Origin of the sequence: Enterobacter sp. LM3 (assembly GCF_046622475.1) — a bacterium.
Classification (GTDB): Bacteria; Pseudomonadota; Gammaproteobacteria; order Enterobacterales; family Enterobacteriaceae; genus Enterobacter; species Enterobacter cloacae_P.
On sequence record NZ_JBJURN010000001.1, the window covers coordinates 87,283 to 144,953 of the forward strand.

The window sequence follows — 57,671 nt, forward strand, 5'->3', positions numbered from 1 at the left end:
AGACAGCTATCGCGATTGCAGTGGCACTGGCTGGCTTCGCTACCGTAGCGCAGGCCGCTCCGAAAGATAATACCTGGTATGCAGGTGGTAAACTGGGCTGGTCTCAGTTCCATGATACTGGCTGGTACAACAGCAAACTGAACAACGATGGCCCGACTCACGAGAGCCAGCTTGGTGCAGGTGCGTTCGGTGGCTATCAGGTTAACCCGTATGTTGGTTTTGAAATGGGTTACGACTGGTTAGGTCGTATGCCATACAAAGGCGACACCGTAAACGGCGCTTTCAAAGCACAGGGCGTACAGCTGACCGCTAAACTGGGTTACCCAGTAACTGACGATCTGGACGTGTACACCCGTCTGGGCGGCATGGTATGGCGCGCTGACTCCAGCAACAGCGAAATCGGCAGCGATCACGACACGGGTGTTTCCCCAGTATTCGCTGGTGGTGTTGAGTGGGCTGTTACCCGTGACATCGCTACCCGTCTGGAATACCAGTGGGTTAACAACATCGGCGACGCTAACACCGTTGGTGTTCGTCCTGACAACGGCATGCTGAGCGTAGGTGTTTCCTACCGTTTCGGCCAGCAGGAAGAAGCAGCACCAGTTGTTGCTCCAGCGCCGGCTCCAGCTCCAGAAGTACAGACCAAGCACTTCACTCTGAAGTCTGACGTTCTGTTCAACTTCAACAAAGCGACCCTGAAACCAGAAGGTCAGCAGGCACTGAATCAGCTGTACTCCCAGCTGAGCAACTTGGATCCTAAAGACGGTTCTGTAGTGGTTCTGGGCTTCACCGACCGTATCGGTTCTGACGCTTACAACCAGAAACTGTCTGAGAAACGTGCTCAGTCTGTTGTTGATTACCTGATCTCTAAAGGTATCCCAGCTAACAAGATCTCCCCACGTGGTATGGGCGAATCTCACCCAGTTACTGGCAACACCTGTGACAACGTGAAAGCTCGCGCTGCACTGATCGACTGCCTGGCTCCAGATCGTCGCGTAGAGATCGAAGTTAAAGGCATCAAAGACGTTGTAGCTCAGCCAGCGGCATAAGTTATCGTCTTATAAAAAAACCCCGCAATGCGGGGTTTTTTATTGCCAGAAGAAACGCAAAAAGTTACTTTTTGCCGAGCAGAGCCTGAAGATCACTCTTCAGCGTCGACATTTGGCTGGCATACTTCTCTTTATGCTCTGCATCTTCAATTAGCTGTACTACCGTTTCCGACAATGTTTTTCCACGCCTTTGTGCAAGCCCCGCCAGGCGCTGCCAGACAATGAATTCCAGGTCGATTGATTTTTTGCGGGTGTGCTGGTGCTCAGCATTGAAATGCCGTTTTCGACGCGCACGGATAGTTTGCTTCATCCGGTTTAACAGTGCCGGATTGATGTGTTTCGCTATCCAGCCGTTCACCTGTACCGGTTCATTTTCGAGGGTCAGCAAAATATCCACGGCGTCTTGCGCTGCGCTGGCTTCGATGTAGCAGGTGATCAGCTCCCCTTCACGGTGCTTTTTGACCAGGTACTTCCATTTCCAGCCGCTTTCGAGATTTTCCAGTTGTTGATATTTCATTGCGATCTCAGTGTTACCACGTAACTCTGTTCAGAATATCAGTTTTTTAGCAATCTGCTGAAAAGAAATCATATCCTGTGAATGAATGCCGCGGATCCACCTTTCGAAAAAGCCAATCCTGCTTGGGTAGTTCCACCCGCTACGGTATACTCCACGGTTTTACATCTGACTAAAAAACATCAACTTTGACCATTACGAAACTTGCATGGCGTGACCTTGTTCCGGATACCGAGAGTTATCAGGAGCTGTTTGCACAGCCAGATCTCGCAAAAGAGCACGAATTCATACTTAGCGATACGCAACCGCGTTTGCATTATGCGCTGGAGCAGGTGTTAAGCCCGTGGGCAACGTCTCCCTTCATGCTGCTCAAAGCCCCGGAAGAAGCGGAATATTTGACGCTTCTGGGGGATGCCATGCGTCAGTTGCGGCCGGAAACACACTCTGCCTTTGGCGGCCAATATCACATCTCGGGGCATGATATCGCTTTCGAACCGGCAAAACAGGCCGATGGCCGTTTTGCTGTTGAGGGTGAAGTGGTTACCGCCAACTGGGTCGAAGCTGAGCAACTTTTTGGTTGCCTTCGCCAGTTTAACGGTGAGTTATCGCTGCAACCGGGGCTGGTACACCGCGCAAATGGTGGCGTATTAATCATTTCCCTGCGCACCCTGCTTTCCCAGCCGTTATTGTGGATGCGTCTGAAAACCATCGTTAACCAGCAGCGTTTTGACTGGGTTGGCTATGATGAGTCTCGTCCTCTGCCGGTTTCCATTCCGTCCATGCCGCTGTCGCTTACCGTCGTGCTGACGGGCGATCGTGAGTCTCTGGCTGATTTCCAGGAGATGGAGCCAGAACTGGCTGAGCAGGCGGTTTACAGCGAGTATGAAGACAACATCCAGATAGCTGACGCTGATGATATGGCGCAGTGGTGCCAGTGGGTAATGGCCGTTGCAGAACGTTTTGCATTGCCAACCCCTGCAGCTGATGCCTGGCCGGGTTTAATCCGTGAAGCGGTTCGCTATACCGGTGACCAGGAGACACTGCCACTCTGCCCACTCTGGATCGGCAAACAGCTACGTGAAGTGGGGGTTATTAGTGGTGAAGGGTCATTCACCGGGGAACAGCTCACTCAGATGCTTGCCCAGCGCGAGTGGCGCGAAGGTTATCTTGCTGACCGCATGCAGGATGAAATTCTGCTGGAGCAAATTCTGGTAGAGACCGAAGGCGAACGCATCGGGCAGATCAACGCCCTGTCGGTGATTGAGTTTCCGGGACACCCGCGCGCGTTCGGTGAACCTTCCCGTATCAGCTGCGTTGTGCATATCGGTGACGGTGAGTTCACTGACATCGAGCGTAAAGCCGAGCTGGGTGGAAACATTCACGCCAAAGGCATGATGATCATGCAGGCGTTCCTGATGTCAGAGCTTCAGCTTGAGCAGCAAATCCCCTTCTCCGCCTCGCTGACGTTTGAACAGTCTTACAGTGAGGTTGACGGTGATAGCGCCTCTATGGCAGAGCTGTGCGCCTTAATCAGCGCTCTGGCGGAAGTGCCGATCAACCAGAACATCGCGATTACCGGCTCAGTCGATCAGTTTGGCCGTGCTCAGCCTGTTGGTGGCCTGAACGAGAAAATTGAAGGTTTCTTCTCTATTTGCCAGCAGCGCGGACTAAACGGTAAGCAAGGTGTCATTATTCCGGCCCCAAACGCGCGCCATTTAAGCCTCAGCCAGGCGCTTCTGGATGCGGTAGAACAGGAACAATTCACCCTCTGGGCCATTGAAGGTATTGAGGATGCACTACCCTTACTGACAAACCTGGTATGGGATGGCGAAGGGCAAACTACCCTGATGCAGACTATCCAGGAGCGCATTGCGCAGGCAACACAGCAGGATGCTCGTCACCGTTATCCGTGGCCGTTACGCTGGTTGAGTTGGTTTAGTCCGAACTGATCGGACTTGTTCAGCGTACACGTGTTAGCTATCCTGCGTCCTTCACTAAAATAAGGCTTACTGAGAACATGGTAGATAAACGCGAATCCTATACAAAAGAAGACCTTCTTGCCTCTGGTCGCGGTGAACTGTTTGGCGCGAAAGGCCCACAGTTACCGGCCCCGAACATGCTGATGATGGATCGTGTCGTGAAAATGACCGAAACCGGCGGCAACTTCGATAAGGGTTACGTAGAAGCAGAACTCGATATCAACCCGGACCTGTGGTTCTTCGGTTGCCACTTTATTGGCGATCCGGTAATGCCTGGCTGCCTGGGCCTCGATGCCATGTGGCAGCTGGTTGGTTTCTACCTGGGCTGGCTCGGTGGTGAAGGCAAAGGCCGCGCACTGGGCGTAGGCGAAGTGAAATTCACGGGTCAGGTTCTGCCTTCTGCGAAGAAAGTCACCTACCGTATCCACTTCAAGCGCGTTGTTAACCGTCGTCTGATTATGGGCCTGGCGGATGGTGAAGTGCTGGTAGACGGTCGTCTGATTTACACTGCGAACGACCTGAAAGTGGGTCTGTTCCAGGACACCTCTGCTTTCTGATTAGCGCGTTAGCCGCTTCAGAAAGGCGAAACCTCCGCACTGCGGAGGTTTCTTTTTTTAAAGAGACGCTATCAAGCAAGTACTGCCCTGTCTCCGATGGCTTCTCGCCAGCCCCCTAACCATTGAGACCTTTGATTCAAAGTCTGATAGGGACACATTTCTTTAGAACGTCCGGCGATGCCAGCCTGATAACCACGTTGATGAGCCCTTTCCAGGCGATCTCGTTTCTGTCTCTTCATGCCTCGTTTCCCTCATTCTTTTGTCTGGTGGAAAGAAAACAGTGATTGCAAAGTGTGCAACCACAGATAACGAATACCCTGAATCCGCCCCAGCGTCAATGTTGAAAATTCATACTGGTGTCATATTTGTGAGCTATACGGAAGATCATTTGTACAAAAAATGTGACATGGCACAAGTAACAATCTGAAGGCAAAACGAAAAAAAAGCCGCAATCAGAGAAACCCTGACAGCGGCTTTTGTCGATGAATTTTACTTATGGAAGCCGGGAAATTTCTCGGGCAATGCTGGTCGACTCTTGCGCCCAGCCCTGTGCCAGAACCTTGACCATTTCATCGTAACCATCTTTTTGCTGCTTCATTTCAAGATGGAAAGGACGTTTAATCAGCTGTCCCTGATGGTTCAGCAGCCACTCACCGCTGACCACAACGTTGCCGTCATAGCGACCGTGGAAGCCGGTCACGGTCACATTCAGCGTATCCTGGTCAGTACCGAGCGGCTGTGAAGCAACCACCCAGCCAGGCAGCTGGCTACCCAGATTCGCCACCAGCGTATTACGTAGCTGTTGATCCAGCGGGCTTGCCCACAGGTTATTAGAGGCAATGACATACTGTACATCGCTGGTCTGGTAGACCACACCGTTACCCGCCAGATAATCCGGTACCGCAACCTGTTCAACCCACAGCAGACGGTTTCCCTGGCTGGCCGTGCTTTGCCCCCCGTTCTGCGTAGCAAGAGGCAACTGATAGTAGCTCTTGTTCTCTACACCCGAACTGCACGCCGTCAAAAGCAGAGCGCCAACAATCAATAGCCACTTATTCATTCTTTTGCCCTCTTCGGCTCAGGATCCTTTTTATCTTTCGCTTCAAACACCAGCGCGTTGCTCTTCTCGTTAAGCGTTTTCAGAACGGGCTGCAGTTCACGCAAGACCTGATCAAGACGTTGCATATCTGCCACCATCTTGTTGTATGCCGCCGAACCCGGCTGGAAGCCCTGCATACTGCGGTTAAGTTCACGCAGCGTTTTCTGCATATCCTGCGGCAGCTGCTGCATGGACTGGCTTGCAGTGATCTTGTTGATGTTATCCAGCGTGGTTTGCAGACGGCGCATCGTCGCCTGACTTTCGCTCAGTGAGTTTGTTGCCGCTTCAATCATCGGATTCAATGGCAGATTGTTAATCTTATCCAGTGTTTCCATCAGACGCTGCTGTATCTGCGCCAGACCGCTGCTGACCGTTGGAATGATCTTGTAACCACCAAATTCGCGGATACCCGTCATCGCAGGTGCTTTAGGATAGAAGTCCATATCCACATACAGCGCACCGGTCACCAGGTTGCCAGTCTTCAGCGACCCGCGCAGACCACGTTCCATCAGTTGGGAGATATGCGTACCAATATCCTGATTTTCACCAATCTGATTAACCAGACGCTCAGGCTCAATGCGAATCAGAACCGGAATGCGGTAATCATCATCCAGCATCTGCTGAAGTCCCGGTACGAAGAAGGGGACTTGTCCCACCGTACCCAGACGAATTCCGCGGAACTCAACCGGTGCACCAGGTTGCAGACCACGTACGGAATCTTTGAAGAACATCAGGAAATCAACGTGATCGGTGTATAGCGCATCCTGAATGCTTTTTTGATCGTCAAAGAGTCGGAAGGCCGTATTCTCAGCAACCGGCTGCCCCAGCTCCAGGCCTTCGGGTACGTCAAAACTCACCCCACCACCAAACAGCGTTGTCAGCGACCCCATTTCAACACGCATGCCAGCGGAGGTGAGATCCACTGCGATACCGCTGTCTTTCCAGAAACGAACATTGCTGGTGACCAGCCGATCGTTGGGTGCGTTGATGAACAGCTGATAGCTGATAGCTCTTTTCTGCGGGTCAAAGGTACTTTTCTCAACCGAACCGACGCGATAACCGCGGAACAGCACCGGATCACCCGCCGTTAACTGGCCCGCTTTTTTGCTGTCGAGGATCACGCGGATACCTTTCGCATCAGGCGGTGCAAGTGGTGGAGAATCAAGAAGCTGGTATTTCCCCGGCGCGTTCCCTTTAGAGCCCGGCTGCAGTTCAATATAGGCACCAGACAACAGCGTACCTAAGCCGCTGATCCCTTCTCGCCCGACCTGCGGCTTAACCACCCAGAAAACCGAATCACTGTGCAGGAGTTTTTCCATACCCGCATTCAACCGCGCCTTAATTTCAACATGCGTTAAATCGTCGGTCAGGATTGCGCTTTCAACGACACCCACATCCACACTACGGCTCTTGATGGTCGTTTTACCGCCCTCAATCCCCTCAGCATTGGTGGTAATAAGCGTCACTTCCGGTCCCTGATGGCTGTAATGATAAAACAGGATCCATGCACCGATCAGCGCAGTCACGATGGGGAAAATCCACACCGGTGACCAGTTCTTGACCTTCTGCACTTTCGCCTCTCCACTCTTATTTTCCATGCTCTTACTCTTCCTCATGGCTTGATTCAGGCTCACGATCCCACGATAAACGAGGGTCGAAGGTCATGGCCGCAAACATGGTCATAATCACGACCAGTGCAAACATTGATGCCCCCATCGCCGGATAAATACTCATCAATCCGCCCATCCGCACCAGTGCAGAGAGAACGGCAATAACAAACACGTCAATCATTGACCAGCGTCCGACAAACTCGACCACTTCATAGATCAGGTGCATTCGTTCGCTGTCGCGTTTTCCGTGCCCTTTTGCATCCCAGCAGAGCCACGCAATCGCGATCATTTTCAAGGTTGGCACCATAATACTGGCGATGAAGATAACGCCGGCGACAGGATAAGACCCTTCCCCCCACAGCAATATCACCCCGGCCAGGATCGTCGAGGGCATTTTGTCGCCGAGCAAATCAGTTATCATAATCGGCAAAATATTGGCGGGCAGATAAAGCATAATGGACGTCACCAGCAGCGCCATTGTCCACTGCAGGCTATTTTTACGGCGCACATGACCTTTCGTTTCGCAGCGCGGACACACGTCCAGATCTGCCGGCAGCACAGCGGTGCAGCACGGGCAAGAACGAAGCCCCTGACGGATACCTGGCACACCCACTTTCACCGTCTGCGCCAGCGTGGGAGCTGGTGCAATATCGTCCCACGCCCAGCGCCGGTCAACGCACTGGAAAGCGCGTAACTGCAGTACGCAGTACAGGCACCAGGGAATAAAGCTACTGCCAATCCCAACGTCACCGTAAGCCATCAGCTTCACGAAGCTGACCAGAATACCGGCCAGAAAAATCTCGGCCATCCCCCAGCTTTTTAACTGGAACAGGATCCGTGCAAGTTTAATCTTAAGGGAAGATGGCATCCGGACACGGTTGACCAGAAGCAGGATCACCACCAGACAAAATGCCGGGACAATCTGTACGAAGAGCAGGAAAAAGGTGCCAAGACTGGCGTAATCTTCTGAGAACATCACGCCCGGGATTTCGAGTAAATCCACCTGGCTGGTGATCCCTCCCACCTTCATATAAATGAAGGGGAAGAGATTGGAGAGCAACAGCATAAACAATGCTGCCAGAGCATAAGCAGTGGGACGCTGCCGTGGCGCGTCCCACTCGGTTGTCAACGTTGCGCTGCAGCGTGGACACAGTGCTTTATGTCCGTGACCAAGCTCTGGCAACGCCACGAGCATATCGCATTGCGAGCATAATATATGCCTGTCGGCGTGGTGCTGGTCACACATATTTTATCCCTGGTTATGCGCCGTTTTTCAGAGACTCAAGGTACTCCCAGCGCTCAAATGCTTCTTCCAGCGCCTGCTCGGCCTGGGAGAGTTCAGCCAATACTTTCTGAGTATAGTCGTGTGGCTGCGTAAAGAATGACGCATCTGCGACCTGGGTTTGCAACGCTTCAACGGAGGCTTCCAGCTCTTCAAGGCGTTGTGGCAACCCTTCCAGTTCGCGCTGCAGGTTATAGCTCATTTTAGCAGGAGATTTTTTAACAGTTTCTGCTTTTGCGGCAGCAGGTTCAGGTACATTTCTGGATTTTGCCTGTTTTTGCGCCAGAGATTGCGACTGCTGCCCTTTTGCATCGTGATAACCGCCTACATACTGTCCAATTCGGCCTTCACCTTCGAAGATCCAGCATTCGGTCACGGTGTTATCAACAAACTGACGATCGTGGCTAACCAACATCACGGTTCCCTGATAGCCGTCAATCAGTTCTTCCAGTAATTCCAGCGTTTCGACATCCAGGTCGTTCGTCGGTTCATCGAGGATCAACAGGTTGCTTGGCTTCAGGAACAGACGCGCCAACAGAAGACGATTTCGCTCACCGCCGGACAGCGCACGCACAGGTGTCATCGCGCGTTTAGGGTGGAACAGGAAATCCTGCAGGTAACCCAGCACGTGGCGCGGCTTACCGTTAACCATGACCTCTTGCTTACCTTCGGCCAGGTTATCCATCACCGTTCTGTCCGGATCCAGTTCTGCACGGTGCTGGTCGAAATAGGCCACTTCAAGCTTCGTACCGCAGTGAATTCGGCCACTGTCGGCCTGCAGTTGCCCCAGCATCAGCTTCAGAAGCGTGGTTTTACCGCAACCGTTCGGACCGATAAGGGCAATTTTGTCCCCACGCTGTACCTGGGCGGAGAAGTCTTTCACCAGCACCTTGCCGTCAACCTGATAATTGACGTTTTCCATTTCAAAGACAATCTTACCGGAACGGGATGCCTCTTCGACCTGCATTTTGGCACTGCCCATCACTTCGCGACGCTCGCTGCGTTCACGACGCATGGCTTTCAGGGCGCGAACGCGACCTTCGTTACGGGTACGGCGGGCTTTGATACCCTGACGGATCCACACCTCTTCCTGCGCCAGCTTGCGGTCAAACTCCGCATTTTGCAGCTCTTCAACACGCAGGTTTTCTTCTTTTTCCAGCAGGTAGGTGTCGTAATCGCCCGGATAGGTGACCAGCTTGCCGCGATCGAGATCGACAATGCGCGTCGCCATATTGCGAATAAACGAACGGTCGTGCGAGATAAAGATGATGGTGCCGCTGAAGGTTTTCAGGAAGCTTTCCAGCCAGTCAATCGCTTCAATATCCAGGTGGTTCGTGGGTTCGTCCAGCAGCAGCACTTTCGGCCCGCTGACCAACGCACGCCCCAGCGCCGCTTTACGCAGCCAGCCGCCTGACAGCGACGACAGCTCCATATCCGCTTCAAGACCAAGCTGTGCCAGTACCTCGTTAATGCGGTTTTCCAGCTGCCACAAGCCGTGGTGATCCAGCATCTCCTGGACTTTCGCCAGTTCGTTGAGGTTCTTGTCGCTTGGATCGGTCATCACCAGATGTGAAATCTCGTGATAACGCTTCAGGTATTCAGCCTGTTCAGAAATACCTTCGGCCACGAAATCGTAAACGCTGCCAGTCACATGACGCGGTGGATCCTGTTGCAGGCGGGAAACAATAAGATCCTGCTCGTAAACAATACGTCCGTCATCCAGACCCTGTTCGCGATTAAGAATTTTCATCAGCGTGGATTTGCCTGCGCCATTACGACCGACCAGACAGACACGCTCGTTATCTTCGATATGCAGTTCCGCATTATCAAGAAGCGGTGAATCGCTGAAAGAGAGCCATGCACCGTGCATACTAATTAAAGACATTTATTTTTCCTTTCAGGCCGCGGTAATCAACCAGCAGTTATGGATCTGACGGTTACGGGCGAAGTCCTGAGACAGCGTTTTTTGGCTGATTTCTTGTGCTTTCAGTCCCAGCGCCGCCAGGCCGTCGTGATCCATACGGAAGCCGCGTTTGTTGTTCGAGAACATAATAGTGCCGCCTTTACGCAGCAGGCGTTTCAGGTCTGTCATCAGGCGCAGGTGATCGCGTTGAACGTCAAAGCTATCTTCCATGCGCTTGGAGTTAGAGAACGTTGGCGGATCGATGAAGATCAGGTCGAACTGTTCATCAGTATCACGCAACCAGCCCAGCACGTCGGCCTGCATCAGACGATGCTGACGGCCAGTCAGGCCATTAAGGCGCAGGTTACGCTCTGCCCACTCCAGATAGGTACGGGACATATCCACCGTGGTGGTGCTGCGTGCGCCGCCCAGTCCTGCATGCACGCTGGCGCTGCCGGTATAAGAGAACAGGTTCAGGAAGTCTTTGCCTTTGCTCATCTGGCCCAACATACGACGGGCGATACGGTGGTCAAGGAACAGGCCGGTATCAAGATAATCGGTCAGGTTCACCCACAGGCGCGCGTTATATTCGCCCACTTCGATGAAATCGCCCTTTTCGCCCATCTTCTGGTACTGGTTTTTCCCTTTCTGACGCTCACGGGTTTTCAGCACCAGTTTGTTCGGCGCGATACTCAGCACAGCGATGGTTGCGGCAATCACGTCCAGCATACGCTGACGCGCTTTTTGCGCATCGATAGTTTTTGGCGGCGCATACTCCTGCACCACAACCCAATCGCCGTAACGATCAACCGCCACGTTGTACTCCGGCAGATCGGCGTCATACAGGCGATAGCATTCAATACCTTCCTGCTTCGCCCATTTTTCAAATTTCTTCAGATTCTTGCGCAGGCGGTTGGCGTAATCTTCCGCCACGCCAGATGGTTTACTGTCTGCCGCTTTTTCTGCCAGATGGTAGTTCTTCTGCACACATTCCAGCGGGCCGTTTTTCGCTTTAAACTGGCGATCGGCACGCAATTGCAGGCAGCTCAACAGCTCTGGCGAGGCGCTGAACAGGGACAGATTCCAGCCGCCAAAATAGTCTTTCATATTTCGGCCCAGCAGGCTGTGCAGGGCAATCAGCGCCGGTTCGCTATCGAGACGCTCGCCGTACGGCGGGTTGCTGATAACCGTACCGTAAGGCCCTTTTGGCAGCGGATTGGTTAAGTTCGCGACGTCTTTCACTTCAAAGGTAACAAGCTCACCAATCCCGGCACGGCGGGCGTTGCTGCGCGCACGTTCAATAACGCGAGGGTCGCTGTCAGAGCCGTAGAAATGGGAGGTGTACTCCGCCAGGCCTTTACGCGCGCGGGTCTGTGCTTCGGCTTTGACCTCTTGCCAGATAGCTTCATCGTGCTGTGCCCAGCCACCAAAGCCCCAGTGGCCACGGTGTAACCCCGGCGCACGATCGGTTGCCAGCATCGCCGCTTCAATCAGCAGCGTACCGGAACCACACATCGGGTCGAGCAACGGCGTACCCGGCTGCCAGCCGGAGCGCATCACAATGGCGGCGGCCAGGGTTTCTTTGATAGGTGCCATACCGGTGCGATCGCGGTAGCCACGCAGGTGCAAGCCTGCCCCGCTCAGATCCAGGGAAATACTGGCAGTATCACCGTTAAGCCACACGTTAATACGCAGATCCGGGTTTTCGCGATCGACGTTCGGACGTTCCTTATTTTTACGCGTGAAGCAGTCAACGATGGCATCTTTCACGCGCAGCGCACCGTACTGGCTGTTGCGGATCTCATCGTTCACGCCGTTGAAATGCACGGCAAAGGTGGCATTCGGGGTGAAGATCTCTGTCCAGTCGATCATCTGTACGCCGGTGTAGAGGTCAAGATCGCTATAGACCTTGCACTCTTTCATCGGCAGCATGATGCGCGACGCCAGACGGCTCCACATCAGGCTCTGGTAAATAAGCCGCGTGTCGCCCTCAAAATGGACACCACCCTGAACCACCTGGCACTCTTGCGCACCCAGGGTTTCCAGTTCAGTTTTTAACAGCTCTTCCAGCCCACGGGCCGTACTGGCAAACAGAGAATTCATATCGTCACTTTTACTCTAAGAAAATTGTCGCGCATTATAGCTAATATGGCGTGTATGTCATAAAGTTGAAGGCTTATTTTCATTCGAGGGACTGTGCAGTGGCGACGTTATCCAGGCTTTTTATCCATCCAGTGAAATCCATGCGCGGTATCGGCGTATCTCACGCGCTGGCCGACATGAGCGGATTTGCCTTCGATCGTATTTTTATGGTCACCGAGCCTGACGGCACGTTCATTACGGCGCGCCAGTTCCCACAAATGGTGCGTTTTACCCCTTCCCCACTGCATGACGGTTTGCACCTGACCGCGCCGGATGGTGAAAGTGTGGTGATTCGCTTTGCTGATTTTGCACCTGTCGATGCGCCAACGGAAGTGTGGGGTAACCATTTCACCGCGCGTATCGCACCTGATGAGATTAACCGTTGGCTAAGCGGGTTTTTCTCCCGTGAAGTCCAGCTACGCTGGGTGGGTCCGGAGCTGACACGGCGCGTGAAGCGCCACGATGCGGTCCCGCTCTCATTCGCTGATGGCTTCCCTTTCCTGCTGACCAACGAAGCCTCGCTGCGTGATTTGCAAAGCCGCTGCAACGCCAGTGTCCAGATGGAGCAGTTTCGACCAAACCTGGTGGTGACCGGTACGGAAGCCTGGGAGGAAGACACCTGGAAAGTGATCCGCATCGGCAGCGTGATTTTTGACGTCGTGAAGCCCTGCAGTCGCTGCATTTTTACAACGGTAAGCCCGGAGAAAGGCCAAAAGCACCCTTCCGGTGAACCGCTGAAAACCCTGCAGTCATTCCGTACCGCGCAGGATAATGGCGATGTGGATTTCGGCCAGAACCTCATCCCGCGTTCAAGCGGCGTGATCCGCGTGGGTGATGAAGTGGAAATTCTCGCCCGTGGGTCCGCCAGGGTTTACGGCTCAGGCAATGAAGAAGAATCAACCGACGTTGAAAGCGAAGCCGAGTCTGTGGTGGATATTCACTGGCAGGGTAATGTCATCCGTGGCAACAATCAGCAAGTGTTACTTGAACAACTGGAGCAAGCGGGGATCCGCGTACCTTACTCCTGTCGGGCAGGTATCTGCGGGTGCTGTCGGATCAAACTGGTCGAGGGCGAGGTCAGTGCGCTGAAAAAATCAGCCATTGGCGATGACGGTACCATTTTATGTTGCAGCTGTATCCCGAGAACGTCAGTGCAGCTGGAAGCTTAAACAGCCTGTTCGAGGCTGAACGAATCCACATGAAGCTGCGGCTTCAGTCTGTCGTTCATCACCTTAATCGCATCACCAAGCTGCATCATTCGCCCGGCAATGGTTACGCCGGGCTGTGCCAGCAAACAGAGGGCGGCATTTTCGCCAGGCTCAACCACCAGCAGGTTAACCTCTTCTGCAGTATCACTCAGGCTCACACTGGCCGCATCGCCTGTTGCTGGCGTCCAGCTCATGCCATGTGCCAGAAAATGCCAGCTTTTCGGCATTTGCGGTTTCAGGAAACGGATCGCTACCAGCGCATTTAATACCAGCTCAGCGCGCTGTTCTTTGGACAGCACCAGATCCCGGCATTTTTCTTCAAACGAGAAATAAAGTGCAGCATCGTCAACGCAAAAGCCTGACGGTGAGAAAGCGTCCGGAGTTAACATTCGGCGTGCAAAACGAGAACGAAACAACATGCCATTGGCTAAATCGAGCATCATTCGATCATGCTCGTCGCAAAAATACCAGCGCCAGTTATCGTCAGGTTTAATTCGCATGTGTCTCTCCCGTCCCCAAACACCCTGTTCTAAAAATGTCCTGATTGTTGCTTCATTTATAGCGTCATTTAATAAAAGACCATAATGTCTAAATAAGCAACAATGACGGAATATAAAACAACCAGGGCTGGAAATAAAGCCCTGGTTGTCTGATTAGGAGAAAAGATTAGATGTAAGTAACGATTTCTTTAATCAGAGGCGGCCCTTTAAAAATAAAGCCGGAATAGATTTGCACCAGTGACGCACCAGCCGCCATCTTCTCACGGGCAGCAATCACGGAGTCGATCCCCCCCACACCAATAATCGGCAGACGACCTTTTAATTCGGCGGACAAGGCACGAATAATTTCTGTGCTTTTTAATTGTACCGGACGACCACTTAACCCACCCGCTTCGTCGCAGTTTTTCATTCCCTGAACGAGAGAACGATCGAGTGTCGTATTGGTCGCAATCACACCGTCGATATTATGGCGGACTAAACTATCAGCAACCTGGATCAATTCTTCAGCAGAAAGATCCGGGGCGATCTTAACCGCGACCGGAACATATTTATGGTGGATCGCCTGCAGCTCATTTTGTTTATTTTTTATGGCGGTCAAGAGATCGTCCAGCGCTTCGCCATATTGCAAAGTGCGCAGGCCCGGAGTATTCGGTGATGAAATATTCACCGCAATATAACCAGCATAGGCATAGACTTTTTCCATACAAATCAGGTAGTCATCTTTACCATGCTCAACCGGCGTGTCTTTATTTTTACCAATATTGATGCCTAATACGCCATCAAAATGGGATCTTTTGACGTTCTCAACCAGGTGATCAACGCCGAGGTTATTAAAGCCCATGCGGTTGATCAGCCCCTCTGCTTCAACCAGACGGAACAGACGCGGCTTGTCATTACCCGGTTGCGGGCGTGGGGTGACAGTACCGATTTCAATGGAGCCGAACCCCATTGCACCCAGAGCATCAATACACTCGCCATTTTTGTCCAGACCAGCCGCCAGACCCAGCGGATTCTTAAAGGTCAGGCCCATGCATTGCACAGGTTTTTCCGGCACGCGTTGACGCACCAGTGCAACCAGTGGTGTACCGGTAATACGGCGTAATTGCTGGAATGTAAATTCATGAGCGCGCTCAGGATCGAGCTGGAAAAGGGCTTTACGAACGAAGGGGTAGTACATGAACTCTCCTGGATTCCCGGTGTGCAAACCGGGAGGGGATTATGTGCGATCCTGCCCGGAAAGGGAATTGACCTGCGGCAAAAAATCAACGGAAAACGCAATCGTTTACCTCTACGTACACTTCTTATGCAATTTTCTGCATTTAAATTTCATATAAATCATTTAGTGGAATAACCCCGCAATGTCACACTCCTGAAAATTGTTATCAATGTTAGATAAAAGCAAACAATTAGTTATAAGGAGCAATCATGCGCGTCATTACCCTGGCAGGAAGTCCTCGCTTTCCTTCTCGTTCCAGCGCACTACTGGAATATGCCCGCGAAAAGCTCAATGCCCTGGATGTGGAAGTGTGCCACTGGAACCTGCATAACTTCGAACCCGAAGATCTGCTCTACGCGCGCTTTGACAGCCCGGCACTCAAAACCCTGACAGAACAGCTCAAAGACGCTGACGGGTTAATCGTGGCGACGCCCATTTATAAAGCCTCTTTTTCCGGCGCGCTGAAAACCCTGCTCGACCTGCTCCCTGAACGCGCCCTGGACGGTAAGGTGGTTTTGCCGCTGGCAACAGGCGGGACAGTTGCCCATTTGCTGGCGGTGGACTACGCCCTGAAGCCGGTACTGAACGCGTTAAAAGCGCAGGAGATCCTGCACGGTGTCTTCGCTGATGACTCGCAGGTTATCGACTACCAGCACAAACCTCACTTTACGCCGAACCTACAAACCCGCCTCGATGGTGCGCTGGAAACCTTCTGGCATGCCCTGCACCGCCGGGATATCCAGGCACCTGCGTTTGGTCTGCCGCAAGGAGTCGCACATGTTTAACACCCTGACACGTATCGGGCTGGCAGGTCTGATTGCCCTCTCGTCGCTGGCTCATGCAGCACCGGAAAGTCTGCGCATCGGCTACCAGAAAGGCAGCATCAGCATGGTGCTGGCAAAAAATCATCAGCTTCTGGAAAAACGCTTCCCGGGCACAACATTTTCCTGGGTTGAGTTCCCGGCAGGGCCGCAGATGCTCGAAGCGCTTAACGTCGGAAGTATCGACCTCGGCAGCACCGGAGATATTCCGCCGATCTTTGCTCAGGCTGCCGGGGCCGATCTGGTTTACGTGGGTGTTGAGCCTGCAAAACCGAAAGCGGAAGTGATACTGGTTCCTGAAAATAGCGCGATTAAGAACGTTGCGGAACTCAAGGGCCACAAAGTGGCATTCCAGAAAGGTTCCAGCTCGCACAACCTGCTGCTACGCGCCCTGCAGGAAGCCGGGCTGAAGTTCACCGACATTCAGCCCGTCTATCTGACACCTGCCGATGCGCGCGCCGCATTCCAGCAAGGTAACGTAGATGCCTGGGCTATCTGGGATCCGTACTATTCCGCCGCATTACTGCAGGGTGGTGTGCGGGTGTTAAAGGATGGTACCACGCTGAAACAGACCGGCTCGTTCTACCTCGCCGCGCGTCCGTATGCAGAAAAGAATGGTGCTTTTATCCAGGGCGTCCTCGATACCTTTACGCAGGCCGATGCCCTGACGCAAAGCCAGCGGCAGGAGAGTATAACTCTGCTGGCAAAAAGCATGGGATTACCTGAGCCAGTGATCGCCAGCTATCTTGACCACCGCCCCATCACCACTATCCGCCCTGTGGACGCACATGTTGCTGCACTCCAGCAACAAACCGCCGATCTCTTTTATCAAAATCACCTCGTTCCAAAGCAGGTGAACATTCGCGAACGTATCTGGCAACCCGCTGGCACTGAAGGAACCCAATTATGAGTCTGAATCTTTTCTGGTTTTTACCCACCCACGGTGATGGACACTATCTTGGCACAGAAGAGGGTTCCCGCCCGGTTGATCACGCTTATCTGCAACAGATTGCCCAGGCAGCGGACAGGATCGGTTTTACCGGCGTGCTGATCCCCACCGGACGCTCCTGCGAGGATGCCTGGCTGGTCGCTGCATCGATGATCCCGGTGACTCAGCGTTTGAAATTCCTGGTCGCGCTGCGTCCTGGCGTGGTCTCCCCTACCGTGGCAGCACGTCAGGCCGCCACGCTCGACCGGCTCTCCAACGGGCGGGCGCTGTTTAACCTGGTCACGGGAAGCGATCCCCAGGAGCTGGCGGGCGACGGTGTGTTCCTCGATCACACGGAACGCTATGAAGCATCCGCCGAGTTCACCCGCGTCTGGCGACGTCTGCTTGAAGGCGAAACCGTCACCTTTGAAGGTAAACATGTGCATGTTCGCGATGCAAAACTCTACTTTCCGCCGGTACAACAGCCGCGCCCGCCGCTCTACTTTGGCGGTTCTTCCGATGTGGCGCAGGATCTGGCCGCTGAGCAGGTTGATCTCTATTTGACCTGGGGCGAACCACCTGAACTGGTTAAAGAAAAAATAGCTCAGGTACGCGCCAAAGCAGCAGCTCATGGTCGCAAGGTGCGTTTTGGTATTCGCCTGCACGTGATTGTGCGTGAAACAAATGCAGAAGCCTGGCTGGCGGCCGACCGGCTTATCTCGCACCTGGATGAGGACACCATTGCCAGGGCGCAGGCCGCCTTCGCCAAAACCGATTCCGTGGGGCAGCACCGGATGGCGTCATTGCATAACGGTAAGCGCGAGGATCTGGAAATCAGCCCCAATCTGTGGGCAGGTGTGGGCCTGGTTCGCGGCGGTGCAGGTACCGCACTGGTGGGCGATGGCCCAACCGTCGCGGCGCGGATTAATGAGTACGCTGAGCTGGGTATCGACAGCTTTATTCTCTCTGGTTACCCGCATCTGGAAGAGGCGTACAACGTGGGCGAGCTGTTGTTCCCGCATCTGGATGTCGCCATCCCGGAAATTCCGCAGCCTCGTTCGCTCCAGCTTCAGGGCGAAGCGGTCGCCAACGAGTTTATTCCGCGAAAAGCAGCACAAAGCTAAGGAGCACCTATGTCTGCCACCGCGCAAAAATGGCTGCTGCGTGCTGCCCCCTGGTTTTTACCCGTCGGTATTGTGGTGCTATGGCAACTGGCCTCCTCAACCGGCTGGCTGTCGAGCCGCATTCTGCCCTCTCCGGAGGGCGTTGTAGAAGCGTTTTGGACGCTGAGCATGAGCGGAGAGCTGTGGCAGCACCTGGCTATCAGTTCGTGGCGTGCCGTGATTGGCTTTTCAATTGGCGGAAGTATCGGCCTGATCCTCGGCCTTATCAGCGGCCTTTCCCGCTGGGGAGAACGGTTACTGGACACCTCCATTCAGATGCTGCGTAACGTGCCACATCTGGCATTGATCCCGCTGGTCATTTTGTGGTTTGGCATTGATGAAAGCGCCAAGATTTTTCTTGTGGCGCTGGGGACGCTGTTCCCCATTTATATCAATACCTGGCACGGGATCCGCAGTATCGATCGCGGGCTGGTGGAGATGGCGCGCAGCTACGGTTTATCCGGTTTAGCCCTCTTTATTCATGTGATCCTGCCGGGTGCTCTGCCTTCTGTTATGGTTGGCGTGCGTTTCGCACTCGGCCTGATGTGGCTAACGCTGATCGTGGCTGAAACTATCTCGGCCAACTCCGGTATTGGTTATCTGGCGATGAACGCCCGCGAGTTCCTGCAAACGGACGTGGTGGTGGTCGCCATCATTCTTTATGCCCTGCTCGGCAAACTCGCCGACGTCAGCGCCCAGTGGCTGGAGCGTAGCTGGCTGCGCTGGAACCCGGCTTATACCACTCTGGAGGCCAGAGCATGAATACTGCCCGACTGAATCAGGGGACACCGCTGCTGTTGAATGGCGTCACTAAACGCTACGGTGAAAACACCATTCTTAATGCACTGGATCTGCATATTCCCGCCGGGCAATTTGTGGCCGTTGTCGGTCGTAGCGGCGGCGGAAAAAGCACTTTGCTGCGCCTGCTGGCCGGTCTGGAGACTCCCAACGGCGGGGAGATTCTGGCGGGCACGACACCGCTGGCGAATATTCAGGACGATACCCGCATGATGTTTCAGGACGCACGCCTGCTGCCGTGGAAAACGGTTATCGACAACGTCGGGCTGGGTCTGAAAGGCAACTGGCGGGAAGAGGCCAGGCAGGCGCTGACCACCGTTGGGCTGGAAAATCGCGCGGGTGAATGGCCCGCAGCATTATCAGGCGGACAAAAACAGCGCGTGGCGCTGGCGCGGGCACTGATTCATCGCCCTGGCCTGCTGCTGCTGGATGAACCGCTTGGGGCACTCGACGCCCTGACGCGTATCGACATGCAGGATTTGATTGTCTCTTTATGGCAGGAGCACGGATTTACGGTATTGCTGGTGACGCATGATGTCAGCGAAGCCGTGGCGATGGCCGACCGCGTACTGCTGATAGAGGAGGGAAAAATTGGGCTGGATCTGACTGTCGATATTCCGCGCCCACGTCGCGTGGGGTCAGCAAGACTGGCAGAGCTGGAAGCGGAAGTGCTGGATAGAGTGATGAAGCGTGGAGAAACTGAGTTACAGCGAGTGAAAGCTAATGCCTGATGCCCTCACCCCATCCCTCTCCCACAGGGAGAGGGAGGGTTAACTTTTATATCAGGCCAGTGCCTTGGTGATCTTCTCAAACAGATCGCCAGACAGATTTTCCAGCCCTTTCAGTTGCTCAAGCGCGGCACGCATTTTCGCCTGACGCTTCGCATCGTAGCGTTTCAGACGGATCAGCGGCTCAATCAGACGAGACGCCACCTGCGGGTTACGGCTGTTCAGCTCGGTCAGCATCTCTACCATGAACTGATAACCGCTGCCATCTTCTGCGTGGAAAGCTGCCGGGTTGCTGCTGGCAAACGCACCAATCAGGGAACGCACGCGGTTCGGGTTGCTCATGGTGAAGGAGCGGTGCTTTAACAGACTGCGTACGGTACTCAGAACATCGGCAGACGGGCTGGTAGACTGCAGAATGAACCACTTGTCCATTACCAGACCATCCTGGTGCCATTTGTCATCGTACTCCTGCATCAGCGCATCACGGCACGGCAACTCAGCGGCAACGCTTGCAGCCAGAGCCGCCAGGGCATCGGTCATGTTATCGGCTTCGTGGTACTGCTTGCTCACCAGCGTGTTTGCCAGTTCCACTTCACCGAAGGCCAGATAGCGCAGGCAGGTGTTGCGCAGGGAACGTTTGCCGATATCAGCATGTTCCACGCGATACTCATCCAGCTTGTTGGCGTTGTAAATCGCCAGGAATTCGTCTGCCAGCTCGGTCGCCAGCGTACGGGTCAACGCTTCACGCACCGCCACGATAGCAATCGGGTCGATAATTTCGAACAGTTCAGCGATTTCGCTCGCAGAAGGCAACGTCAGAATTTCAGCCGCCAGCGCCGGGTCAATCTTCTCATCCAGCAGAATAGCGCGGAACGCGTCAGCAACATGCACAGGCAGAGACAGCGGCTGACCCTGTTGATGGCGGTTCACGTTCAGCTTGATGTAGGTCGCCAGCAGACTTTGTGCCGCATCCCAGCGAGAGAAGTCGTTGCGCGCGTGACGCATCAGGAACGTCAGCTGTTGATCGCTCCACTTGTACTCCAGTTTCACCGGTGCGGAGAATTCGCACAGCAGCGCTGGCACCGGCTGGAAGTAGACGTTATCAAAGATAAAGGTCTGCTCTGCCTGGGTCACGTTCAGTACATGATGTACCGGATGACCGCCCTTCTGCAGGGGGATCACTTTACCTTCGTTATCGTACAGTTCAATGCTGAACGGGATGTGCAGCGGATGTTTCTCTTCCTGCTCAGCCGTTGGCGGCGTGCGCTGGCTGATAGTCAGGGTGTAATGCTCGGTTTCCGGGTTGTAATCATCTTTGACGGTCACAACGGGCGTACCGGCCTGGCTGTACCAGCGGCGGAAGTGAGAGAGATCGACGTTAGACGCGTCTTCCATCGCCTGCACAAAGTCGTCACAGGTGGCTGCGCTGCCGTCGTGACGCTCGAAATAGAGCTGGATCCCTTTCTGGAAATTCTCTTCGCCGAGCAGGGTGTGGATCATGCGGATAATTTCAGATCCTTTTTCATACACCGTCAGGGTGTAGAAGTTGTTCATCTCGATGACTTTATCCGGGCGGATCGGGTGTGCCATTGGGCTGGCATCTTCCGCAAACTGCAGACCACGCATGGTACGGACGTTGTTAATACGGTTCACCGCACGCGACCCCAGATCGGAGCTGAACTCCTGGTCACGGAAGACGGTTAAGCCCTCTTTCAGGCTCAACTGGAACCAGTCGCGGCAGGTCACACGGTTACCGGTCCAGTTATGGAAATACTCATGGCCGATAACACGTTCGATATCGAGATAATCTTTATCGGTTGCGGTATCGGTACGCGCCAGCACATATTTGGAGTTGAAGATGTTAAGCCCTTTATTCTCCATCGCGCCCATGTTGAAGAAGTCGACGGCGACGATCATATAGATATCGAGATCGTATTCGAGGCCAAAGCGCTCTTCGTCCCACTTCATGGAATTAATCAGCGACGTCATCGCCCACGGCGCACGGTCGAGGTTACCACGGTCAACAAACAACTCCAGCGCCACATCGCGGCCGGAACGGGTCTTGAAGGTATCGCGCAGCACGTCAAAATCACCGGCCACCAGCGCAAACAGGTAACACGGTTTCGGGAACGGATCCTGCCACTGTACCCAGTGACGACCATTTTCCAGCTCGCCTTCACCTACACGGTTACCGTTGGAGAGCAGGAAGGGATAGAGAGTTTTATCAGCGATAATTTTGGTGGTAAAGCGCGCCAGCACATCCGGACGATCCAGATACCAGGTGATGTGGCGGAAACCTTCCGCTTCACACTGAGTACACAGCGCCACACCGGACTGGTAAAGCCCTTCCAGCGCAGTGTTCGCGGCGGGGCTGATTTCATTCACGATGCGCAGCGTAAAGTGTTCCGGCAAGTTGTTAATAACCAGCTGGTTGTCTTCTTCTTTATAGTCAGACCACGCTTCATCATTAATGTGCAGGGAAACCAACGTCAGATCTTCACCATCAAGACGCAGCGGGACGGCCGTCGCGCTGTGGCGCGTCACCTGGCTTACCGCCGTTACAACGGTTTTTGTGGCATCCAGGTCAAAAGTCAGATCGATATCGCTAATCAGGTAATCCGGCGCACGGTAGTCGTGGCGGTATTTGGCTTGTGGCTGTTGTGTCATAGAAAACCTTATGCATCGTTTGTCGAGTAACGATTCAATATATTCCTGTTGTGTAAAACGCGCTATGCAGAATGTTCATCTTTTCAGGTGCAAGCACCTTTTTTCGCTACATTTTTATAACATGGGGCACAAAATGCCCTCGACCATAAAGGCAGCTTATGTTGTGATCGGGGTTCAATAAATCACTAAACAAGGTATACTCCGGAGTTGTTTATTGTACTAAACGCTCCTGTGAGAGGATGCTACTGCGCACCTATGACTCAATTCGCTTCTCCTGTTCTGCATACGTTGCTGGATACCGACGCGTATAAACTGCATATGCAGCAAGCCGTTTTCCACCATTATTATCATGTCCATGTCGCGGCGGAATTCCGCTGTCGGGGCGACGACTTGCTGGGTATCTACGCAGACTCTATTCGTGAACAGGTCGATGCTATGCAGCACCTGACGCTGCAGGACGACGAATATCAGTGGCTTTCCGGCCTGCCTTTCTTTAAAGCTGACTATCTGAACTGGCTGCGCGATTTTCGCTATAAGCCGGAGCAGGTCATCGTCACCAATGATAACGGTAAGCTGAATATTCGCCTTGAAGGTCCGTGGCGTGAAGTGATCATGTGGGAAGTGCCGCTTCTGGCGGTGATCAGTGAGTTGGCTCACCGCTACCGCTCTCCGGAGATGGGCGTTGAGCAGGCGCTCGCCTCGCTGGAGAATAAACTGGTTGAGTTCTCGCAGTTAACCGAAGGGCTGGATATATCCCGGTTCCGGTTGATGGACTTTGGCACGCGCCGCCGCTTCTCGCGCGACGTTCAGCAGGCTATCGTTGAGCGTCTGCAGCAAGAGCCCTGGTTCGTTGGCACCAGTAACTACGATCTTGCCCGCCGCCTGAACCTGACGCCAATGGGTACCCAGGCGCACGAATGGTTCCAGGCCCACCAGCAAATCAGCCCCGATCTGGCTAACAGCCAGCGTGCTGCATTGGCCGCATGGCTGGAAGAGTACCCGAATCAGCTGGGAATTGCCCTCACCGACTGCATTACGATGGATGCTTTCCTGCGGGACTTTGGCCCTGAGTTTGCTGAGCGTTATCAGGGTCTACGCCATGACTCCGGAGACCCGGTTGAATGGGGTGAAAAAGCGATAGCCCACTACAAGAAACTGGGTATTGACCCGATGAGCAAAGTGCTGGTCTTCTCCGATAATCTCGATTTAGCAAAAGCGGTCGACCTCTATCGTCATTTCGCCTCAAGAGTGAACCTGAGTTTCGGGATTGGTACCCGTTTGACCTGTGACATCCCCCAGGTGAAACCTCTGAACATCGTGATAAAACTGGTGGAATGTAACGGCAAGCCTGTCGCGAAGCTCTCCGACAGCCCGGGTAAAACCATCTGCCACGATAAAGCATTTGTGCGTGCTTTGCGTAAAGCCTTCGACTTACCGCAGATAAAAAAAGCCAGTTAATCCCCCTCGGGAGCCTTGCAGGCTCCCCTTCTCTTATTTATTTCCGATTTCTTCTCTTTTGACTGCGAAATCTGCTTGTCTGATGGCAGATGCCAGGTAACATAGATATCCCCCCATGTAAGGGCGGACAAGTGTTTATTTTTTCCGACTATTAACAGAGAGAATATTATGAGCGTTGTGCCTGTAGCCGACGTACTCCAGGGCCGTGTCGCCGTTGACCAAGAAGTCACCGTGCGCGGATGGGTGCGTACTCGTCGAGATTCTAAAGCTGGCATCTCCTTCCTCGCCGTCTATGACGGTTCCTGCTTTGATCCTGTACAGGCCGTCATTAATAATTCTCTGCCCAATTACAATGATGACGTTCTGCACCTGACAACGGGCTGCTCCGTTATTGTCACCGGGGTTGTTGTTGCCTCTCCTGGTCAGGGTCAGAGTTTCGAAATTCAGGCATCTGCGATTGAAGTGACTGGCTGGGTTGAAGATCCGGACACCTACCCGATGGCGGCAAAACGCCACAGTATCGAGTACCTGCGTGAAGTCGCGCACCTGCGTCCGCGTACCAACCTGATTGGTGCGGTTGCTCGCGTCCGCCATACTCTGGCACAAGCGCTGCACCGCTTCTTCGACGAGCAGGGCTACTTCTGGGTGTCGACCCCACTGATCACCGCCTCCGATACCGAAGGTGCTGGCGAAATGTTCCGCGTTTCTACGCTGGATATGGAAAACCTGCCGCGGACACCGGAAGGGAAAGTGGACTATGACAAAGATTTCTTTGGTAAAGAGTCCTTCCTGACGGTCTCCGGCCAGCTCAACGGCGAAACCTATGCCTGTGCGCTGTCGAAGATCTACACCTTCGGCCCAACGTTCCGTGCGGAAAACTCTAACACCAGCCGTCACCTGGCGGAATTCTGGATGCTGGAGCCAGAAGTGGCATTCGCCAACCTGGACGACGTGGCAGGTCTGGCAGAAGCGATGCTGAAATATGTCTTCAAAGCGGTGCTTGAAGAACGCGCTGATGACATGAAATTCTTCGCTGAGCGCGTAGACAGCGATGCGGTTGCTCGTCTGGAACGTTTCGTCTCTGCCGACTTCGCGCAGGTTGATTACACCGACGCGGTGGCAATCCTTGAAAAATGCGGTGAGAAATTTGATAACCCGGTTTACTGGGGTGTTGACCTGGCTTCCGAGCATGAACGCTATCTCGCAGAGAAGCACTTCAAAGCGCCGGTTGTCGTGAAAAACTACCCGAAAGACATCAAAGCCTTCTATATGCGCCTTAACGAAGACGGTAAAACCGTTGCCGCGATGGACGTACTGGCTCCGGGCATTGGTGAAATCATCGGTGGTTCACAGCGTGAAGAGCGTCTGGATGTGCTGGATGCACGTATGGCGGAAATGGGTCTTAATAAAGAAGACTACTGGTGGTACCGCGATCTGCGCCGCTACGGCACCGTTCCACACTCTGGTTTCGGTCTGGGCTTCGAACGTCTGATTGCCTATGTGACTGGTGTTCAGAACGTCCGTGACGTTATTCCGTTCCCACGTACGCCACGCAGCGCGACCTTCTAATCCCCGCGCAATTTAAAATGGCCAGTTTCTACTGGCCATTATTTTATTCTGCATTGTCAATTTTCGTCAGTTCAAAGTCAGCATCTTTAAACCACAACCCCGTCATAACCACTACCTGTTACGTTTTGTTTCCGTGAAATATCTGTGAACAAAAAATAAACCATACTCTTATTGCAGTTAATCCATCTCTGATTCTTTAGCACAAAATTCAACCGAATTCATAGCCATCCAGAAGGCTGAATAAGATCATAAGAAAAAATGAGTCGTTTAGCTTCTGTTTATAGGAATTGCCTTTAGCCAAATTAAATATAAGCAATTCATATAGATAGCAATAAACACGTCGTTTAATTAGCCAACTAGTTCTGAAATTTGAGATGGTTCACAAAGTTCCCTAAAATACACATTTAGTTACATATAATTTCTTTTTGTTACCCAATCTTGAGGATTGTAGCATTTTCAGGCTAGCGAAACGGTTCTATGAATGGAAAGATGCCTGTCAGATACATAAAGACACCAAACTCTCATCAATAGTTCCGGAAATATTTATTGACAGAATTTATTGACGGCAGTGGCGAGTGTCATAAAAAAACCAATGAGGGTAATAAATAATGATGAAGCGCAATATCCTGGCAGTGGTTATCCCTGCCCTGCTGGTAGCCGGTGCAGCTAACGCTGCAGAAATCTATAACAAAAACGGCAACAAACTGGACTTCTACGGTAAAGTTAACGCCGAGCACGATTTCGTGACCTCTGGTGACAACACCAACAACAACGACGCAACTTATGCGCAGCTTGGTTTCAAAGGCGAAACTCAGATCAACGACCAGTTGACCGGTTATGGCCAGTGGGAATACCGCTTCATGGCGAACCAGGCTGAAGGTACTGCTCAGTCAAACAAAAACCGTCTGGCCTTCGCAGGTCTGAAAGCGGGTGACGCTGGCAGCATCGACTACGGTCGTAACTACGGTATCGTATACGACGTAGAATCTTACACCGATATGGCTCCGTCCTTCTCCGGTATGACCTGGGGCGGTAACTATGTTGATAACTTCATGACCAGCCGTAGCACCGGCCTGCTGACCTACCGTAACAGCGATTTCTTCGGTCTGGTTGACGGTCTGAGCATGGGTATTCAGTACCAGGGTAAAAACGACCGTACTGACGTTAAAACCGCTAACGGTGACGGCGTAGGTTACTCTCTGGGTTACAACTTCGGCGAAGGCTTCGGTGCAATCGCATCTTACAGCAACGCTAACCGTACTCTGAAACAAAAAGCTGACGGTGAAGGCGACAAAGCTGAAGCATGGGGTCTGGGTCTGAAATATGACGCCAACAACATCTACCTGGCAACCACCTATGCTGAAACCCGCAACACCACCCGTACCGGTACTGACGGTGACGCTGGCTTCGCGAACAAAACTCAGAACTTCGAAATCGTTGCTCAGTACCAGTTCGACTTCGGTCTGCGTCCTGCAATCTCCTACGTTCAGACCAAAGGTAAAGACCTGGCTGGCGTGACCAACTCTAAAGGTACCTTCAAAGGTGGTGATGCAGATCTGGCTAAATTCGTCCAGGTTGGCGCAACTTACTACTTCAACAAAAACTTCAACGTGTGGGCTGACTACTACATCAACCTGCTGGACAAAGACACTGCATACGCTGAAACCGTTGGCGGCCTGAACGGCAACGACGACATGGCAGCTGTTGGTGTGACTTACCAGTTCTAATCAGTACACCACTTTGTTATATGCTTAATGAACAGGGCTTCGGCCCTGTTTTTTTTATGCCTGATAGTAAAAAATGGCGACTTTTGAAAAGCCGCACGCTTTTCGTCGCAAACGGTTGGCATTTTGTAAATCTACCGTTAACCTGATAGCGGATTTCACTTCTGTCATCACAATGGAACTTCGTCATGTTTGAGAACATTACCGCCGCTCCTGCCGACCCTATTCTGGGCCTGGCCGATCTGTTTCGTGCCGACGACCGCCCTGGCAAAATCAACCTGGGTATTGGTGTATATAAAGATGAAACCGGCAAAACTCCGGTACTGACCAGCGTTAAAAAAGCTGAGCAGTATTTGCTGGAAAATGAAACCACCAAAAACTACCTCGGTATTGATGGTATCCCTGAATTTGGTCGTTGCACTCAGGAACTGCTGTTCGGTAAAGGCAGCGCAATTGTGAGCAGCAAACGCGCTCGCACAGCACAAACCCCTGGCGGTACCGGTGCACTGCGCGTTGCGGCGGATTTCCTTGCGAAAAACACCGCTGTTAAGCGTGTGTGGGTAAGCAACCCGAGCTGGCCGAACCACAAGAGCGTCTTTAACTCTGCAGGTCTGGAAGTGCGCGAATATGCCTATTACGATGCGGCAAACCACGCTCTGGACTTCGATGGCCTGCTGGCAAGCCTGAGCGAAGCCCAGGCGGGCGACGTGGTGCTGTTCCACGGTTGCTGCCATAACCCAACCGGTATCGATCCGACGCTGGCGCAATGGACTCAACTGGCTAAACTGTCCGTTGAAAAAGGCTGGCTGCCACTGTTCGACTTCGCATACCAGGGCTTTGCTCGTGGTCTGGAAGAAGATGCAGAAGGTCTGCGCGCGTTCGCGGCCGTGCATCAGGAGCTGATTGTTGCGAGCTCTTATTCCAAGAACTTTGGCCTGTACAATGAGCGCGTAGGTGCCTGTACGCTGGTCGCCGCTGACGAGCAGACCGTTGACCGTGCGTTCAGCCAGATGAAGTCTGTGATCCGCGCCAACTACTCTAACCCACCAGCACACGGTGCATCTGTCGTTGCGACGATCCTGAGCAATGACGCGCTGCGCGCTATCTGGGAACAAGAGCTGAACGATATGCGTCAACGCATTCAGCGTATGCGCTTGCTGTTCGTGAACACCCTGGCAGAGAAAGGGGCTGACCGTGACTTCAGCTTCATCATCAAACAGAACGGCATGTTCTCTTTCAGCGGCCTGACAAAAGAACAGGTTCTGCGTCTGCGTGAAGAGTTTGGTGTGTATGCTGTGGCCTCTGGTCGTGTGAACGTTGCAGGCATGACGCCGGACAATATGGCTCCCCTGTGCGAAGCGATTGTCGCAGTGCTGTAATTTGCACCCACAAAAAAGCCTGCATCATGCAGGCTTTTTTTATCTCATTCAGATTTACCAGACAGGCATTTCATCCTGAAGGAACGGGTTATGTAATCGTTCATAACCCAGCGTCGACATCGGGCCATGCCCAGAGATAAACGTCACGTCGTCACCCAGCGGCAATAACTTCTGTTTAATCGACTGAATCAACTGCCCGTGATCGCCGCGCGGGAAATCACTGCGTCCTACCCCACCTTTGAAAATCACATCGCCGGAAATCAGCAGACGAGACTGGTCATCAAAGAAGACGATATGGCCTGGCGTGTGTCCAGGACAATGCAACACCTGTAAAGTCACATTCCCTACGTTAATGCGATCTCCTTCGTTCAGCCAACGATCGGGCGTCAACGGCAGACACTCATCAAGACCAAACATGCGGCTTTGGGCGGGTAAACCCTGCAGCCAGAACTCATCTTCTTTTTCCGGGCCAATCACCGGCACACCATAGTGCTGCGCCAGCTCTGCCGCTGCGCCAACGTGGTCGAGATGACCATGCGTCAGCAAAATCTGCATCAGCGTTACACCACTGGCGGCGACTTCCTGCTTGATTTTCTCAGCGTCACCGCCGGGATCGACAAGCGCGGCCAGTTTGGTTTGCTCGCACCAGATTAATGAACAATTCTGGGAGAACGCGGTAACCGGAATAATACGATAGTTCATACTGCTCCTGTGTTTCGTTATTACCAGTGCCGAACTGGACCGGTATCAATATGCACAAAGTTGCTGCTAGGGTAATATCCTACACCACCTGCGCGCATAGATAACGCAGCTTTGCGAATATTGGCTAACGAAACACCTTCAATATGGAAGTCCATTGCCTGTCCCTTCGTGTGATAGCTTTTTTTCGCTACCCCGCGACTGTGGGCACGCAGTTCGTTATTGGTATCAATGGAACGATAGCCAGAAACGAGCTGTACCGGCTTGCTGGTACCCAGCAGGCCCTGAAGGCGGAACAACTGATCAAATAATCCTGGGTCGATGGCTTTTATTTTATTCGCGCGGAAATCACGGAAAAAATGGTTTAGTCTTGCTAATTCATCCTGAATATAGCCTCTGCCATCGAAGAACTCCGCTTTTAGCGACTCACCGGTATGAAGATTGTTGAGCGTTAAAATACGCGGACGAGGTGTCGAGAGGGTGGCAAATGCTGGCGTCGGCAAGATGGCCGCTGCGCCAAGCGCAACACCACCTAACGCCAGCAGTTTGCGGCGATTAGCGTCAAATTTGTCCATGATAATCAGGTCTACAGGTCAATGTTTATCGTATATATGCTTAGCGCACGAAGGGCACCTTAACTGGCAAAGGCCACTACGTCAAGGCACCCAACCCCAGCAAATACGCGGCCTCCAGCCATATTGCCGCGTATTCGCCATAACTTACGACACCCCATTTTCCCGAACTACTTCATTTACCTGATTAATTGTTCAGCTTTTGACAAAATTTGTGCGCCCGATCGCGCAGTGAGATCATAATTGTAAATATCTGTACGATACTGGGTACGTCCATCTTCGCCAACAAATGCCGTCAGGTAGTAAAGATTGACGGGAATGTTGTGTCGAATATTGACGTAACGTGTATCTCCTTGTTTCAAGGCATCGGAGATACGCGTATCGTTCCAGCCCGCATCCTGCAACAGCATATTCGCCAGTTCCGACGCTTTATTCACGCGCACGCAACCGGAGCTAAGTGCTCGCGTATCTTTCTGGAACAAATTGTGGTTCGGCGTATCGTGCAGATAAATCGCTTCTGAGCTCGGCATGTTGAATTTATAGCGTCCCAGCGAATTGCGCGCGCCAGGAGCCTGCTGGAAACGGAACGGTAGATTAGATGCCGTAATGGTCGACCAGTCTACCATCGAAGGATCAATCGCCTCTTTGCTGTTCCAGCCTCGCATCACCGTGTACCCATGACGTTCCAGATACCCCGGGTCGTTCCAGACCTTAGGCAGAATGTCTTTACGCGCCAGCGTTGGTGGCACGTTCCACGGAGGGTTAACCACCACGTTATTCAGCGCGCTGCTCATCAACGGCGTTTTGCGGTCAGGACGCCCGACAATCACCCGCGAGGCCAGCACTTCGCTACCGTTCTGGTAATAAACCAGGGAGTAAGCGGGAATATTGACCATGATGCCTGTAGATAACGTACCCGGCAGCAAACGCAAACGCTGGATATTCAGCGCCAGCACCCCGGCTCGCTGTGCAGGAGAGACATTCAGCCAGTCACGCGTTGACTGACCGATCACACCGTCATCCCCTAATCCCTGAGCGGCCTGGAACTGCTTAACCGCCGCCACCAGTTCGCGGTCGTAAGCCGCCGGTTTATCGCTAAGCGCTACCGTTTTCGTCTCTTTCGCCGCTGCGGAGGGGCTGACAACAACGCCTTGCGGGTCATCGCCAGGCAGCGCAATTTTTGGCCCGCCGTTCAGAATGCCTGAACGGCGAAGGATCTCACGCAGTGCCGGAACATCGCTGCTCCACTGCCCCGGACGAAGCGATCCCGTTCCCCGTAACTGCGGCCACGGCCGGGAATCAGCCACCAGCGCAAGTAACGATTGATGCATCGTTGCATATTGTGGATGTGCCGGGGCAAGGCTGGCGATAAAACGCGGCAGCTCGCCATTGTCCAGCGCCAGTTGCCACTGGTTAATGACCGACAGCGCAGGCGTCGCCAGTTTGTACGGTTTGTCACTGTATAACCAGCGGTTGCCATTCACCGGGATCCCCGCCACAAACTGGAGGTAGCCCATCATGGCATCGGAGAGCACAACATCCCGCGCCAGGCCCGTCACGGCAGGGTCGGTCAGGCGTTCAACCCAGGTGGTAAACTGTGGCTGAAAACCGGCAATCGCCACTTCTGCCAGCTGTTGCTGGAAGGCTCGTACCGCCTCGCGATTTTCCCACATCGGTTTCATATCGCGCGCGGCATAAAGCAGCGTGAGCTGGTTAATATAAGCAGGCGTGTAGCCGGATGGCAGCCCGGACTGGAGCTGCTGACGAAGAGATTCTGTGTCGATACCTTCAGGTAGCGGCTTAATACCGGCCATAATGGCCGTCGCGGGCGACTGATCCAGCGGCTGCGACAACGACGTTGGCTGTGCGCCTATCGTCGCAGAACTGTCAGTCGGTACCATTTCAGGCTCGTCGGCCTGTGCGGTGAACAGTGGAGCAAACGTCACTGCCAGGCACAAACTCAGCGCTGACAACTGACGACCACGAATTTTCTTTAGCAACATCCCTTGCCCCCTGTTTTCTCACGACATGCCCATCACATTGGGGCTTTTCTTCATTATAGGTAGGCCAAAAACGGGTTGCCTTACCTTATGTAAAGAAGTTTAAAGATAACGTAGCCGTAAGCACAAGTTAAGTGTACAAAAAAAAGCGGCGCTTATGCGCCGCTCATTGTAACAAAACGCCTCAGGAAGCGTCCGCCGTTCCCGGCAACGACTCCGGTGGTTGCGGTGCAAAACCACGCAACCCGACAACGTGTACATGTTCACTGTTCTGGAACACTTTACGCACCAGCTTATAGGTAGTGCCTTTTTCCGGGCTGATATTTTCTGGCGCAGCAATGATGAGCTGCATATCCAGACGATCGCACAGCTCAAACAGCGTCGCGATGGAGCGGGCGTCAAGACGCGCGGCTTCGTCAAGGAACAGCAGACGGCATGGGGAGATATCTTTACCACGCAGACGACGCGCTTCATCTTCCCAGCTCTGTACCACCATCACCAGAATCGACATACCTGTGCCGATAGCTTCACCGGTAGACAGCGCACCGGACTCCGCACGCAGCCAACCGTCAGAACCACGGTTAACCTCAACTTCCATTTCCAGATAGTTGCGGTAATCCAGCAGCTCTTCGCCGATGGTTTGCGGCGTACGTTGCCCCATATCAATCTGCGGATTCAGGCGTTGATACAGTTTCGCCAGCGCCTCGGAGAAGGTCAGACGGTTGCTGTTGAACAGATCCTGATGCTGTTCATGCTGCTCAGACAACACATCCAGCAGCGTTGCATGCGCTTCGCGTACGTTCACGTTCAGACGCACGCTGTTTACCTGGCCAAACGACACGCTCTGCAGTCCCTGGTTCAGCTGGCGGATACGGTTCTGCTCGCGCTGAATGGTTTTGCGAATGATGTTCGCCACGCTGCGGGAGCTGATAGCCAGTTTCTGCTCGCGGGAGGTCAGCTCTTCCGTCAGGCGGCCCAGTTCGATTTCCATCTGTTCAATGGCTTCAACCGGATCGTCGGTACGGATGATGTCCTGACGAATACGTTCACGCAGATGCTGATAAACGGCAACGAAGAACTGAATTTTACGCTCAGGACGTTTCGGATCTTCTGACATGCGCAACACGTCACGCAGGTGTTCGTTATCCGCCACCGCCAGACGCAGCGCACCCAATGCCTTATCCGACATGGAGCGCAGTTCATCCGCAGAGAGATAAGCCAGCTCGCGACGGTGCAGACGACGTTCAACGTTATTGTCTTTCACCATGCGCATCACGGCGCACCAGCCCGCCTTCGCGGACACGACCTGCTCGCGCATTTCGTGATAATCGCGCTCCAGCTTGCGCAGGCGACGGGTCAGGTTATCCATTTCCGCTTCACAGAAGGTCAGCGCTTTTTCCAGCTGGTTGCGGCGCGCACGGTTATTGCTGAGCTGGCTGTGCAGTTCATCACGACGAATACGCGCTCGCTCTTCTGCACCGCTGTCGGCACGCACGCCGATATCCTGCAGCTCTTTTTGCAGATCGTTTAACAGCTCTTTCTTGGTGTCATAAGAACTTTTCAGTGAGGCCAGAACCTGGTTGTACTGACTCAACTGAGCCGCGTGGCTACGCATCGCTTCACGGGCACGGGTACGTTCCGCCTCTGCCTGCTCAAGGCGCTGGCGCAGCTTTTCATTCAGATCGCTGTTGCCGCTCAGCATTTCCGCCGAATCGGAGTAACCGAAGTGAGCACGACGCTGCACGACTTCCGTCAGGGCAAACGCCTGCTGACGCGCTTCGCGCTGCACCTGCTGAGACCAGGCATAATCTTCTTTTAACTGTTCAAACTGCTCCGGATCGCTCTGAAGAACGGAGACAACCGGCTCCAGTTTCGCCAGTTGATTGCCGTGTTGCTGCACGAAACGTGCCGCTTCCTGGGCTTCGTCCAGGCGTTCCTGGATTTCATCCACGCGATCGGCCAGCGTTTCGTCCGCCAGCAGGTTCAGACGCGGCAGAATGCGGTTAAGAGCGGCTACGCCCTCTTTCGCCTGTTCGAACTGAACACGGCTCTGTTGGTTGTCATTTTCATGGTTGGCAATCGCACGCTCCAGCTCACCCCGGCGGGTGTTGAGCTTGCGAATTTCCGCTTCAGGATCAGCGTCAAAGGCCACGGCCAGATGGCTGCCAATAAAGCGGCTGAAGGCCTGGTGCAGACGCTGGGTTTTCTGCACGTCAAACGACAGCGTCGCAAAACGTTCAGACAGCGTTTCACGCTCGGCATGCAGGCTTTCAATGCGGCTTTCACGCGCAGCGCGGCCAAACAGGGGAAGTTCAGGGAAGCGTGAGTAACGCCACTGACGGTCAGCGATTTTCACCACGACCGCTTTTTCCAGCTCGTCAACGCTAAAGACGCTGTCATCGAATGACTGCGGATCTCCTTCGATCAGATAGAGATCTTCCGGGCAATCTTCCAGCCCGGCAAGCTGCTCAGAAATCAGCGACAGATCAGGAACCACAATCGCATTACGCGACGGGCCATACAGCGCAGAGAAGTACGGCGCATCATCCAGACCCACGTCGTCATAAATTTCGGACAGCAGTACGCCGCCAAAACGTTCCGCCAGGGTATTCAGGCGTGCATCTTCTGCGCCACCCGGCTGGCTTAAGCGTTCAATCTCTTCGTCGACGTCACGTTTACGTGCGCCGACTTCGTCACGCTCAACAATCGCTTCACGCTCTCGCTCCAGCAACTGCTGCAGATATTCGGTCACTTCCTGGCTGGATGCAAACTCAGCACCGCACTGCTCGCTGAGCTGGTTCAGGCTACTTTGGGCGGCAAGCCAGACTGGCGCACGCTGCAACAGCGTTTGCGAGCGGGACTGCAGCTGCTCCATCTCCTGGCGCAACGTCATTCGCTGTTCGCTGGCGCTGGAGACGGTGTCAGAAAGTGCTGCAATGCGCGCTTCCAGCTCCTGATGCAGCGCCTCGAGATCGTCGATGTTGTAATGTTTACCCTGGCGCTTGCAGAATTCCGCCAGCAGACGCTCGGCTTCCTGCTGCTCGCGCAGGCGCTGTTCCAGCTCGTTCAGACGCATACGCAGCGGCTGAACCTGCTCGGCCAGATGGCGCTGGTTAACACCGTCGCGCAGCAGTTCACGGGCAACGTCCCACGCTTCGTTACGCGCCAGCGGGCCGTTAATCGATGCCACCAGTTGGTAAGCTTGCTCAAACTGACTGTGCGCCGTTTGTGCCACGCTCATTTTCTGATCGAGCGACAACAGTTTCTCGGTGGCTTCCTGTTCTTTCGCCTGGAAGGTATCCAGCCATTCGTCGGCGCTGTCCGGCGTTAAATCCGGCAGATGGCACAGCTCTTTCGCACGCTGTAGCGCCTGCAATGCCTGGGTGTACTGAATCGCGCGGGTCTGCTGCACGTCCAGCGCCTGCTGGTAATCTGCAAGCTGGCTTTTCAGCTCATCCACTTCCAGCTCAGCGGCTTCGGCGCGGGCTTCGTTCTCTTCCTGCATATCGGCGGCTTCGGCCACCACTTCATTTTGCTCTTCGAGACGAATTTGCAGCTCATCGAGATCTGCTTCGTAGCGCTCGATTTTTTCCTGCTGGCGCAGTGCGGTTTGCACCAGGTTCAGATGATCGCTGGCGGCCTGGTAATCCGCTTCCAGATCGCCCTCGGCACCGTTGTGCTCACCCAGCTCACGCGCCATTTCGACATGCTTATACTGCTCGGCCACCAGCTGTTTGCGCGAGGTAAACAGTTCACGGCGGTACTCTAAGGCCTTATCGAGATGAACCCGGCGCTCATTGGCGTGACGCATATAGTCCGCCGCCACATAGTTGGTGGCTTCGCTGATCAGGTGTTTAAACAGGTCGCGGTCGGACTGGGTAACGCGGATGGCTTCCAGCGTCATGCGGTTTTCACGCAGCGCGGCTTCCATGTCCTGGAACGCCTTACGCACGCCGCTGTTTTCCGGCAACAGGTAGTCACGCAGGGAACGGGTAATGGCGCTGGAGATACCGCCATACAGGGAGGCTTCAATCAGACGGTAGTATTTACTACGGTCAGAGGCGGTACGCAGACGACGAGCCACAATCCCCAGATCGAACATCAGGGAGTGATAGTCGGTAATCGAGTTAAACTGCTTAAACTGTACGCCTTCAATGGTTTCGAGCTTGTCTTTCAGCTCCTGCAGCGTCAGCACGCGCGCCTGACGTTCGTTCAGGGTTTCAGTCAGCAGTGCCGTTGGCTGCATGGACGTTGGCAGCCCCTGGATCGCGAACGGTTTGATATCCACTTTACGGTCGCGACCTGCAACCTGTTGCAGACGCACGCCCACGACCACGCGCTGATGACGGGAGTTGATCACGTCCAGCACCGAATAACAAACGCCCGCTTTCAGCTTACCGTGCAGGCCTTTATCGCGGGAGCCGCTTGTCGCCCCCGCTTCGGTGGTGTTACGGAAGTGCAGCAGCGTCAGATCGGGGATCAGCGCCGTAACAAATGCCGCCATTGTGGTGGATTTACCCGCACCGTTACCGCCGGAGAGCGTCGTCACCAGCTCATCCAGATCGAAGGTTCGGGCAAAGAAGCCGTTCCAGTTAATCAGCGTTAGTGAGCGAAATTTACCGCGTTCAATCATTACTCTTCCTCCCCGCTATCCGGCTGATTGTCTTCATGCTCATCATTGAGCTGCAAATGGTTTTCCACCGGCATCGCTTCCCCGTCGCGGATCATGCGCAGCTGCGCTTCACGCGCGTCGTCGCCCGCACGGACATCGGCACCGAAGCGGAAGACAGATTCCGTAATACGAAATTTGCTGCTGTCGTGACCCATAAACCAGACCATACCCAGACGGCGCAGACGGTTCAGAGAAGAGCGAACTTTTTCCTGTAGCTTCTGACGGTCAAGATCCGAGCCCGTTGAACGGTTGTTCACCAGCTTGAGCAACTTGTTCTCATCAGCCAGTGTTAACAGCTCATCGTAAAGCTCCTGCTGGGTGAAAATACCTTCATTCGCCAGACGCTCCGGGCTGAGATAGAGGTAGCACAAGATTTTGCCAACCATCATATCCAGTTCGGAGAGCACAGAACGCGGGATAAGCGTCGTGGAGCGTGGGCGCAGGTAGAAAAACCCTTCCGGCGCGCGGATAAGCTCAACGTTATAGCGTGCGTAAAACTCTTCCAGGTACTCCTGGAAGTCCATCAAAAAGGCGTGATTATCCAGCTCGTCAAGGCCAATGTGACGACCGGCACGCAGCTGGCTGTCCAGCGCCGGAAATAACGGATTCGCCAGCGCCTGTGCCAGCTTAAGTGGCATCACTTGTTCAATATTTGTCAATGACATGCGCCTGTACCTTGGCTCCGTAATCGTTAATCGGCTGCCACTTCGGCGGCAGTCCGGTGAAATCTGCTTGTGCGACCCCCAGGCGTACCGCCTGGTCTACAACAATGCGGGCAATGTCGAAGTGGCGCGCACGAGGATATTGCGCCAGATAGTCGCGCACCACGAGCCCAAGATCCAGAGGCACTTGTCTGGTTTTATAGACAGCGAGCTGTTCTTCGATCATGGCCGCAAGTTGCTCGCGAATTTCGTTAAATTCTTCGAATTCCAGATCCGGTGGCAGTTCACCGGTAACCTCTTCATCGCGCAGCGCCATCTCTTCGTCACGCATATCGAGCAGACGATCGGCATTGGCGTAGGTGAGCGCCCACGGTGCATCGAAATAGCTTTGTACCGACTGACGCAGACGCTGAGCAAAGACGCGATTTTTATCCATATCAATCGCGGTACGGATAAATTTGTGCACGTGGCGGTCATAGCCGATCCACAGGTCGATCGACTGCTGACCCCAGCTAATAATGCGATCGAGTTTGCTCTGCAAATCGAAGACCAGACGGTCGATAAAATGCAGGTCATCGTGCGCCAGAGTCGCATCCTGAATGCGCAGCAGGTTAGCCTGTAGCTTATCCCCCGCCGCTTCCAGCGTATCCTGCAGTTCTCGCAGCGTGCCGGAGGTTTCTGACAGTAACAGTTCACAGCTGGAAATGGCCGCACGCCAGTCTTTATTCAGCAGCTGCGCGATATCGTCTTTCACCTGTTGTTGCTGTTCGTCCATCAGACGCTGGGTCAGATCGATGCTGTCGAAGATCTCCGCCACCGAGTATTTCAGCGGCGCATAAACATTGCGGTGCCAGTGGAATTCATCACCGTTTTCATCCGCTGCATCGGCGGCACGCTTAAGTTCGCCCGCAACAATAGAGAGCTGCATGGACAGGCGCAGCGTGGAAAACTCGCGCTGGCGGATGTAGTAATCGGTAATGCCGATACCCAGTGGCGTCAGACGATAAATGGCGTTTCCTTCCGCCTGCTCGCTGGTAAAGCGGTTCAGCAGACGTTGACGCACCATATCGTTGATTGCGTTGTTGGCACGCACGCTAATGGTTTCGCTGGTTTGCTCAAACGCATCACTGACATGGCGGAACGCGTCCACCAGTTCACCCTCGCTCATTTCGCCATCCAGCCGTTCGCCGTTCAGCGTGGCAACCGCCAGCAGGAAAGAGAGTCTGTCTACCGGCAGCGAGATGGAGAAATCGTTTTTCCTGGCCCAGGCAACCAGTTCGGGGACTGTCTGGGAAAATTCACTCATAGGTTATCCTTGCATCTGCGGCTTGTGCGCGGTGACGTGAATATAGCGGCCAAGGCTGACAAAAGGCTCCTGACGGCAATACCGCGTTTCTAATTCTGTTAAGGTGTCAAAACAGTCACGCTGTTTGTGTTTTTCACGCAGATAATCATGAAACACCCTGACGCCCGTCTTCCCGGTTACCTGCCAGCCAATCTCTTCCAGCCAGCCATAGACCTGCTGGGGATCGCGCGGGTAGTCCGGGGAAAGCGTGCGCTTTTTCTTTTTTGGCATCCCGACCTGAACATAATCGAAGTTACCCGCGACCATGTTGTGCATCAGGAAGCCGTTAGCATTGTAGAACATCAGCGACAACGTGCCGCCCGGGCGCAACATCGACCAGAGCGTCTGTAACACGCTTTGTGGATCGGCAACCCATTCCAGCACAGCATGAAACAATATCAGATCAACCTGGGTTTCCAAATGCTGTGCAATGTCCTGAGCGGCGCATTGTATAAAATGCATGTTGTCGCTCACACCTTTCTCTGCCGCCGCACGCGTCGCCCGCGCGACCATCTCGGCAGAAAGATCGCAAAGCGTGACGTGATGACCGCGCTGCGCCATTTTTATGGCCGTCTGCCCTTCACCGCCTCCGGCGTCCAGCACACGCAACGTTTGACCACCGAATGTAGCCAGGATGTTGTCCAGATCCTGCCAGAGGATCGTCTGACGTAGCTGCCCTTTCGTGGTGCCATAAATGTTGCGCGAAAATTTTTCCGCGATGTCATCAAAATTGCGATCCCGCATTGGGAGAGTTCCACTCGCTAACTGCAAAACCGCTATTTTGTCACACCCGAGCGGAGAATGAACCTCTCTGGTGTAATATCACTGACAATCGCCTGCTATATGGTTAAAAAAGGAACCAAAAAGGATGCTTTTTACCCTGAAGAAATACATTGGAGGGATGATGCTCCCCCTTCCACTGCTCCTGCTCCTCATCGCGCTGGGGCTGGGGCTGGTGTGGTTCAGTCGCTTTCAGAAAAGTGGCAAAATACTCATTACGCTGGGCTGGCTGGCGCTGTTGTTGCTGAGCCTGCAACCGGTCGCGGATGGCTTATTACGCCCGGTCGAAAATAAGTACCCGACATGGCAGGGAAATCAGAAAGTGGAGTACATTGTGGTGCTGGGCGGCGGGTACACCTGGGATCCGAACTGGGCACCCAGCTCAAACCTGATCGGCAATAGCCTGCCCCGGCTGAACGAAGGCATTCGCCTGTGGCTGGCCAATCCAGGATCAAAAATGATCTTCACCGGCGCGGCAGCAAAAACGAACCCCGTCAGTACGGCTGAAGCGGGTGCAAGAGTGGCTGAATCACTCGGGGTTCCGCGTGCCTCTATCATCACGCTGGATAGCCCAAAAGATACCGAAGAAGAAGCAGCAGCCGTGAAACAGGCGATCGGCGATGTCCCGTTTTTACTGGTAACGTCTGCCTCACACCTGCCAAGGGCAATGATTTTCTTTGAAAAACTTGGGCTTCATCCACTCCCCGCCCCTGCTAACCAGATGGCCATCGACGCACCGCTCAACCCGTGGGAACGGGCGATACCGTCCCCGATGTGGTTGATGCATAGCGATCGCGTCGGCTACGAGACGCTCGGACGCCTCTGGCAGTGGCTCAAAGGCACGTCAGGCGAGCCAGGGCAGGAGTGATTTTTTCGCAAGATCGAAGTTGGCGCGATTGAAACGGCCGGTATTCACCAGTTGCGCCACTTCATCCCAGAGCAGGTAGAGCCAGCGCCGCCAGAGGAACGCTTCCGCGACGGGCGCGCGCTGTAAATAATGCCACAGCAACCCCTCTGCTGACCCGCTGTCGCTCAACCGGAACAACTCATATTCACGCGGTGCCCAGAGCATAACCCCTGGCCCCAGCATTGCCAGCAGTTGGTCACTGCGGGAGTCTTTCAGCATGCTGCGCAGGGTAAAATTACCGTGTATCAGTACGCAGTTGTCGTTAAATCCGTCGAACAACGTCGGTAAACATTCGCGGGTACGAAACAGAATACGTTTGTCCTGCATCGTTAAACCGGTGTTGCTGAACTGATTGAGCGTCCCCCACAGCACTTCGACCCGCTGGCGATACCACAGCGGCCACAGGTTTTCCTGGGTGCTGTCGACTGGGCCAACCAGCCCACGACTGTCCTGCCGGTGCCAGGCGAGTAGTGCTTCAACAATCTGGTCTTTCAGCTGTTCCCAACGTTCTGGCGTACGCGCCGGAGCCTCAACGGACACCCCGCGTAAACGCTCAATCAACAGAACATCCGGACCGGGGTGTTCCTCATGCGTCATCACGCCGTAAACTGTCGGCATGCGGACTGTCCCTTCCCGTGCCAGCATCGAAATTTTCCAGGCGAGTTGTCTGGCGACACCCGGCGAGGTAAAACTTCGGGCCATCAGTGGCATCGGGTTTCCCTGACTGTCATACAACGACCAGAGTGCGGTATCTGCCTTTTCATTGACACACTCAACCCGGCTTAATTTCTCACCAAGTAAATGGCTAAGTTCGGCACGCAACTGTTCCATATGAGATTACCCCCATTAAGACTACTGCTTTTATAATGAGCGTGCAGACGGCAGATGTCACCCGGAAGAGATCAATTATGGATAAGAAAGGGGAAAAATAGCCAGGCGGGAGAACATCCCCCCAAAAGGAGGGATGCAGGCGTTATTAACGCAATTCTGCGCGAACACGCTCGAGATCGTCAGGGGTATCAACGCCCGTGCCAGGAACTTCCTGCGCCACTGCGACGTGGATTTTTTCGCCATACCAGAGCACGCGAAGCTGCTCCAGCATTTCGATATGTTCCAGCGGGCTGGGTGCCCAGGTAACATAACGACGAATAAAGCCTGCGCGATAACCGTAGATCCCAAGATGACGCAGGAACGTGTCGCCAATCGTTTCTTTGGACACGGCAAAGCGATCGCGATCCCACGGAATGGTGGCGCGGGAGAAATAGAGCGCATAACCCTCTGCGTCCATCACCACCTTCACGGCATTCGGGTTAAATGCTTCTTCCGCGTGATGAACAGGTACCGCGAGCGTAGCCATACCGACCTGACGCTGCGCCAGGTTTTCCGCCACCTGACGGATAATGACCGCCGGGATCATCGGCTCGTCGCCCTGCACGTTCACGATGACCGTATCATCGCTGAAACCGCATTTTTCGACCACTTCAGCCAGACGCTCAGTACCGGACTGGTGATCGGCGCGGGTCATGCATACTTCTCCGCCTGCCGCTTCAACCGCACGCGCGACGTCCGGGTGATCGGTTGCCACAATAACGCGGTCAGCACCGGATTCACGGGCACGCTCAAGCACATGCACAATCATCGGCTTACCGTTGATATCCACCAGCGGTTTACCCGGCAGGCGCGTTGACGCATAACGTGCCGGAATAATGACGACAAAACTCATGGTTTGCTCTCTTCTGCCACCAGGGAACGGGCTTCATTTTCCAGCAGGACCGGAATACCGTCACGCAGCGGGAAGGCCAGACTGTCCAGCTTGCAAATCAGCTCTTGTTTATCCTGGCTGTAGTAAAGTTTGCCGTTGCACACCGGGCAGGCAATAATTTCAAGTAAACGGTGATCCATAGTTCCTCCGTATGGGTAATCGCTAAAGCTTAACACATTCCCTTTTCAGGGAGTGCCTGTTTCCCAGCCACTTCGACAGGTTGTAAATAACCCGTCTGGCACACGACCCAGCGTCACGTTGCTCGCCCCCTGCCAGAGCGCAAAGTCGCTAATGGCGGACGTTAACCCTTTTTCCAGGGCTGCCGTCACTTTTACCCCGTCTTCAAGATAGAGCGCGATAATTTCAAGCGTGCCGGTTTTACGGTGCATTTTGGCATCCATACGCCCCACCAGTTGCCCTTTATGCAGCAGAGGTAAAACGAAGTAACCGTACTGACGTTTTGGTGCGGGGGTGTAGCACTCCAGCCGGTAGCTGAAATCAAACAGCTGTTCGGCGCGTTTTCTGTCCCATACAACCGGATCGAAAGGCGACAACACCGCGCTGTGGGTAGCCTGAAGTTTTCCTTCCTGAGCCTGCGGCAACAGCGGAAGTAGATCCGTATGCAGCCACATATCACCCAGCGTTTCCACAGAAACGGGAACCACACACTGCTCGCGTTGCCACTTCTCGAGCAACGGCTTCAGCGCAGGCTGGCGAAGGCGATAGTAATCCGCCAGCCATTGTGGCCGGAAAATCCCCAGACTACGGGCGCTGTTCTCCAGCATGAGAGCTTCGGCAGAATCCTGGGTGAGCAGATCGCGTCGATCGTCCCAGTGTGGCATTACACGGTGTGTCAGGTCATACACGCGCTGAAAATTACGTCGCTCAACCACCATCACTTTGCCTGATGTAAATAACCCTTCAAGATGACGTTTGTGCGGCTTCCACTCCCACCAGCCGCTCGCACCTTTTCGTGGATGTTCAAAATCAGCGGAGCGTACCGGGCCGTTTTCCTGAATATGCGCGATAAGCTGCTCAATTTCAGCCGCGTGCTCGTGCATCCATTCCTGGCGGTATTTCCAGCCCATCTTGTCCGGGGAGAGCATACGATGGCGAACCAGCGCAAAATCGCTACGCGGCAGGAAGCAGGCCTCGTGCGCCCAGTATTCCATGAGGTCGCCCTGGCTAAGCGCATTGTCCAGCCACTGTGGCTGATAATGTCCCAGACGACTAAACAGCACCAGATAAGGGCTACGCGCCACAATATTAATGGTGTCTATTTGCAGCAATGACATGCGTTGCACGGTAGAGAGGATATCGGCGGGTTGCGCACGGCGACGGGGCTTTTTAAGCAGCCCCTGCGCGGCAAGGTGAAGATTACGTGCAGCTGAAAGCGAGAGTTGCGGTAAAGACATGCGTTTTCCTGTCAGTCAAAGCGCCATCAGAACCGTGTAGGCTGTTAATGCACTAACGCAATCAGTTCCTTAAGCAATTGTTCCGGCTGCTCACCGCTGAGTTCAGCGTCAACCGGCAGATACCACCAGTTTTCTTTCGCAAAGGCGCGGCATTTCACCGCATCTTTTTCTGTCATGATCAGCGTCTGTCCGGGTACCGTCAGCGCATCCACCTGCTCTGCCACCAGCGCCTGATGGTCGGCCAGCGGCACACATTTATCCAGACGAGCACCGCACTGTTCCAGCGTCGAAAAGAAACGTGGTGGATGACCAATACCCGCCATCGCCACCAGCGCAGGCAATTGGGCGACGGCCTGGCGTTCTCCGGTCAACAGGTTCACCGCCATTCCCGGGTGAAGATGCATCGGGATTTCACCCGACTTTGCAACGCCTCCGTTAACAATCACCGCATCAACGGAGCGCAGACGCGAAGCGCGTTCACGCATTGGCCCGGCGGGCAGCCACCAGCCGTTACCGAAACGGCGAACCCCGTCGATCACCACAATCTCTTTATCACGCGCCAGGGCGTAATGCTGCAGGCCATCGTCAGTGATAATTATTTGTACTTCATGTTCAGCAAGAAGCGCCTGAACAGCGTCGCTGCGCAGCGGAGAGACCGCCACTGGCGCGCCGGTACGTTGGTAAATCAATACCGGTTCATCCCCCGCTTCGGCGGTGGTTGTTTCCTCCGCCAGCAGCAGTGGGTATCGCGCCGCTTTACCACCATACCCACGCGAGACAACACCCGGGCGGATACCGCGTTTTTGCAATTGTTCGACGAGCCAGATCACCACCGGCGTTTTACCGTTGCCGCCGGCCGTAAGATTACCCACAACCACAACCGGAACCGGTGCGCGCCAGGCACGCTTGATCCCCAGACGGTAAAGCTGACGAATGATGCCGCTCACCAGGCCGTACAGCCACGAGAGCGGCAAAAGCAGCAGCCACAGCGGGGATTCACCGGACCAGATGCGTGCAATCATTGGCCGAACTGCATCTTGTGAAGCTGGGCGTAAACGCCACGGTGTTCCAGCAAATCAGCATGGCTTCCGCGTTCAACAATCACGCCATCTTCAACCACGACGATTTCATCAGCCTGTTCGATAGTCGACAAACGGTGCGCAATCACCAGCGAGGTACGGTTCTTTTGCAGTTCATCCAGCGCCGACTGAATGGCACGTTCAGATTCCGTATCCAGTGCAGAGGTCGCTTCGTCCAGAATCAGGATTGGGCTATCACGCAGCAGAGCACGGGCAATGGCGATACGCTGACGCTGGCCGCCGGAGAGCAGTACACCGTTCTCACCAATGATCGTATCCAGGCCGTTATCCATCTTATTGATAAAGTCCATCGCATACGCCATGCGAGCGGCATTCTCAATCTGCTCGCGGCTGTACTCTTCGGTACGCGCATAGGCGATGTTGTTCGCGACCGTATCGTTGAACAGATGCACGTTCTGAGATACCAACGCAACCTGGTTACGCAGCGACTGCAGGGTGTACTCCCGCAGGTCGTGACCATCTAACAGGATCTCACCTTCGTTAATGTCGTAGAAACGGGTGATCAGGCTGGCAATGGTGGATTTACCTGAGCCGGAACGCCCCACCAGGGCAACGGTTTTACCCGCCGGAATGGTCAGGTTGATATTACGCAAGGCGGGTGTTTCGCGGCCAGGATAGCTGAAGGTCACATTACAGAACTCAACATCCCCACGGGCACGCTCAATCACACGTTTACCTTCGTCTTTCTCCTGTTCGGAATCCAGAATGCTGAACAGGGTCTGACAAGCTGCCATCCCACGCTGGAACTGGGCGTTAACGTTAGTCAGCGACTTAAGCGGACGCATCAGCGCGATCATGGATGAGAAGACAACGGTGATAGTCCCCGCCGTCAGGGTCTCCATGACGCTCGGGAAGCTCGCCGCATACAGAACAAACGCCAGAGCCAGAGAAGCAATCAGCTGAATCACCGGGTCAGAGATGGAAGAGGCCGAAACCATTTTCATCCCCTGCAGACGCATTTTGTTGCTGACCTTATCAAAGCGGTGGGTTTCGACTTCCTGGCCGCCGAAAATCAACACTTCTTTATGCCCTTTCAGCATCTGTTCAGCGCTGGTGGTCACCTGCCCCATTGTGTTCTGCATATTCTTACTGATGTTGCGAAAACGCTTCGAGACAACGCGAATAGCAATAGAAACAACCGGTGCCAGCACGATAAGGATGATTGACAGCTGCCAGCTGTAATAGAACATCATCGCGAACAAACCGATAATTGATGCCCCTTCACGCACAACGGTAATCAGCGCACTGGAGGACGATGAGGCCACCTGCTCTGAGTCATACGTGATACGAGACAGCAATGTCCCGGTCGATTGCTTATCAAAGAAAGAGACCGGCATGCCCATCATGTGACTGAACAGACGACGGCGCATGGTCATAACCACTTTTCCTGATACCCAGGAGATACAGTAACTGGAAATATAGCTGGTGATACCGCGTAAGATCATCAGTCCGATAACCACCAGAGGCATCCATAGCAACACTGAGCGATCCGTTTTACCAAAACCGTCGTCCAGTAACGGTTTAAGAAGCGATAGCATAAAAGTATCGCTGGCTGCGTTGAGGATTAACGCTACACCCGCCACGATCAAGCCTGGTTTAAAAGGTGCAATCATCGGCCAGAGTCGGCGGAATGTTTGCCACGTGGAGAGATCTTTGTCGTTATGCATTCAAAAAACCAGCATTTGTTGAAATAGCCGCATATTCTACCCGTTATCTACGGGCGCGCCAAACCACTGATGATACCAACGTGGTAAATATTGATCTCGCAAACGTCGGATTTGCCAGTCATGTTGTGAAAAAGTCACAGATATTTGTCCAGATTGGGGTGTATCGTACCAAATATAGCCCTCTTTTCTGTAACGTCTGACCACTTTGCCTGACGGAAATCGCCACGCGTTATAACGTGCTGCCGAGGCCAGCGCGATTTTTCCTTCCACCCGCTGTACCAGGGGGGCTGATGAAGACGTATTACTGCCATGATGGGGTACCTGAATGAGTGTTGATGCAAGATAACGCCAGCGGTGACTAAGCATCGCAAGTTCAGCCTCTGCCTCAATATCACCGGTCAGTAGCACGCTTTGTTCACCATCATCAATTTTAACCACGCAAGAACGCTTATTGCCTTTAGCAGACAGATTTTCAGGTGGCCAGTGGACGGTGAATGTTAACCCCTGCCACTGCCATTGCTGCCCACGAAAACACGGAAGATGCCCCACCCAGCGTAATGAACTTCTTACCCACAAATCGGGCCATGTCTTTTGCAACGACGCCAGCCCTCCAGCGTGGTCGAGATGCTCGTGACTCAGAATGATGCCTTCAGGCCGCAGGTGGTGCCAGCGAAGCCAGGGAACGAGCAGTTGTTGTGCGCTATCACCACCTGGCCAGGCCAGACCGGTATCATATAAAATCGCTTTACCCTGCCGTTCAATAACCATTGCCAGCCCCTGCCCCACATCCAGCATATACAACGTCCAGCTATCGGTTTTAACCGTTCGCCAGAAAGGGAATGCCAGCATCAGTGTTCCTGCCATGCAAACTGCCGGAACCGTTTTCCAGGCACAAAAACGCCAGCCGATCAGAGCAAGCCAGGGCAGCAATGTCAGGTATTGCCAGCGTTCATCAACATTCTGCCAGCCATCCGGTAAACGCATCAGCAACCAGAACAATCCTTCCAGAGATTTATCTGCCGCAAACCAGATGGCCGTTTCCAGTGACGACAGCGGGAGTAAATGTAGCAACATACCGGCCAGGATCAGTGGAACAGAGATAAACGTGACCAGAGGAACGGCAAAGAGATTCGCCACCAGAGAAGAGATGCTGAAACCATGAAAAATCAACACCTGTAATGGCAGGAGCAACAGTAGCATTCCGACCTGTAAATAGATCATATTCACCAGCGGTCGCATATGGCCAAACCGGAGCCAGCGCGGAAGTGGCAGCCACTGATACCAGAAAATCAATGCCGCCACGGCAAAGGCTGACAAGGCCAGGCTTTGCGAAAGTACGGCTAAAGGATCGAAGATCAGAATCGCTGCCACGCAGCAAAACCAGACTTGCCAGGGGGTCCAGCGACGGGCGCTTATCCGCAAGGCCGCCAGCACCGCAAGCGAGATGACGGTGCGCAGTGCAGGTGGTTGCAATCCGGTGAGCCATGCATAAAAGGCCGCAAAGAACAGTCCGCCCAGAACGGGCATCTGCCAGTAAACCCAGTTGCACGGCAAGAAAAACTGGATACCCCGGACAAGTAACCAGGCGATGGATGCCGCCAGCGCAATATGCAGGCCCGAAATCGCCATCAGATGCAGTGTGCCTGTTTCACGCATCAGGTTTTTTATTTCTCGCGGTACATCCAGGCGCTCCCCCATTCCCAGCCCCAGGATCACCGCTCCCCACGGATATGAAGACAACGTATTTTGCAGTGACATCAGATATCGGGCACGCAGGCTGCAGCGATCGTCGACAATTTCAGCCTGAGTAAACCGGCCGCTCAGCGTTTGATGTCGGGCAAAAGCGCTTTGTTGCGCATCATAGCCGCCGTCGTTTAGCTCACCGTGTACTGCCCTGAGGTGCAGCGTCATGGCCCAGCGCTGACCAGCACACACCTTTTGCGGCAGGTAATTGCCATACAGCATTACCCCCGTGGAAGCACTCCAGCGTTTGCCGTTGAGAGTCACAATCTTCCCCTGATGCGTCATTGCCCCATCGGTGGCCGTAATCTCTACCACTGCCCGCTGTACACCCGTGGTTAAATGCTGCATCGGCCATACGCTTTCTTGCGCAGCAAGAATACCCCAGACGCAAAATAACAACCCAATACCGACAAACCTCAGCTCAACTTTTCGCTGGATAGCCAGCACTATTCCGCCAGCAATCATTATCCAGACGATATGGCGTGCTGGCAGTTCAGGTAGCCAGAGTAACGGGACTATCGCCAGAATGGCGCACACACTAATAACGGGAATTCCCATTGCTACCTCCCTGTTTCAGGGCGGTAGTATGTAAGCAGGCAGGGAAAGCGTCAGTGGGAAAAAATACGGGTTACAGCAGACGCTGTAATGTTTTTAACGGGTTGCAGAAAAGCGAGGCTGAAATTGCGGCGCATCTTCAGAATGAAAGTGAGACAGACAAAAAAAGCACCCGCAGGTGCTTTCTCTTTTAACCCAGTTTACACCTGACGGTTAAACTCAGTTGCCGTAAATATTGGCGCGATCGCGCAGTTCTTTACCCGGCTTAAAGTGTGGAACGTACTTGCCTTCCAGCTCGACTTTATCGCCAGTCTTCGGGTTACGCCCGGTACGTGGAGCACGATAGTGCAGAGAAAAACTACCGAAACCGCGGATTTCAATGCGCTCGCCCTGGGCAAGAGTGGTGGCCATATGCTCCAGCATCTCTTTTACGGCATCTTCCACTGCTTTTGCAGGGATGTGCGGTTGCTGACTGGCAAGTCTTTCAATCAATTCTGACTTGGTCATGATTCCTCCGGTTCCTTTCAAACCAATTAGCTGAACAGCTCATTAAACAAGGGCGGCCGTAGCCGCCCTTTGTTATTGATTACAGGACGAATCCTGCAATCTGTCAAGTCTGCTCCTCATCCTTATCGCTGTAAATGCGTTACAGCTCAAATGATGTTGAGAACTTGATATTACTCGCCTTTAGCTGCTTTGAAAGCTTCAGCCATTGCGTTGTTAGAGAAGTTTGCATCTTCCTGTTTGTTAACAGTTGCGATTGCATCTTTCTCATCAGCTTCGTCTTTAGCACGAACAGACAGGCTGATTGCACGGTTCTTACGGTCAACACCGGTGAACTTAGCTTCAACGTCGTCGCCAACGCTCAGAACCAGAGTTGCATCTTCAACGCGGTCACGTGAAGCTTCAGAAGCGCGCAGGTAACCTTCAACGCCGTCAGCCAGTTCTACGGTTGCGCCTTTAGCGTCAACTGCAGTCACTTTACCGTTTACGATTGCGCCTTTCTTGTTCAGTGCAACCCAGTTGTTGAACGGATCTTCTGCGAGCTGTTTAACGCCCAGGGAGATACGTTCACGCTCTGCGTCAACCTGCAGAACAACTGCAGCGATTTCGTCGCCTTTTTTGTATTCACGAACTGCTTCTTCGCCTGCAACGTTCCAGGAGATGTCAGACAGGTGAACCAGGCCGTCGATGCCGCCGTCCAGGCCGATGAAGATACCGAAGTCAGTGATAGACTTGATTTTACCTTCAACACGGTCACCCTTGTTGTGGGTTTCCGCGAACTGCTGCCATGGGTTGTTTTTGCACTGTTTCAGGCCCAGGGAGATACGACGACGTTCTTCGTCGATATCCAGAACCATCACTTCCACTACATCACCAACGTTAACAACTTTGGATGGGTGGATGTTTTTGTTGGTCCAGTCCATTTCGGAAACGTGTACCAGACCTTCAACGCCTTCTTCGATTTCAACGAAGCAGCCGTAGTCAGTCAGGTTGGTAACGCGACCAGTCAGTTTAGTACCTTCTGGGTAACGCTTAGCGATAGCAACCCATGGATCTTCGCCCAGCTGTTTCAGGCCGAGGGATACACGAGTACGTTCGCGGTCGAACTTCAGCACTTTAACAGTGATTTCGTCGCCAACGTTCACGATTTCGCTTGGGTGCTTAACGCGTTTCCACGCCATGTCGGTGATGTGCAGCAGGCCATCAACGCCACCCAGGTCAACGAATGCGCCGTAGTCAGTGAGGTTCTTAACGATACCTTTGACTTCCATGCCTTCCTGCAGGTTTTCCAGCAGCTGATCGCGTTCTGCGCTGTTTTCGGATTCGATAACGGCACGACGGGATACAACAACGTTGTTACGCTTCTGGTCCAGCTTGATTACTTTGAACTCAAGCTCTTTGCCTTCCAGGTGCAGGGTGTCACGAACTGGACGAACGTCTACCAGTGAACCTGGCAGGAACGCACGAATACCATTCAGCTCAACAGTGAAGCCGCCTTTAACTTTGCCGTTGATAACACCGACCACAGTTTCAGCTTCTTCGTAAGCTTTTTCCAGCGTGATCCAGGCTTCGTGACGCTTAGCTTTTTCACGGGACAGCAGGGTTTCACCGAAGCCGTCTTCCACTGCATCCAGTGCAACGTCAACTTCGTCACCAACCTGGATTTCCAGCTCGCCCTGGGCGTTTTTGAACTGCTCTGCCGGAATGGCGGACTCAGATTTCAGACCGGCGTCAACCAGTACTACGTCTTTGTCGATAGCAACAACAACACCACGAACGATGGAACCCGGACGGGTTTCGATTTCTTTTAAGGATTCTTCAAACAGTTGAGCAAAAGATTCAGTCATGTTTAATCTTCAGGTTAATATTAACGTCCACCTGGCTCCGTGCCGGATGGGGTTGTTTCACATACCCGCCGTCAATCCATTGCAGCGGGGGTACTGCTAAATCGGTCGCGATTACGCGAGTGCCAGTTTTTGGCGCGCATATTGTAGCGCTTTTTCAATCACTTGCTCAATAGTTAAACTGGTTGAATCCAGCACTAATGCATCTTCAGCAGGAACAAGTGGAGCGACAGCGCGGTTACGGTCGCGATCGTCGCGCTCTTTTATCTCGGACAAAAGGCGATCAAAGTTAACACTAAACCCCTTCTCCTGCAACTGAAGCATGCGGCGTTGAGCACGTTCTTCCGAGGAGGCGTCAAGGAAAATTTTTACTGGTGCATCAGGGAAGACCACGGTTCCCATATCACGTCCGTCGGCGATCAAACCCGGGGCTTCACGGAATCCACGCTGGCGACGTAAAAGTGCCTCACGAACACGCGGGAACGCTGCCACCTGGGAAGCCGCGTTAGCAACTTCCTGGGTACGAATTTCGCCACTGACGTCTTCCCCTTCCAGGATCACTTCGAGGTTACCGTCGGTCGAGACAAAACGCACATCCAGATGCGCAGCCAGCGGTACCAGTGCCTCTTCAGACGCAACATCAACGTGGTGATGCAGCGCAGCCAGAGCCAGCACGCGATAGATTGCTCCCGAATCTAAAAGATGCCATTGCAATGCTTCCGCCATCGCTTTGCACAGAGTACCTTTCCCTGCGCCACTAGGCCCATCAATGGTGATTACCGGGGCAACTGCCGTCATCTTTTTCTCCTTAATTAAGGCATACCGTTAACATGAACGCCGCGCATTATACGCGCCAACGTGTGCAACTGTTACCCTTGCGTGCAAATTACGGAATGATTGAAGCAGAGTGTAGAAGAAACGGGCGAGGATGAACGTCAGAAAGCGTAAGGAAATGCCGCATCGGGTGATGCGGCAGGGATCCATCAGGCCAGCGTGCTAATACGCGCCAACTGCTCGAAATAGTCCGGGAAGGTTTTTGCCGTACATTTCGGATCGAGGATGGTCACTGGCGTGTCGGACAGCGCCACCAGCGAGAAACACATTGCCATACGGTGATCGTTATAAGTGCCGATTTCCGCGAACTGCAGTTTTGTCGGAGGCGTGACGCGAATGTAGTCTTCGCCCTCTTCCACTTCAGCACCAACTTTACGCAACTCGGTTGCCATCGCGAACAGGCGGTCAGTCTCTTTTACGCGCCAGTTGTAAATGTTACGCAACGTCGTGGTCCCTTTCGCGAACAGCGCAGCCGTCGCAATGGTCATCGCCGCATCCGGGATATGGTTCATGTCCATATCGATGGCATTCAGCTCGCCGTGAGTACAGGAGATAAAGTCATCGCCCCAGGTGACGACAGCACCCATTTTCTCCAGCACATCCGCAAAGCGGATATCGCCCTGTACGCTATTACGGCCAATACCGGTCACTTTTACCGTACCGCCTTTAATCGCACCGGCCGCCAGGAAGTAGGACGCCGAAGAGGCATCGCCTTCAACAAGGTAGTGACCCGGAGACTGGTACTGCTGCGCACCGCGAACCACAAAGCGCTGATAAGACTGGTTTTCAACCTCAACACCGAAGGTTTTCATCAGGTGCAGCGTGATATCAATGTACGGCTTAGATACCAGATCACCTTTAATGGTGATGACCGTATCCTGCGGAGCCAGCGGTGCGGTCATCAGCAGTGCAGTCAGGAACTGGCTGGAGACGCTTCCGTCAACCTCAACGTTACCGCCGGTAAAGCCACCACGCAGACGTAACGGTGGATAATTTTCCTGCTCCAGATACGTAATTTGTGCGCCGCCCTGACGCAGGGCATCCACCAGGTGACCGATTGGACGCTCTTTCATGCGCGGCTCGCCGGTCAGCACAATGTTGTTACTGCCCAGACACAAGGCAGCCGCCAGCGGACGCATCGCCGTTCCGGCGTTGCCCAGGAACAGTTCAAGCTCTTCAGCCGAACGCAATGCACCGCCGTTGCCGGTCACTTCGCAACGGGTACGATCGTCAGACAGCGTGTAATGAACTCCCAACGCTTTCAGCGCATTGAGCATATGGCGTACGTCATCACTGTCCAGCAGATTCGTGAGGACGGTGGTGCCGTTTGCCAGAGCTGCCAGCAGCAGAGCGCGGTTCGAGACACTTTTTGAACCAGGCAGATTAATGGTGCCATCTACCCGCGCGATAGGTTGTAACGTCAGGGATTCCATGAAACTTAACTCTCAACTCGACATAATAAAAACCCCGCAGCACAAGCTGCGGGGGTGAAAACAGCGCAATTAACCGTGACGACGTTCGAAGTCGACCATGAAGTCGGTCAGTGCTTTTACGCCTTCCAGCGGCATGGCGTTATAGATAGAGGCGCGCATACCCCCTACCACGCGGTGGCCTTTCAGCGCATGCAGGCCCGCTGCAAACGACTCTTCCAGGAAGACTTTATCCAGATTGCTGTCTGCCAGCTGGAACGGCACGTTCATGCGGGAACGGTTCGTTTTCGCCACGTCGTTGCGGTAGAAATCACTCTTATCAATCACACCGTACAGCAGTTCCGCTTTTTGCTGGTTGATCTTGTCCATCTGCGCCACACCGCCGTTTTGCTTCAGCCATTTAAAGACCAGGCCCGCCAGATACCAGGCAAACGTCGGTGGGGTGTTGAACATGGAGTCGTTATCGTTCAGCACGGTGTAATCCAGAATCGACGGGCACGCAGTGTGTGCTTTGCCCAGCAGATCTTCACGCACAATGACCAGCGTCAAACCCGCCGGACCAATGTTTTTCTGTGCACCGGCGTAGATCACACCGTAGCGGCTCACATCAATTGGCGCGGAGAGAATGGTGGAGGAGAAATCGGCTGCCACCACCACATCTTTGCCAAAATTCGGCGTTTCATCGATGGCAATACCGTCGATGGTTTCGTTCGGGCAATAGTGCAGATAGGCTGCGTTATCAGAAAGCTGCCACTCGCTCATTGGCTTCACGGCACGCAGGCCATCAACGGTAATTTTGCCGTCAATAACATGTGGCGAGCAGTATTTTTTGGCTTCTTTCACTGCGCTTGCAGCCCAGTAGCCAGCGTCAACATAGTCAGCGGTCGTTTTGCCGCCCAGAATATTCAGCGGAACGCCAGCAAACTGACCGCGTCCACCGCCGTGGCAGAACAATACTTTGTAGTTCGAGGGAATATTCAGCAGATCGCGAAAATCCTTTTCTGCCTCTTCCGCCACCTGAATAAACTCTTTACCACGGTGGCTGATTTCCATCACCGATGTACCAAGACCGTTCCAGTCACAAAGTTCCTGTTGAGCCTGTTTAAGCACGTCTGCCGGTAACATCGCCGGACCTGAACTGAAATTAAAGACTTGAGCCATTTCCCCTCACCACGCTAAAAGCCATAAGTTATAACTGTGGATATCGGTTTTATCATTCAGTGACACGCGCCGCAATGTCTAAAACTTATGACCGGCGAAATGTGTCTGTCGTCACACAATACAATCTGCCACCTTGCTGTCACAAAACCGATAAAATGGCTGCCAGGTGATCGATTTGCCCCGGCTAACCTTCGTCCATCCTGGATTCACGCGGCGTGGACATTATTGATTGTTCTTCTGCCCTATAGCCCTGCCTTTTATTTTCGCCGAAGATAGCACCTGTCATGCAAAACCCGTATCATTGCGCGCTTTACGTACGATAAAAGTGAACGCCATGACTCAAACGTTTATCCCCGGCAAAGACGCCGCTCTGGAAGATTCCATCGCTCGCTTCCAGCAGAAACTGACCGACCTGGGCTTTAATATCGAAGAAGCCTCCTGGCTGAACCCGGTGCCTCACGTCTGGTCTGTGCATATCCGCGATAAAGACTGTGCACTGTGCTTTACCAACGGTAAGGGCGCGACGAAAAAAGCGGCTCTGGCCTCTGCGTTGGGTGAGTATTTTGAACGTCTGTCGACCAACTATTTCTTCGCCGACTTCTGGCTGGGTGAAACCGTCGCAAAAGGCCCGTTCGTTCACTATCCAAATGAAAAATGGTTCCCGCTGACCGAAGACGACGAACTGCCAGCAGGCATTCTGGATGCACGTCTGCGCGCGTTCTACGATCCGGAAAACGAACTGACCGCCAGCATGTTGATTGACCTGCAGTCCGGCAATGAGGAACGTGGTATTTGCGCCCTGCCGTTTACCCGCCAGTCCGATGACCAGACCGTCTATATCCCAATGAATATCGTCGGCAACTTGTACGTGTCTAACGGCATGTCCGCCGGTAACACCCGCAACGAAGCGCGCGTGCAGGGTCTGTCTGAAGTCTTCGAACGCCACATTAAAAACCGCATTATTGCCGAGTCTATCAGCCTGCCTGAGATCCCGGCTGACGTCCTGGCACGCTATCCGGGCGTGGTAGAGTCCATCGCTAAGCTGGAAGCGGAAGGTTTCCCAATCTTTGCCTATGACGGCTCTTTGGGCGGTAAATATCCGGTTATCTGTGTGGTGCTGTTCAACCCGGCTAACGGAACCTGCTTTGCTTCCTTCGGTGCACACCCGGACTTCGGCGTAGCGCTGGAGCGTACCGTGACCGAGCTGCTGCAGGGTCGCAGTCTGAAAGATCTCGACGTGTTTACCCCACCAACGTTTGACGACGAAGAAGTGGCCGAGCACACCAACCTCGAGACGCATTTCATCGACTCCAGCGGTTTGATCTCCTGGGATATGTTTAAGCAGGACGCGGACTACCCGTTCGTGGACTGGAGCTTCGCCGGTACCACTGAAGAAGAGTTCGCCACCCTGATGGCTATCTTCGACGCAGAAGATCAGGAAGTTTATATTGCTGACTACGAGCACCTGAGCGTCTACGCATGCCGCATTATTGTTCCAGGCATGTCCGACATTTATCCGGCGGAAGATCTGTGGCTGGCGAACAACAGCATGGGCGCACATCTGCGTGAAACGCTGCTGGCCTTGCCGGGCAGCGAGTGGGAAAAAGAAGATTATCTGAACCTGATCGCCCAACTGGACGATGAAGGTCACGATGACTTTACCCGCGTACGCGAACTGCTGGGTCTGGCGACCGGTAAAGACAACGGTTGGTATACCCTGCGCATTGGCGAGCTGAAAGCGATGCTGGCGCTGGCTGGTGGCGACCTGGATCAGGCGCTGGCCTGGACCGAGTGGACAATGGAGTTTAACCAGTCCGTCTTCTCTGCCGAGCGCACCAACTACTACCGTTGCCTGCAAACCCTGCTGCTGCTTGCGCAGGAAGAAGATCGTCAGCCACTGCAATATCTGAATGCATTCGTGCGTATGTACGGTGCAGAAGCGGTGGAAGCAGCCAGCGCGGCGCTGAGTGGTGAAGAGCCGTTCTACGGACTTCAGGCTGTTGATAACGATCTGAAAGCCTTCCCGGCTCATCAGTCGCTGTTGAATGCTTATGAGAAACTGCAGAAAGCTAAAGCGACTTACTGGTCAAAATAAGCGCACATAACATGAGTAGCAGTAGGCGTATTCAATCGTCTGGGCTATATTACGGGGCGATTTCATTGCCCCGTTTTTTATTTTCTTCGGCAATGACTGTTAATTGTAATAATAAAGTTAAACACGGGTAAATATAATAATGCTTACCCGGGCTTTGCTGTTACTTTTTATGGTAAATACTCCATTTTAATTAACTGTCCAGGAGATGGTCGAACGAAAAAATTCAACTCTTTTCATAACTTTTAAAATTTATTTTTATACGGATAATCAAATACTTACTCCGCATTTGTTGTAAAACCATACGCATTGCGGGCCTATAAGCCAGGCGAGATATGATCTATATCAATTTCTCTTCTATAATGCTTTGTTAGTATCTCGTCGCCGACTTAATAAAGAGAGAGTTAGTGTGAAAGCTGACAACCCTTTTGATCTATTACTCCCAGCTGCGATGGCCAAAGTTGCCGAAGAAGCGGGTGTCTATAAAGCAACGAAACATCCGATGAAGACGTTCTATCTGGCGATCACGGCCGGTGTGTTCATCTCTATCGCTTTCGTCTTCTACATCACTGCGACCACCGGTACTGCCGCGATGCCTTTCGGCATGGCCAAGCTGGTTGGCGGTATTTGCTTCTCACTGGGTCTGATTCTTTGCGTGATCTGCGGTGCAGACCTCTTCACCTCAACGGTGCTGATTGTGGTGGCGAAAGCCAGCGGAAGAATTACCTGGGGCCAACTGGCGCGCAACTGGCTTAACGTCTATGTTGGTAACCTGATTGGTTGTCTGCTCTTTGTTCTGTTGATGTGGCTCTCTGGCGAGTACATGACCGCCAACGGCGGCTGGGGACTCAACGTCCTGCAAACCGCTGACCACAAAATGCACCATACATTTATCGAAGCTGTTGCTCTCGGCATCCTCGCAAACCTGATGGTCTGCCTGGCGGTCTGGATGAGCTACTCTGGTCGTAGCCTGATGGATAAAGCCATGATTATGGTTCTGCCGGTTGCGATGTTTGTTGCCAGCGGCTTTGAGCACAGTATCGCAAACATGTTTATGATCCCGATGGGTATTGTAATCCGCAACTTTGCGAGCCCGGAGTTCTGGACTGCAGTTGGGTCAACTCCGGAAAGTTTCTCTCACCTGACTATTATGAATTTCATTACTGATAACCTGATCCCTGTCACTATCGGGAACATTATCGGTGGGGGTCTGTTAGTTGGGTTGACATACTGGGTCATTTACCTGCGTGGCGACGACCATCATTGATGGTTATCTCAGGCAGTAAATAAAAAATCCACTTAAGAAGGTAGGTGTTACATGTCCGAGCTTAATGAAAAGTTAGCCACAGCCTGGGAAGGTTTTACTAAAGGTGACTGGCAGAATGAAGTAAACGTCCGTGACTTCATTCAGAAAAACTACACCCCGTATGAAGGTGACGAATCCTTCCTGGCTGGCGCAACTGACGCGACCACCAAGCTGTGGGACAAGGTAATGGAAGGCGTTAAACTGGAAAACCGCACTCACGCGCCAGTTGATTTCGACACTTCCGTTGCTTCCACCATCACTTCTCACGATGCTGGTTACATCAACAAAGCCCTTGAGAAAATCGTTGGTCTGCAAACTGAAGCGCCA

The 57,671-nt window shown here is 53.5% G+C and carries 46 protein-coding genes (1 of these 46 running past the window's edge); 17 read left to right on the forward strand and 29 right to left on the reverse strand.

All coding sequences use genetic code 11. The features are described 5' to 3' along the window. Positions 1–1,049: porin OmpA (gene ompA / locus ACJ9N4_RS00450; RefSeq protein ID WP_411500188.1), on the forward strand; the 1,049-nt coding region annotated here is incomplete at its 5' end. Positions 1,050–1,113: 64 nt separating this feature from the next. Here the strand turns inward: ompA and matP are convergent. Then, positions 1,114–1,566: a macrodomain Ter protein MatP gene (matP, locus tag ACJ9N4_RS00455; protein ID WP_182274419.1), complete on the reverse strand. Its 453-nt coding sequence runs from the start codon at positions 1,564–1,566 to the stop codon at positions 1,114–1,116. 185 nt (positions 1,567–1,751) lie between these two features. Between matP and ACJ9N4_RS00460 the strand changes: the two genes are divergently transcribed. Both ACJ9N4_RS00460 and fabA read left to right on the forward strand, forming a co-directional pair. Further along, a complete protein-coding gene (locus ACJ9N4_RS00460) occupies positions 1,752–3,512 on the forward strand; it encodes a Lon protease family protein (protein ID WP_182274418.1) in 1,761 nt (586 codons plus the stop codon). 68 nt (positions 3,513–3,580) lie between these two features. Next, a complete protein-coding gene (fabA, locus tag ACJ9N4_RS00465; protein WP_310827363.1) occupies positions 3,581–4,099 on the forward strand; it encodes a bifunctional 3-hydroxydecanoyl-ACP dehydratase/trans-2-decenoyl-ACP isomerase in 519 nt (172 codons plus the stop codon). 71 nt (positions 4,100–4,170) lie between these two features. On the opposite strand, the gene rmf is transcribed toward fabA, so the two are convergent. The 6 genes from rmf to rlmKL all read right to left on the reverse strand — a co-directional run bounded on the left by rmf (position 4,171) and on the right by rlmKL (position 12,096). Then, positions 4,171–4,338 carry a ribosome modulation factor gene (gene rmf / locus ACJ9N4_RS00470; protein ID WP_010429337.1) on the reverse strand — a complete coding sequence of 56 codons (168 nt, stop codon included), beginning with the start codon at positions 4,336–4,338 and terminating at the stop codon, positions 4,171–4,173. 254 nt (positions 4,339–4,592) lie between these two features. Beyond that, the gene (gene pqiC, locus ACJ9N4_RS00475) at positions 4,593–5,159 is read right to left on the reverse strand and encodes a membrane integrity-associated transporter subunit PqiC (RefSeq protein WP_182274416.1); all 567 of its coding nucleotides are present in this window, start codon (positions 5,157–5,159) and stop codon (positions 4,593–4,595) included. Then, entirely contained in the window at positions 5,156–6,796 is a 1,641-nt protein-coding gene (pqiB, locus tag ACJ9N4_RS00480) for an intermembrane transport protein PqiB (protein WP_182274415.1), read from the reverse strand. The genes pqiC and pqiB overlap by 4 nt, the downstream gene beginning before the upstream one ends. A 4-nt stretch (positions 6,797–6,800) precedes the next feature. Beyond that, on the reverse strand, positions 6,801–8,054 hold the full coding sequence (gene pqiA, locus ACJ9N4_RS00485) for a membrane integrity-associated transporter subunit PqiA (RefSeq protein ID WP_411500189.1): 1,254 nt from the start codon (positions 8,052–8,054) through the stop codon (positions 6,801–6,803). 13 nt (positions 8,055–8,067) lie between these two features. Beyond that, a complete protein-coding gene (locus tag ACJ9N4_RS00490) occupies positions 8,068–9,975 on the reverse strand; it encodes an ABC transporter ATP-binding protein (RefSeq protein WP_182919725.1) in 1,908 nt (635 codons plus the stop codon). Positions 9,976–9,987: 12 nt separating this feature from the next. Further along, on the reverse strand, positions 9,988–12,096 hold the full coding sequence (gene rlmKL, locus ACJ9N4_RS00495; RefSeq protein WP_182919724.1) for a bifunctional 23S rRNA (guanine(2069)-N(7))-methyltransferase RlmK/23S rRNA (guanine(2445)-N(2))-methyltransferase RlmL: 2,109 nt from the start codon (positions 12,094–12,096) through the stop codon (positions 9,988–9,990). Positions 12,097–12,194: 98 nt separating this feature from the next. On the opposite strand from rlmKL, the gene ACJ9N4_RS00500 reads away from it, so the two are divergent. Further along, complete coding sequence (locus ACJ9N4_RS00500; protein WP_182919723.1) at positions 12,195–13,304, forward strand: YcbX family protein; 1,110 nt, start codon at positions 12,195–12,197, stop codon at positions 13,302–13,304. Here the strand turns inward: ACJ9N4_RS00500 and zapC are convergent. Beyond that, positions 13,301–13,843, reverse strand: a complete 543-nt coding sequence (zapC, locus tag ACJ9N4_RS00505) for a cell division protein ZapC (protein ID WP_182274411.1) — start codon at positions 13,841–13,843, stop codon at positions 13,301–13,303. The two genes, ACJ9N4_RS00500 and zapC, sit on opposite strands and share 4 nt — an antisense overlap. Before the next feature lie 166 nt (positions 13,844–14,009). After that, positions 14,010–15,020: a quinone-dependent dihydroorotate dehydrogenase gene (gene pyrD / locus ACJ9N4_RS00510; protein ID WP_182274410.1), complete on the reverse strand. Its 1,011-nt coding sequence runs from the start codon at positions 15,018–15,020 to the stop codon at positions 14,010–14,012. Between the two features lie 248 nt (positions 15,021–15,268). Here pyrD and ssuE point away from each other — a divergent pair, with 248 nt between their 5' ends. The 5 genes from ssuE to ssuB are packed head-to-tail and all read left to right on the forward strand — an operon-like array spanning position 15,269 to position 19,500. Further along, positions 15,269–15,844, forward strand: a complete 576-nt coding sequence (ssuE, locus tag ACJ9N4_RS00515; RefSeq protein WP_182274409.1) for an NADPH-dependent FMN reductase — start codon at positions 15,269–15,271, stop codon at positions 15,842–15,844. Then, positions 15,837–16,790 carry a sulfonate ABC transporter substrate-binding protein gene (locus ACJ9N4_RS00520; RefSeq protein ID WP_182274408.1) on the forward strand — a complete coding sequence of 318 codons (954 nt, stop codon included), beginning with the start codon at positions 15,837–15,839 and terminating at the stop codon, positions 16,788–16,790. The genes ssuE and ACJ9N4_RS00520 overlap by 8 nt, the downstream gene beginning before the upstream one ends. Further along, entirely contained in the window at positions 16,787–17,932 is a 1,146-nt protein-coding gene (gene ssuD / locus ACJ9N4_RS00525) for an FMNH2-dependent alkanesulfonate monooxygenase (protein ID WP_182919722.1), read from the forward strand. Before ACJ9N4_RS00520 ends, ssuD begins: the two co-directional genes overlap by 4 nt. Before the next feature lie 9 nt (positions 17,933–17,941). Then, positions 17,942–18,733 carry an aliphatic sulfonate ABC transporter permease SsuC gene (gene ssuC / locus ACJ9N4_RS00530; protein WP_182274406.1) on the forward strand — a complete coding sequence of 264 codons (792 nt, stop codon included), beginning with the start codon at positions 17,942–17,944 and terminating at the stop codon, positions 18,731–18,733. Next, the gene (gene ssuB / locus ACJ9N4_RS00535; RefSeq protein WP_182274405.1) at positions 18,730–19,500 is read left to right on the forward strand and encodes an aliphatic sulfonates ABC transporter ATP-binding protein; all 771 of its coding nucleotides are present in this window, start codon (positions 18,730–18,732) and stop codon (positions 19,498–19,500) included. The genes ssuC and ssuB overlap by 4 nt, the downstream gene beginning before the upstream one ends. 51 nt (positions 19,501–19,551) lie before the next feature. Here the strand turns inward: ssuB and pepN are convergent, their stop codons facing one another. Then, entirely contained in the window at positions 19,552–22,164 is a 2,613-nt protein-coding gene (gene pepN, locus ACJ9N4_RS00540) for an aminopeptidase N (RefSeq protein WP_182919721.1), read from the reverse strand. A gap of 255 nt (positions 22,165–22,419) precedes the next feature. Here pepN and pncB point away from each other — a divergent pair, with 255 nt between their 5' ends. From pncB to ACJ9N4_RS00560, 4 genes are all read left to right on the forward strand, one after another. Beyond that, positions 22,420–23,622 carry a nicotinate phosphoribosyltransferase gene (gene pncB, locus ACJ9N4_RS00545; protein ID WP_182919720.1) on the forward strand — a complete coding sequence of 401 codons (1,203 nt, stop codon included), beginning with the start codon at positions 22,420–22,422 and terminating at the stop codon, positions 23,620–23,622. A 168-nt stretch (positions 23,623–23,790) separates the two neighbouring features. Then, a complete protein-coding gene (asnS, locus tag ACJ9N4_RS00550) occupies positions 23,791–25,191 on the forward strand; it encodes an asparagine--tRNA ligase (protein WP_182274402.1) in 1,401 nt (466 codons plus the stop codon). Between the two features lie 608 nt (positions 25,192–25,799). Beyond that, positions 25,800–26,918, forward strand: a complete 1,119-nt coding sequence (locus ACJ9N4_RS00555) for a porin (RefSeq protein WP_269475514.1) — start codon at positions 25,800–25,802, stop codon at positions 26,916–26,918. A 185-nt stretch (positions 26,919–27,103) separates the two neighbouring features. Continuing rightward, positions 27,104–28,294: an amino acid aminotransferase gene (locus tag ACJ9N4_RS00560; RefSeq protein WP_182274401.1), complete on the forward strand. Its 1,191-nt coding sequence runs from the start codon at positions 27,104–27,106 to the stop codon at positions 28,292–28,294. Between the two features lie 54 nt (positions 28,295–28,348). Here the strand turns inward: ACJ9N4_RS00560 and ACJ9N4_RS00565 are convergent, their stop codons facing one another. The 7 genes from ACJ9N4_RS00565 to cmoM form a co-directional block, all read right to left on the reverse strand. After that, entirely contained in the window at positions 28,349–28,996 is a 648-nt protein-coding gene (locus ACJ9N4_RS00565; protein ID WP_182274400.1) for an MBL fold metallo-hydrolase, read from the reverse strand. Positions 28,997–29,016: 20 nt separating this feature from the next. Beyond that, entirely contained in the window at positions 29,017–29,568 is a 552-nt protein-coding gene (locus ACJ9N4_RS00570; protein ID WP_182274399.1) for a YcbK family protein, read from the reverse strand. Positions 29,569–29,744: 176 nt separating this feature from the next. Further along, on the reverse strand, positions 29,745–31,568 hold the full coding sequence (gene ldtD / locus ACJ9N4_RS00575; protein ID WP_196391076.1) for a L,D-transpeptidase: 1,824 nt from the start codon (positions 31,566–31,568) through the stop codon (positions 29,745–29,747). Positions 31,569–31,749: 181 nt separating this feature from the next. After that, positions 31,750–36,198: a chromosome partition protein MukB gene (mukB, locus tag ACJ9N4_RS00580; protein ID WP_182919719.1), complete on the reverse strand. Its 4,449-nt coding sequence runs from the start codon at positions 36,196–36,198 to the stop codon at positions 31,750–31,752. Next, a complete protein-coding gene (gene mukE, locus ACJ9N4_RS00585; protein WP_182919718.1) occupies positions 36,198–36,902 on the reverse strand; it encodes a chromosome partition protein MukE in 705 nt (234 codons plus the stop codon). The genes mukB and mukE overlap by 1 nt, the downstream gene beginning before the upstream one ends. Beyond that, positions 36,883–38,205: a chromosome partition protein MukF gene (mukF, locus tag ACJ9N4_RS00590; RefSeq protein ID WP_182274395.1), complete on the reverse strand. Its 1,323-nt coding sequence runs from the start codon at positions 38,203–38,205 to the stop codon at positions 36,883–36,885. The genes mukE and mukF overlap by 20 nt, the downstream gene beginning before the upstream one ends. A gap of 3 nt (positions 38,206–38,208) precedes the next feature. Next, a complete protein-coding gene (gene cmoM / locus ACJ9N4_RS00595; RefSeq protein ID WP_182919717.1) occupies positions 38,209–38,988 on the reverse strand; it encodes a tRNA uridine 5-oxyacetic acid(34) methyltransferase CmoM in 780 nt (259 codons plus the stop codon). Between the two features lie 124 nt (positions 38,989–39,112). Here cmoM and elyC point away from each other — a divergent pair, with 124 nt between their 5' ends. Beyond that, on the forward strand, positions 39,113–39,892 hold the full coding sequence (gene elyC / locus ACJ9N4_RS00600) for an envelope biogenesis factor ElyC (protein ID WP_182274393.1): 780 nt from the start codon (positions 39,113–39,115) through the stop codon (positions 39,890–39,892). Here elyC and ACJ9N4_RS00605 read toward each other — a convergent pair. The 12 genes from ACJ9N4_RS00605 to serC form a co-directional block, all read right to left on the reverse strand. After that, a complete protein-coding gene (locus tag ACJ9N4_RS00605; protein WP_182919716.1) occupies positions 39,869–40,762 on the reverse strand; it encodes a YcbJ family phosphotransferase in 894 nt (297 codons plus the stop codon). The two genes, elyC and ACJ9N4_RS00605, sit on opposite strands and share 24 nt — an antisense overlap. Positions 40,763–40,907: 145 nt before the next feature. Further along, positions 40,908–41,654 (reverse strand): 3-deoxy-manno-octulosonate cytidylyltransferase, encoded by a 747-nt coding sequence (kdsB, locus tag ACJ9N4_RS00610; RefSeq protein WP_182274391.1) that lies wholly within the window; start codon positions 41,652–41,654, stop codon positions 40,908–40,910. Continuing rightward, the gene (ycaR, locus tag ACJ9N4_RS00615) at positions 41,651–41,833 is read right to left on the reverse strand and encodes a protein YcaR (protein WP_006174474.1); all 183 of its coding nucleotides are present in this window, start codon (positions 41,831–41,833) and stop codon (positions 41,651–41,653) included. The genes kdsB and ycaR overlap by 4 nt, the downstream gene beginning before the upstream one ends. Positions 41,834–41,878: 45 nt before the next feature. Continuing rightward, on the reverse strand, positions 41,879–43,108 hold the full coding sequence (locus ACJ9N4_RS00620) for a winged helix-turn-helix domain-containing protein (protein WP_182274390.1): 1,230 nt from the start codon (positions 43,106–43,108) through the stop codon (positions 41,879–41,881). A gap of 44 nt (positions 43,109–43,152) precedes the next feature. Continuing rightward, positions 43,153–44,130, reverse strand: a complete 978-nt coding sequence (lpxK, locus tag ACJ9N4_RS00625) for a tetraacyldisaccharide 4'-kinase (protein WP_182274389.1) — start codon at positions 44,128–44,130, stop codon at positions 43,153–43,155. Further along, complete coding sequence (gene msbA / locus ACJ9N4_RS00630; protein ID WP_182274388.1) at positions 44,127–45,875, reverse strand: lipid A ABC transporter ATP-binding protein/permease MsbA; 1,749 nt, start codon at positions 45,873–45,875, stop codon at positions 44,127–44,129. Before msbA ends, lpxK begins: the two co-directional genes overlap by 4 nt. A gap of 36 nt (positions 45,876–45,911) precedes the next feature. Next, on the reverse strand, positions 45,912–48,176 hold the full coding sequence (locus ACJ9N4_RS00635; protein WP_411500190.1) for a ComEC family protein: 2,265 nt from the start codon (positions 48,174–48,176) through the stop codon (positions 45,912–45,914). 216 nt (positions 48,177–48,392) lie between these two features. Beyond that, positions 48,393–48,680: an integration host factor subunit beta gene (gene ihfB, locus ACJ9N4_RS00640; RefSeq protein ID WP_003858233.1), complete on the reverse strand. Its 288-nt coding sequence runs from the start codon at positions 48,678–48,680 to the stop codon at positions 48,393–48,395. Between the two features lie 170 nt (positions 48,681–48,850). Beyond that, positions 48,851–50,524, reverse strand: a complete 1,674-nt coding sequence (gene rpsA / locus ACJ9N4_RS00645; protein WP_003858235.1) for a 30S ribosomal protein S1 — start codon at positions 50,522–50,524, stop codon at positions 48,851–48,853. Positions 50,525–50,635: 111 nt separating this feature from the next. Continuing rightward, positions 50,636–51,319, reverse strand: coding sequence for a (d)CMP kinase (cmk, locus tag ACJ9N4_RS00650; protein ID WP_152084089.1), 684 nt, complete (start codon positions 51,317–51,319; stop codon positions 50,636–50,638). 185 nt (positions 51,320–51,504) lie between these two features. Beyond that, positions 51,505–52,788, reverse strand: coding sequence for a 3-phosphoshikimate 1-carboxyvinyltransferase (gene aroA / locus ACJ9N4_RS00655; RefSeq protein ID WP_182274386.1), 1,284 nt, complete (start codon positions 52,786–52,788; stop codon positions 51,505–51,507). Positions 52,789–52,857: 69 nt separating this feature from the next. Then, positions 52,858–53,946, reverse strand: a complete 1,089-nt coding sequence (gene serC, locus ACJ9N4_RS00660; protein ID WP_182274385.1) for a 3-phosphoserine/phosphohydroxythreonine transaminase — start codon at positions 53,944–53,946, stop codon at positions 52,858–52,860. A 334-nt stretch (positions 53,947–54,280) separates the two neighbouring features. On the opposite strand from serC, the gene ycaO reads away from it, so the two are divergent. From ycaO to pflB, 3 genes are all read left to right on the forward strand, one after another. Then, positions 54,281–56,041 (forward strand): 30S ribosomal protein S12 methylthiotransferase accessory factor YcaO, encoded by a 1,761-nt coding sequence (gene ycaO, locus ACJ9N4_RS00665; RefSeq protein WP_182274384.1) that lies wholly within the window; start codon positions 54,281–54,283, stop codon positions 56,039–56,041. A gap of 406 nt (positions 56,042–56,447) precedes the next feature. After that, complete coding sequence (gene focA / locus ACJ9N4_RS00670; protein WP_182274383.1) at positions 56,448–57,305, forward strand: formate transporter FocA; 858 nt, start codon at positions 56,448–56,450, stop codon at positions 57,303–57,305. Positions 57,306–57,356: 51 nt separating this feature from the next. Continuing rightward, positions 57,357–57,671 carry the 5' portion of a formate C-acetyltransferase gene (gene pflB, locus ACJ9N4_RS00675; protein ID WP_182919713.1) on the forward strand. 1,968 nt of this gene lie beyond the right edge of the window, so 315 of the gene's 2,283 nt are visible here — the first part of the coding sequence; it begins with the start codon at positions 57,357–57,359; its stop codon lies beyond the right edge, outside the window.

Excerpts from the sequence above, each read along its gene's own strand:
- ycaO (WP_182274384.1), top strand. The coding sequence starts at position 54,281 with ATGACTCAAACGTTTATCCCCGGCAAAGACGCCGCTCTGGAAGATTCC.
- aroA (WP_182274386.1), bottom strand. The coding sequence starts at position 52,788 with ATGGAATCCCTGACGTTACAACCTATCGCGCGGGTAGATGGCACCATT.
- cmk (WP_152084089.1), bottom strand. The coding sequence starts at position 51,319 with ATGACGGCAGTTGCCCCGGTAATCACCATTGATGGGCCTAGTGGCGCA.
- kdsB (WP_182274391.1), bottom strand. The coding sequence starts at position 41,654 with ATGAGTTTTGTCGTCATTATTCCGGCACGTTATGCGTCAACGCGCCTG.
- lpxK (WP_182274389.1), bottom strand. The coding sequence starts at position 44,130 with ATGATTGCACGCATCTGGTCCGGTGAATCCCCGCTGTGGCTGCTGCTT.
- pqiC (WP_182274416.1), bottom strand. The coding sequence starts at position 5,159 with ATGAATAAGTGGCTATTGATTGTTGGCGCTCTGCTTTTGACGGCGTGC.
- ACJ9N4_RS00555 (WP_269475514.1), top strand. The coding sequence starts at position 25,800 with ATGATGAAGCGCAATATCCTGGCAGTGGTTATCCCTGCCCTGCTGGTA.
- ACJ9N4_RS00560 (WP_182274401.1), top strand. The coding sequence starts at position 27,104 with ATGTTTGAGAACATTACCGCCGCTCCTGCCGACCCTATTCTGGGCCTG.
- cmoM (WP_182919717.1), bottom strand. The coding sequence starts at position 38,988 with ATGCGGGATCGCAATTTTGATGACATCGCGGAAAAATTTTCGCGCAAC.
- pqiA (WP_411500189.1), bottom strand. The coding sequence starts at position 8,054 with ATGTGTGACCAGCACCACGCCGACAGGCATATATTATGCTCGCAATGC.
- zapC (WP_182274411.1), bottom strand. The coding sequence starts at position 13,843 with ATGCGAATTAAACCTGACGATAACTGGCGCTGGTATTTTTGCGACGAG.
- elyC (WP_182274393.1), top strand. The coding sequence starts at position 39,113 with ATGCTTTTTACCCTGAAGAAATACATTGGAGGGATGATGCTCCCCCTT.
- rpsA (WP_003858235.1), bottom strand. The coding sequence starts at position 50,524 with ATGACTGAATCTTTTGCTCAACTGTTTGAAGAATCCTTAAAAGAAATC.
- pncB (WP_182919720.1), top strand. The coding sequence starts at position 22,420 with ATGACTCAATTCGCTTCTCCTGTTCTGCATACGTTGCTGGATACCGAC.
- ssuD (WP_182919722.1), top strand. The coding sequence starts at position 16,787 with ATGAGTCTGAATCTTTTCTGGTTTTTACCCACCCACGGTGATGGACAC.
- asnS (WP_182274402.1), top strand. The coding sequence starts at position 23,791 with ATGAGCGTTGTGCCTGTAGCCGACGTACTCCAGGGCCGTGTCGCCGTT.
- ACJ9N4_RS00635 (WP_411500190.1), bottom strand. The coding sequence starts at position 48,176 with ATGGGAATTCCCGTTATTAGTGTGTGCGCCATTCTGGCGATAGTCCCG.
- mukE (WP_182919718.1), bottom strand. The coding sequence starts at position 36,902 with ATGTCATTGACAAATATTGAACAAGTGATGCCACTTAAGCTGGCACAG.
- mukB (WP_182919719.1), bottom strand. The coding sequence starts at position 36,198 with ATGATTGAACGCGGTAAATTTCGCTCACTAACGCTGATTAACTGGAAC.
- ycaR (WP_006174474.1), bottom strand. The coding sequence starts at position 41,833 with ATGGATCACCGTTTACTTGAAATTATTGCCTGCCCGGTGTGCAACGGC.
- pqiB (WP_182274415.1), bottom strand. The coding sequence starts at position 6,796 with ATGGAAAATAAGAGTGGAGAGGCGAAAGTGCAGAAGGTCAAGAACTGG.
- rlmKL (WP_182919724.1), bottom strand. The coding sequence starts at position 12,096 with ATGAATTCTCTGTTTGCCAGTACGGCCCGTGGGCTGGAAGAGCTGTTA.
- ACJ9N4_RS00570 (WP_182274399.1), bottom strand. The coding sequence starts at position 29,568 with ATGGACAAATTTGACGCTAATCGCCGCAAACTGCTGGCGTTAGGTGGT.
- ACJ9N4_RS00620 (WP_182274390.1), bottom strand. The coding sequence starts at position 43,108 with ATGTCTTTACCGCAACTCTCGCTTTCAGCTGCACGTAATCTTCACCTT.
- msbA (WP_182274388.1), bottom strand. The coding sequence starts at position 45,875 with ATGCATAACGACAAAGATCTCTCCACGTGGCAAACATTCCGCCGACTC.
- ssuC (WP_182274406.1), top strand. The coding sequence starts at position 17,942 with ATGTCTGCCACCGCGCAAAAATGGCTGCTGCGTGCTGCCCCCTGGTTT.
- fabA (WP_310827363.1), top strand. The coding sequence starts at position 3,581 with ATGGTAGATAAACGCGAATCCTATACAAAAGAAGACCTTCTTGCCTCT.
- pepN (WP_182919721.1), bottom strand. The coding sequence starts at position 22,164 with ATGACACAACAGCCACAAGCCAAATACCGCCACGACTACCGTGCGCCG.
- ldtD (WP_196391076.1), bottom strand. The coding sequence starts at position 31,568 with ATGTTGCTAAAGAAAATTCGTGGTCGTCAGTTGTCAGCGCTGAGTTTG.
- pyrD (WP_182274410.1), bottom strand. The coding sequence starts at position 15,020 with ATGTACTACCCCTTCGTTCGTAAAGCCCTTTTCCAGCTCGATCCTGAG.
- ssuE (WP_182274409.1), top strand. The coding sequence starts at position 15,269 with ATGCGCGTCATTACCCTGGCAGGAAGTCCTCGCTTTCCTTCTCGTTCC.
- mukF (WP_182274395.1), bottom strand. The coding sequence starts at position 38,205 with ATGAGTGAATTTTCCCAGACAGTCCCCGAACTGGTTGCCTGGGCCAGG.
- ACJ9N4_RS00605 (WP_182919716.1), bottom strand. The coding sequence starts at position 40,762 with ATGGAACAGTTGCGTGCCGAACTTAGCCATTTACTTGGTGAGAAATTA.
- ACJ9N4_RS00490 (WP_182919725.1), bottom strand. The coding sequence starts at position 9,975 with ATGTCTTTAATTAGTATGCACGGTGCATGGCTCTCTTTCAGCGATTCA.
- ssuB (WP_182274405.1), top strand. The coding sequence starts at position 18,730 with ATGAATACTGCCCGACTGAATCAGGGGACACCGCTGCTGTTGAATGGC.
- ACJ9N4_RS00565 (WP_182274400.1), bottom strand. The coding sequence starts at position 28,996 with ATGAACTATCGTATTATTCCGGTTACCGCGTTCTCCCAGAATTGTTCA.
- ihfB (WP_003858233.1), bottom strand. The coding sequence starts at position 48,680 with ATGACCAAGTCAGAATTGATTGAAAGACTTGCCAGTCAGCAACCGCAC.
- ACJ9N4_RS00520 (WP_182274408.1), top strand. The coding sequence starts at position 15,837 with ATGTTTAACACCCTGACACGTATCGGGCTGGCAGGTCTGATTGCCCTC.
- rmf (WP_010429337.1), bottom strand. The coding sequence starts at position 4,338 with ATGAAGAGACAGAAACGAGATCGCCTGGAAAGGGCTCATCAACGTGGT.
- serC (WP_182274385.1), bottom strand. The coding sequence starts at position 53,946 with ATGGCTCAAGTCTTTAATTTCAGTTCAGGTCCGGCGATGTTACCGGCA.
- matP (WP_182274419.1), bottom strand. The coding sequence starts at position 1,566 with ATGAAATATCAACAACTGGAAAATCTCGAAAGCGGCTGGAAATGGAAG.